This is a genomic window from Campylobacter concisus (genome assembly GCF_902460895.1).
GTDB classification, from domain to species: Bacteria; Campylobacterota; Campylobacteria; order Campylobacterales; family Campylobacteraceae; genus Campylobacter_A; species Campylobacter_A concisus_BC.
The window spans coordinates 632796-690466 of the sequence record NZ_CABPVL010000002.1; the positions used below are offsets into that span (position 1 = coordinate 632796).

Here is a 57671-nt window from a genome sequence, read left to right on the forward strand (position 1 = left end):
GTTTTAAGAAAAACAGCTTTGAAAGTGTTGGTGGTGGTAATAAATTTATACTAGTAAATGGCAAATTTGAAAGAGCAAGCAAGGATAAATAATGCAAACTAAAAAATCAAGCAAGGAACTGATAAATTGCTTTAAAGATTACATTGACATTGCTGATGCCTCTTATGCTCTTTTACATAATGTCTTTGAGAATGAAGAGGGAGAGCTAGATAGATTATCAAAAAAGCATGGGTTGGAAAATTTACCAGAAAATACAATAAACTCTTGTAAAAAAGAAGAAATTGATAATCCTGTTTGGAGATACTCGGACAATATACGACTTGGTGATAAAATAACAGAGGATAACCAAACTAGACAATCAAGAATAAATAACCGTCAGCTTGGTGATACCACTGCCTATGCTCTAGCAATAGAAGCTAACTTTATGGCCGATAAAATAGTTAAAAAGCCAGTTGGCGAAAATGGAGAATTGAAAGACGTAAAAATAGATAATGATGTTAAAAATTTTATATATTACGACAAAGACTCAAAAGAACAAAGACTAATTGTAGGTAAAGATGAAATTTATACCATTTCCCCTCGCACAAAACTCTTTGTCAATCGCTACGAGCTAGTAAAACATATACCAAACCAAAAATCAGGCTTTAGCTCGTCAGTGTTTTATGACACTGAAAAGTCAAACTATATCATAGGCTTTAGAGGAACTGAGATAAAGGGAAACGACTTTGTTGACGACTTTTTTATGGCTATTACCTCTAAGGCCATTATGCAGATATCTGCACTAACATCACTCCAATCAAGCATGGTTGAAGCTATAAATTCTCATAGTTTAAATTTAAATAGTGTGGATGGCGAGGATGAAAGCTCTTTAAATTTAGACCAAGAGCAAGCCTCTCATGGTCCTAAAGAGGTCATCCTCTCAGGTCACTCACTAGGCGGACATCTAGCACAGATATATGCTGTTACATTTAAAGATAGTGGAGTAAAAGAGCTATATACTTATAATGCCCCAGGAATTGATGGTGGGATAATTGGCTCAGCTTTTACTTGGGTGGTAAGGTTTCTTAGTCTTATAGCTAAAGGCATAGTAAGAGGGGCAAAGTATGTAGCAAGACTTGTTGATCCAGATGGCTTTTTAGGAAAGCTAGTAAATTCTGCTTTTAATAAAATAAAAGGTATGTTTGGTTTTAAAGATGACAAGAGCACGGTGAAAGAGTGTGTAAATGCAGTTGAGAAGAACGATAAGGCGTGCAAGACTCTATCAAACAAAGATACAAACCTAAATATAAAAAGAGCTAGCAAGGGTGATGATCTAGGCATAGAGATACATCATATAGAAAGTGTAAAGCAAAGCATCAGCAAAAATGAGGATGGCTATGAAAGAGATTGGCATATGTTATGGGAGCCTACGCTTTCTGCTATATCTGATCTTGGGTTTAAGCTAGGTGTTGGTATGGCTGATGAGATAGAGTATAAAAACACTGATAATAGACACTTGATCAATATATTAGTCAGGTCACACTCGCTAAAAGATAGTGTGATGGTTTTATACTTGATGTGCTATCTTTTAGAGCATAAAGAAAACGAAAGCAAGATAGAGGGTAAAGATATCGTAGGCGCTCTAGACTACCTAAATGAGTATATCCAGTCGCTTAAATTTAAACTAAGATGTATAAGGATGAAGCTAAATTTAGATGTGGATATAGATAGTATAAGCAACACCTCGATGCTTGATACACCTTTATATATATTCTATGCTTATCTAAACCTCTTTTATGAGCAAGGGAAATTTAGCGATGATAAATTTAAACAAGATATGGTTGGATATATCATCGAAAATTTAGGCAAAAATATAGATAAAAATAGCGACAAAGAGGCTCACTTAGTTAGGCTTTTGGATGCCGAGGATATAGAAAAGCTAAATGCCTCGCAGATAGTGAGCAGTGCTAGAGCTGGTGATATAGATATGCTAGTGGCGATATGTGCTTTAAATTTATTTGTCTTTGATAAGAAGATAGAAAAAGACGAACTAGGTAAATACTTCGCTTATAATAAAAATATCTATAAGAGCATAACAACCCTGTGTGATGACAAGGTGGATATGAAGCTTGCTACTACGTACGTAAAAGATAGGATAGAGATACTAAAAAGCATAATAAGCCTAAAATATGCCGACTACAAAAAACTTGAAGAAAACGAGAATTTCTTAGCTAGCGTTAGCTCTAATGAGGCAAGCTCTAGTGATGAAGCGATAGTCATAGCGCATAAACCATCAACTTTAAGCAATAACGATATAGCACGCAATAACAAACTAGCAACTGAGGATATAAGAGCTCTTGCAAATGAGAGCTTTGGGGATATCTTTCATAAAAAAGAAAACACTCTTAGTGTAAGTGCTGAAGATAAAAGCATCATAGATGTGGCGGTTTTAAATGATATATTTAAACTAGATAGTAAAAATATGGAGCAAAGAGTATATCTAGGCTCTATGCTCCTAAATACCGCCACTGAGCAATCAGACTATCCACTATACTTTAAAAAAGAAGAGGACGGGGAGGAGTCAAATTCTAGCCTGCTAAGCTTCTCTCATCAGCCAAGAGATGAGGATAAAGACAAGGGAAGACTAACTATCGATTATAAAAACCAACGAGCTTGTGTGCTAAACTACTCTTTGCTAAACAAAAGCCTAAATATAGACCTAAAGCCAACAAACAAAGAGACCAAAGAGTCACTTGAAAAGGCAAATGAGAGGCTAAACTTAGAAAAGAAAAGTAGTGCGCTAAGTGCTAGTGGTACTGCCTTTGCTAATCCAATAATAGAAGATGACGTGGTAGTTTGCCCACATGGTGGCCATGTGATCTTAAAAAGTAGAGCTGGCAAAAGCATAAGGTCAGATGATCAAGGCGTGATACTTGATGTTGATTTTATCAACTCACCGATAGTTGGCTGCTCAGCTAAAAACCCTTGCACAAAGGTGGCATACGTGCCAAGAGCGGCTCTTAGTCTAAAAAGCATGAATGACCACTATGCTGTTATGCAAGATCTAGTGCCAGCGTGCCTAAGCAACACTAGCTCACCGCTAAGGTGCATAAAAAAAGAAAATAGGATAAAGCTAGCTCATAGCATAGGTAGCCCTGCATCTGAAAACGATAACCCTGCGGTGCTAAATCCAAATTTAAATAGCGCTCACATAAGACTGCATGTAAAATCAGCCCTTAATCAAGCAGACAACCTTGCTGTTTGCATATATAAGCTAAATGATGTGGAGCATAAAAACCAAGAGGGATTTAAAGAGATGGAGCTAAATTTAGACGAGGGCTCTGACGTAAAAGATAAGAAGCTAAAAGAACATCTAAGCTCTCGCTTTAGAGATGATAAATTTAGCATCTCGTCATTTAACTTTAAATACTCGCTCATGGATAAGAATTTCATCTTTATAACACCTAAATATATAGAGGCTATATACAAAAATACAACGCTTCCAAAAAGTGGTATAGGATTTTTCCAGTTTGTAGATGATATAAGCGATGAGAGTAACCTTATCTATGTCACACCTAGCAAGGCAAAGACGGTGGATATAAAATTTGCTTGTGGGCTTGATAGCAAATATAATGACGATATAAATACAACAAAAACAGTAGTGGTGGCTTAATAGTCTATGTTCAGTGAAAGAAAATCAAACGCCACCTTTAAACAATCTGTACGCCTTTTGAAATTTTCGTCACATAACCTTTCAATATTCTTAAGAAAATTTATCTAATCCTTATAAAAAGCTTAGACGTTTTATCTGTAAAAATTAGTTTTTAGAGATAATGGTTTGTCTGAGCTTTTATATTTTTATTCTATTATGAGAATAAAAATATTGGCCGTCTGCCAAGACCTTACAGTAAACTCAATTTGAGTTTACTAAGTAAGTTATTATCGTACATGCTATAAAAATAATATTTGGGCTCTTGTTTTATTAAAATCAAATCGCCCTATAAAGAAATATAAATTTATTCTTAAGAAAATATTTTTTTAAGCCTTGATTGTGTAGAATGGTTGCAACTTTACAAAAATGGCATAAAAATATCATAGCAAAAAGATACAAAGCTAAATTTATAGAATAAAATAGCCTTAAATTTTTTGAAAGGATTTTAGATGAAAACTACTTCTTTGGTACTTGCTGGATTGCTTTTAGCAACAACACTTTCAGCAAAAGAATTTATTAGTATCGGCACTGGTGGCATGACAGGCACGTACTATCCGATAGGTGGAGCGATCTGCCGCTTGGCAAACAAAAATACAGACGTAAAATGCTCTGTCCAATCAACTGGCGGCTCTGTTTATAACGTAAATAACGTCCTTAAAAAAGAGCTTACATTTGGCTTTGTTCAAAGCGACGTCGTCTATGACAAATATAACGGCACTGGCAAATTTGACGGAGCAAAAGATGAAAATCTACGCTCAGTAGTGGCTATCTATCCAGAGCTTCTTGCATTTGTCGTGGCAAAAGATAGCGGCCTAACAAGTGATATCCAGTCTTTTGCAGGCAAAAAATATAACGTCGGAAACCCAGGTAGCGGCAACGAAGTGAGTACGCTTGAAGTCTTTAAAGCAAAAGGCTTTGACGTTTCAAAACTAGGATATCGCGGCGTTTTAACAGTTGGCGAATGCCCACACGCACTAAAAGATAAAAAGATAGATGGTTATAGCTTTGTCGTTGGTCACCCAACTGCAAACATCACTGATGCTGCGACATCTTTGCCTATCGATATCCTAAATATCGAAGGTAGCGAGATCGATAATCTTCTTAAAGAAAAACCATACTTTGCAAAAGGTGTGATCCCAAAAGGCTCATATGATGGCGTCGATCACGATGTAAATACTATCGGCGTAAAGGCTGTTTTGGTAACTAGCAAAGATACAAAAGATGAGGCTGTAAAAGCTGTGATAAAAGCTATCTTAGATAACTTTGATGAGTATAAAACTCTTCACCCAGCGCTAAAATCAGTAAATAAAGAAGATCTCGTTCAAGGTCTTTCAGCTCCGCTTCACCCAGCTGCAGAGGCTGCATTTAAAGAGGCTGGTATCTTAAAATAATCCATCTCCAGGGGCTTTGCCTCTGGATAAAATTTAAATATGCAAATTTCTTCTAAATTTATATATTTAAATTTTAAAGGAGAGAGATGAACGAAGTTAATGACAACGAAGAACAATTTGTCGAAGTAAAGACAAGAGAGATAAATAGCAATATTTACAACTATTTCATCGCATTTGCGTGTTTCTCTTGGTCGGTTTTTCAGCTTTATATAGCGTATTTCCCACTAAATACTAACATTTCGCGCTCAGTGCACCTAGCTTTTGCAGTTGGGCTTGTATTTTTGCTCTATCCAGTCACTTTTCATAAAAAGGCTCACTCAAGTTTGCCATTTTACGACCTAGTTTTTTGCGTGATAGGCGTTGTTGCCGTGCTTTATCCAGCGGTTTATTTTTATGAGCTAGCTGATAGGACAGGGGATTATATCACTCAAGATATCGTCATATCGTTTTTGGCGATCATCGTCTTACTTGAGGCTGGCAGACGTGTCATGGGACCAGCACTTCCTATCATTTGTATATTATTTTTGATATACGATCACTTTGGCCCTTATATGCCAGACATCATCGCTCATCAAGGCGCTAGCTTTGAAAAGATCGCAGGGCACATGTTTTTGACGACTGAGGGCGTCTTTGGCGTGCCTATTGGCGTTAGTGTTAGCTTTATCTACCTTTTTGTTCTTTTTGGCTCATTGCTTGAGCGAGCAGGCGCTGGACAATACTTCATAAATTTAGCCTTTTCTCTTCTTGGCAAATATAGAGGCGGCCCAGCTAAGGCTTCAGTCATCGCAAGTGGCCTAACTGGCATGGTCTCAGGCAGCTCCACAGCAAACGTCGTAACCGTTGGTACATTTACCATACCACTTATGAAAAAAGCTGGCCTTTCACGCACAAAAGCTGGAGCTATCGAGGTCGCAGCTGGCGTAAATGGACAGCTCATGCCACCTATCATGGGTGCGGCTGCTTTTATCATCGCTGAGTTTTTGGGCATGACATATACAAACGTCATGATGGCAGCGGTTATCCCAGCATTTGCTTGTTATTTGTCGCTATTTTTCATCGTGCATTTAGAGAGCGTCAAGCTTGGACTAAAGGGCATAAATCAGAGCGAATTTCACTCAAGATTTAAAATTTTTGTTAGCGGTCTTCACTATATAACGCCTATTTTGATCTTGCTTTATACACTGCTAATCGCAAAAGAGTCAGCCATAGCCGCAGCGTTTAATGCGATAGGATTTTTATTTTTGATAATGATCTTTCAAGAGCCAACTAAAAAGCTAGCTTCAGGCGAAAAGGTAGGGCTAAACGATGTGCTTCTTGGCTTTGAGGATATATTTTGGGCGATGGTCGCAGCTGCAAAGAGCATGACTACAATAGCCATCGCAACTGCTCTTGCTGGCATCATCGTGGGCTCTATCTCTCTAACTGGCCTTGGTCAAGTACTTTCTGATCTAGTCGAGCTTTTAGCAGGCGATAATATCATGATGATACTACTTCTCACAGCTCTTATGTCGCTCATCCTTGGCATGGGTCTTCCAACGACAGCAAACTACATCGTCGTCTCAAGCCTTGTTGCGCCAGTTATCTTGTTTTTAGCGCACAAAAATGGCTTTTTAATCCCCGCTATCGCCGTGCATCTTTTTGTTTTTTACTTTGGAATTTTAGCTGATGATACGCCGCCAGTTGGCATCGCAGCCTACGCAGCAGCTGGCATTGCCAAGGCAAATCCAATAACCGTTGGCGTGCAAGGATTTTTTTACGATTTAAGAACAGCGATCTTGCCATTTGCCTTTTTCTTTAACAACAAACTTATGCTTATTGAGAGCATAAATACTGGCGATCCGCTTGATTCAAAAGGTATCGTTTGGATGAGCAATCCACTTGAAATTTTACTTGTCTTTGGCATGGCTATCGTGGGTATGTTTGCCTTTTCAAGCTTGCTTCAAGGATACTACGTCACAAAGCTTAGGATTTGGGAGAGGGCGCTACTTATCCCAGTTGTGCCTCTAGCACTTGTGCCAAACATCTGCGTGAAATTTGGTCTAATGCCAAACGAATACACAGCCTACATCGTAGCAGCAGCTCTTTATGGTTTTGTCTTTATGACTCAGTGGGGCATAAAAGATAAACCGCTTGATCAAATAAGAGCGATTTAACATTAGGCAAGAGCTCTCTTGCCTAAACTTTTTAAATTTATTTATTTCTATTGATTTTATAAAAAGTGAGAATTTAGGCTTTTAAAGCCTAAAGATCAAAGTTGTTTTGAGCGTTTTAGATCGCCCGCAAACTCGCAAGACATCTTATCACTTAGTTTGCAGCCTTTTTCTAAGAAGGTGTAAGCCTCTTTAAATTTCTTAGCTTCTATTAGTATCGAGCCTATCATGCCGCAAGAGTAGCCGTCGTTTTGCTCGCAAGCTTTGTTAAAAAGCTCTCTTGCTTTTTGTGGATCGTTATCGAGATAAATTCCACCAGCTGCTGAGCAACCCTCTTTTTCGCCACCTTGGCAAGCTTTGTTGTAAAACTCTAACGCTTTATTACTGTCTGGCACATCAGTTTTGCCAAGCTGGTAGATCGCACCTGCTTTTGCACATGATCTTGCGTCATTTGCTGCGCATCCTGCTTCAAATTTAGACAAAGCCTCAGTGAAATTTGAGTCAGCATAAGCCTTCAAGCCATCTTCAAAGTCGCCTGCTAGAGCGCAAGCTGCAAGAAGCGAGATAAAAATCATTTTTTTCATTAAATTTTCCTTTTGTAAAGTAATGTGCAATTTTAACATATTAAATTTACACTTACTTGATGAAAAATAATTATGATTTTAAAATTTGCTCTTGCTCTTTGTAATCAGGCATGATGGCTTCTATAAATTTATAAAAACTGCTTTGATGATGCGGATAGAGCAGGTGAGTAAGCTCGTGAAGCACGACGTATCGCACGGCAGAGAGTGGCTTTTCTATAAGCCTTAGGCTTAAGTTTATATAGCCTTTTTTGTGGTTGCAGCTGCCCCAGCGAGTTTTGCTATCTCTTATGACGATGCGACTAACTGGCTTATTGATATGAGGCTGATAGTAGCTTACAAGCTCTAAAAATAGCTCTTTTGCTCTTGCTTTTTTAAAGCGCTCAAGTGCCTTTAAATTTGGCGTTATGATAAATTTATCTTCAAAAAATGGCACCTTTGCGCTCTCATCAAATTTGATCTTATAAATTTGCCCAAGAAATTTCATCTCATCATCTTTTGGCAAATTTAAAAGAGCTTTTTTGTAAGCATTTTCAAGCCAAATTCTGTGCGTCTCAAGAAAGCTAAGAGCCATCTTTTGCGTGCTGTAAAATGGCATAGAAAGCGTGATCTTAGCGTCCTTACCAACTCTTAATCGCATAGCCTTTACATTTGTTTTAAAATTTATTAAAACGCTTAAGCCATAAAAGTCTAAATTTAGGCTCTTTTGCCTTAAACTAGGCGTTTTTCTTGCCACTTTTTGCTTCTCCAGCGCCATGTATTTGCAAGGCCTCTTAGCCACTCATCAGCGCAAAATCCTATCCAAACGCCAACGATGCCCCAGCCAAGGTGTATGCCTAAGAAATATCCAAGCGGCAGCGAAAGCCCCCACATAAAGATAAGCCCAGTCGCTAGCGGGAATTTCGCGTCGCCACTTGCACGAAGGGCATTTACGATGACGATGTTAAAGGTTCTGCCAGCTTCTAGCACGATCGAGAGTGTAAAGAGTGGTAGCATTATCTTGCGCAAGCCATCATCTAAATTTAGTGCGTCCATGATCTTATACTTTAAGGCGTAGGCGATCAAAACGACGACGAGCGTGATAGAAATTCCAAGCCACAAGGCTTTAAAGGTTCTTGCGTAAGCCTCGTTAAATTCGCTAGCTCCCACTAAATGCCCCACGATGACCTCGTTTGCCACGCTGATACTAGCTCCACAAAGCAAGATGAGAAGAGTGATCTGAAAGTAGATAGTCTGCACGCTAAGAGTTGCCTCGCCCATGCTCGCGATAAAGCCAAAAGCGACCATGTATTGCGCCATCCAGAGTAAATTTTCACCAGCGCTTGGTAGGCCAACTGAGAGTATTTTCTTTAAAATTCCAAACGGCACGACAAGCAGTTTGCTAAGATAAATTCTAACTTTTGCCACGCGTATGAGCATATAAAGTAGGACAAAAACGCCTATTAGTCTGCCCACAAATGTCGAGATAGCAACACCTTGCAGGCCTAAATTTGGCAGATCAAACCAACCAAAAAGGGCGATGGCGTTGCCAAAGATGGTGATGATGTTCATCAAAACTGAAGTTAGCATCACAGCAGTTGCTAGATTATAGACGCGAAGCACCGCAGCTAGCACCATGCCGATGCCATCAAAGAGCAATGCAAAGCCAAGGATGTGAAGGTATGAGAAGCTATCGTTTATGAGATCACTTGGCACGTTTAGTAAATTTAAGATGTTGTAGCCAAAGACGTAGATGATGATGGCTGAAAAGATGCCAAAGACCGTATTTGACGTGATGCTTGCGTGTATGACGTTTGAGGCTAGCTCGTTTTGCTTTGCTCCAAGTGCTTGTGCGACGACGACTGAACAGCCCATGCTTAAAAAGTTAAAAATGGTCATAAAAAGATCCATCACTTGATTGCCCGCACCCATGGCGCCAACTAGATGCACACTCACTTTTGTCACCATGTAGGTGTTGATGATGAGCGTTATAAAGTGCAAAAACATATCTAAAAATATAGGTACGACCAGTTTTTTCATAGAAAGATTCATAAATTTCTCCCTTTTTAAATTTTGGGCGATTATAGCCAAATTAGGTTTTAGCTCCCTTTTGATATAATCCAAAAAATTTAAAATTTGAGAGAAAAATGGCATTAATCGACCTAATAGACGTAAGTAAAAAATTTGGCGCAAATGAAATTTTAAACAGCGTAAGCCTTAGCGTAAATGAAAATGAAAAGATAGCAATCATCGGCAAAAATGGCAGTGGCAAGAGCACGCTTATGAAGATCATCTCTGGCGAGGTGACAGCTGATAGTGGCAGACGCATAGTGCAGAGCTTAATAAGCGTCGAGATGCTAGCGCAAAATCCAAATTTTAACGCCACATTTAGCGTAAGAGATGCGCTAAATAACGAGCTAAAAGAGATATTTGACGCGATAAGCGAGTATGAAAAGAGTGGCGTTTTACTAGCAAATGAGCCTGAAAACAAAGAAATTTTAAAAGAGCAAGAGAGGCTTTTAAAATTTATAGAGGCAAAAGATGGCTGGAATATCGAGCATAAGATCGAGCGAATTTTGCAAGAATTTAAGCTAAAAGAGTATGAAAACAGGCCCATTTGCTCGCTAAGTGGCGGCGAGATCAGGCGCGTGGCACTGGGTGCGCTCATCCTTAAAAAGCCAGATGTGCTGCTGCTTGATGAGCCTACAAACCACCTTGATGTCTATATGGTCAAATTTCTTGAAGATATGCTTAAAAGCTCAAATCAAAGCATAGTTTTCATAAGCCACGATAGGTATTTTATCGATGCTCTGGCAACTAGGTGCGTTGAGGTCGAGGATGCAAGCTTAAAAAATTTCGAGGGCGGATATGCAAACTATCTAACCAAAAAAGAGGAAATTTTAGCAAGCCTTGCAAAGTCGCATGAGACGCTGCTAAAACAGCTAAAGGCTGAAGAGGAGTGGCTAAGGCGCGGCGTAAAAGCTAGACTAAAGCGAAATGAGGGCAGAAAAGAGCGGGTGCTAGCTATGCGCGAGGAGGCTAAGAAAAACCCAGGTGTGATAAGGCGCGTGAGGCTAGAACTTGAGCGAGCGAGTAAAAATTTCAACCAAACACAGAGCCAAAACCGCAAAAAAATGCTCTTTGAGTTTAAAAATTTAGGCAAGATCATAGACGGCAAGGTGCTTTTTGAGAAATTTGATGCAAGGGTCTTGCAGGGCGAAAGGATTGCCATAGTTGGACGAAACGGCAGTGGCAAGAGCACGCTACTTAAAATTTTGCTAGGACTTGAAAAGCAAAGTAGTGGCGAGATAAAAAGGGGCGAGGTGAGTATCGGCTACTTTGATCAAGCTAGAAATGTCCTTGATGATGACAAGAGCCTTATAGAGACATTTTGCCCAAATGGCGGCGATCACGTGCTAGTTCGTGGGCGAAATATGCATGTTTATGGCTATCTTAAAAATTTCCTCTTTCCAAAGGAATTTCTGGATAAAAAGATAGGCGTTTTAAGTGGTGGCGAGAAAAACCGTGTCGCGCTTGCGATGCTTTTTACCAAAACTTACGACGTGCTGGTGCTTGACGAGCCGACAAACGACCTTGATATCGCAACTATCAATATCTTAGAAGACTACTTGCAAAGCTTTGAGGGGGCTATCTTGCTAGTAAGCCACGATAGATATTTTGTCGATAAGATGGCAAATAAACTCTGGGCGTTTGAGGGGACAAAGATAAATGTCTTACATGAAGAGTATAGCGTCTATTTGGAGCTTGAAGATGAGATGAAAGAGCTTGATAAATTTGAAAAAGAGCTAGCAAATAGCCAAAATGAAGCCAAACAAAAGAGTAAATCTGGCGCAAAACTAAGCTACAAACAAACGCAAATTTTAAACACATATCCAGATAAAATTTCAGCTCTTGAAGCAAGGGTAGCCGAGCTAAACGAGGGACTTAGTGATCCAAAAATTTATCAAGAAGTAGGACTTACTAAGCTTTATGAAGAGCTTGAAAGTGCAAAAGCCGAGCTTGAAAGCCTAGAAAATGACTATTTTGAAGTTTTAGAGATCGCCGAGGAGCTAGAGTAGCTTGAAAAAGATCGGTAGGATAAGCGCGCTAAATACGAGAGTTGTTAGACAAAATTTAGCCACAAGCATGAGCCTTTTGATAGGTAAAGAGAGATTTAGTGGGGTGTTTTCACCAGAGATAGAAAAATATGAAGTAGGCGATCTAGTCAAGATAAAATATAAAAAGGTTGGATTTTTAAATAAGATAGAGACAATTAGGCTAATCGCAAAAAGCAGCAAAGAGTCAGGAGTTTTTGCAAGGATTGCAAATTTGATCTTTATGCTTTGTTATTTTTATTTATGCTTTATTGCGTCAGTCTTTATTTATTATGGGGTTACGCTGGAATTTGATATTATTAGGCTTATTATTACATTAGCAGCCGCTTGTTTTCTATTTTGGATGGGTAAATTTGTATATTTTAGGTTTTTGATATTTAGATATTTTATATTTGGATAGGTTTTGTGAAATTTAAATGTATGAAAGGTTTGCGGCATGATAAGGTCGCTAAATTTGTTTGAAACGAGGCTAAAATGTTAAAAAAACATCCGCTAATCTCAGTAATAATCGCCATTGTTGTGATATTTTTTTCTACCTACTTTTTTGTCTTTGGGTTAGCTACTATTTTAGATGACGACATTGGTGATAGTAAAGAGTTAAATAATAGCTTTTTTTACGTCAAAGATGACAAGGTCTATGCCATGGTGCCAAGTGGGGGTAAATTTGAGCTAATAGGCGTGAGGGCCAGCAAATTTAGATACATTGACACCGGCAAATACGACAACAGAAACGTTGGCGCTAGTGATGAGGCGGTATATTGTGGCAACCTCGTGATGAGCGGGCTTGATCCAAATGGCGTTAGAGCGCTTGGTAATGGCTACTTTGGCGATGGCAAGATAACATATTTTTGCGATAGCGTAAGCGAGACGAACCTCGAAATATCTGCATTTAAAGAGTTTTGGGACATCGTCTCACATAAAATGTTTAACACCCCTAAAGCGCAAACTCATATCTATAAATTTAGACAGGTTGATAACGCTAATTTAGCTGCGATCTTGGGCTTTGGCTATGCAAGCGACGGCGCGAAGGTCTATCATGATGGCAAAGAGCTAGAGGGCGCAAATGCCAGCAAAATGCGCTACATCGAGCAGGCATCTGGCAGAAAGAGCATACATTTTACAACTGACGGAGAAAATGTCTATTATGACAGCACAAAGCTAGGGATCAAATTTAGCCCACAAATGCGTGATATCGGCGAGATATGGCGCATTCACTATCTTTATGAGCCAAATTCTGGCATGGTCTATGCAAATGATCATGAATTTGACCCCAAATTTGCCCCATACGAGCCGCTTTTTAATCTAAAAGATAAGCACTCCTATCATGCGCTCTTTCGTGGCAAAGGCGGTATCTATCACTGGGAGCGAAAGTGGCAGTGGTATAACAGCATAGATGAAGGCGAGTTTGTAAGAGACGGAGATGATCCATTTAAAGGCGAGATAACGCCACTATACGGCAACGTGGTGATGAATGAGGGCAAGACATATTTTCTAAAAACCTATGAAATTTGGCACAACACGAAAAATGATCACAGCCTAAGCTCGCGCCACACGTCTATCGTAAGGCTTGATACAAAAGAGCAGTGGCGAAAGATCGGTCTTGTAAGAAACGATGGCTACGGAGCGGTCTATGCAAACGGAGATAAGACATATTATTTTGATAACGTCGGCTACGGCTGGCATTTTAACAGCAGTGTTTATGATATAAACGACCTTGGCGTGGTTGAAATTCTCACTCGTCCTTATGACTCAAATGTTGAGAATTTAAAACTTGATGAGATAGTAAAAATGGTAGATCAAGGCGCTATGGTGCCAGCTGAGGGCGAGGTGGTGATCGATGCTATAAGCGACTTTGATGATTACTCGCAAAAATATGCCTACTGGATATTTTTAGCCATTGCATTTATAGTCTCGGTAGTTGGCGCCATTTTTAAAAATAAAAAGCAAGCAAAAAAGCTTAAAAAAAGGGTAGATGATTATAGATTATGAGAAAAATTGCTATTAGATTTATTTATTTTTTAGTCATCTTGACGCTACTTTTTGTTTTGGCGATGCTTTATCTCTGGCATGAAGGCGAGTATCAAAGAGGTTTTGCAAACATTGATAATAGCGAGTTTTATCGCTCGCCAGAGGGTAAAATTTATATTCAAATTTCAGGTAGCGGCAAGTATGAGCTAAAAGGCGTCGATGAGGCTAGTTTTAGGGTCTTAAAGCTAAAACACGCATATGACTACTCAAATGTGGCGGCTGATAAAAATCATGTCTATTGCGCTAGAGAAATTTTGCCTGGTCTTGATCCAAAAAGTGCCAAAGTGCTTGGCAATGGCTATCTAAGTGATGGCAAGATAAGCTATTATTGCAGCACTAGAAGCGAGAAAGAGGCGGGATTTAGCGAATTTAGTGCCATTATGAAAAACCTTCCTCACGTCTTTATAAAAAGCTACGATGATAGCTCATATTTTTATAGGACAAAGCTGGTTGAAAGTGCAAATTTAGAGCCTATATTTGACGCTGGCTTTGCAAGAGATGGCGGCACGCTTTACTACAAGGGTGAAAAGCTTGACGCGCAGCCTAGCGAGCTAAGATACATCACGGCAGAAAATGGCGCTCCTAGCGGATATTACACAGATGGTAAAAGCCTATTTTTAGGCTTTTATAAGCTTGATGCTGGCTACACAGATGAGGTGCGCCGGATATGTTATGACCCAAAGCACGATATAGAATATCTTTTTGAGCCAAAAAGTGGGGCGGCGTTTGCAAATGAGCGTAAATTTAGCGCTCAAAATATGCCTTATAGCGCCATTTATAGCGTGGATAACGTGCATTCGTTTTGGCCTCTTCTTGCCAGCAAAGATGGAATTTACTTTTGGGATAGCAGCAAAAACGAGCAAGCTAAAATTTCAGACTACCAGCTAAAAGGCGAGCTAAAAAGGCTCTATGCTGACGTTTTTGTAGATGAGAGCTCGGCGTATTTCTTACAGCAAGGCGAAGAGTGGCGGCGCTCAAAGCACGGCAGACACTTAGAGGCGCAAACAGTCTCTTTATATAAATTTGCCCCAAGCAGCTCTTGGCGCGAAGTAGGGCTGGTAAAAGATGGCGAATATGGCGCAGTATATGCAAATGGCGATAAGCTTTATTTTTTTAGCAAGATAAAGCCATTTTATGGCATAAAACATAGCGTTTATGAGGTGGTGGGTCCTAGCGTCATAGAAATTTTAACAAGAGCATCTAAAGAGCTTAGCGCAAAAGATATCAGCGATATGATAAAGCGTGGCGAGCTAGTGGAAGCAAGCGGCGAAGAGGTCGCAAGGTCGAGGATAGAGTATGACTCGCCAAAGATCATTTTGTATATCACATTTGGCATCGCTTTTGTCGTCATAGTGCTAATAACTCTTGCAAAACCAAAGAGAGATAAAAGGGACTTGAGATAAATTTCAAAGTGGCTATTTTTGGTGGCTAAAGCTTAAAATTTCATAAAAACTTTAAAGAGAAAATTTGACCTATTTACTCTTTTTTGTTATTTTAAAGCGAGACTGAATTTATAAAAAGGAGAAAAATGTTTAAATTTCAAAGGTCAAAATTTAATAATTCAGTATTTATCCCATCGCTTATTGTCATATTTTTAATAGCGGCATTTGCAGCGATATTTCCAAATTTCTCAAATGAGTTTTTTAAGGGTATGCAAAACTACATCGCGGCCAAATTTGGCTGGTTTTACATCCTGGTCGTCGCCGTCATACTGCTAAGCGTCATCATTCTTGGCTTTAGTAAGCTTGGCGAGATCAAACTAGGAGCCGATCACGTAAAGCCAGAGCACAAAAATATCTCGTGGTTTTCTATGCTTTTTGCTGCTGGCATGGGCATAGGTCTAGTGTTTTTTGGTGTGGCCGAGCCGCTCATGCACTATCTAAACCCACCAGTTGGCGACGCACAAACTATCGCAGCGCAAAAGCTTGCGTTGAATATCACATTTTTTCACTGGGGCATGGGCGCATGGTCGGTCTATGCTATCGTAGCGCTAATTCTAGCCTTTTTCTCGTATAGGCACGGCTTGCCACTCACGCTTAGATCGGCATTTTATCCGATCATCGGAGATAAAATTTACGGCAAGATAGGTAGCGCCATCGATACATTTGCCGTCGTAGCGACCCTTTTTGGTGTGGCGACCTCGCTGGGATACGGCGTGCTGCAGGTAAATGCTGGCCTTACGCACGTTTTTGGGCTGCCGACCATGCACATCACGCTTCTAATAGTGCTTTGTTTTGCAGCTACCATCTCAGCGGCAAGCGGCGTGGATAAGGGCATCAAGATCTTATCAAACGCAAACATCGCACTAGCTATATGTTTTATGTTTTTGATACTATTTTTGGGCGATACTACGCAGCTTCTAAAGTCGTTTGTGCAAAACAGCGGTGACTACGTCTCTACGCTCATCTCAAACACTTTTAACCTCTACGCCTACGAGAGGCAAAACGAGAGCTGGCTTGGCGGTTGGACGCTGCTATACTGGGCTTGGTGGCTATCTTGGTCGCCGTTTGTGGGGCTTTTTATAGCTAAAATTTCAAAGGGCAGAACGATAAGAGAATTTGTGATAGGCGTGCTTTTAGTGCCAACTGGCTTTACCTTTGCTTGGATGAGCTTTTTTGGTAACTCGGCGATCGCTTTGGTGCAAAGTGGCTTTAGTGAGCTAGCGACCACGGTAAATTCTGACTCAGCCTCAGCGCTATTTATGTTTTTGGAGAAATTTAGCTTCTCAGGCGTGCTAAGCGTGATTGCAGTCTTTATGATCGTCATATTTTTCGTAACTTCTGCCGACTCTGCGGCGATCGTTATGAACATGCTTTGCTCAAACGGCAAGGATGATACACCAGTTTGGCAAAAGGTCTTTTGGGGCGTTACAGTGGGCGTCGTGGCGGCATTTTTGATGCTAGCTGGTGGTCTTGGCTCGCTTCAAGCACTTACGATCACGACAGCACTGCCATTTTCCATAGTGCTACTTGGCGCCATTTATGGGCTATTTAAGGCGTTACGTGTGGATCTAACCAAAAAAGAGACAAATAACTTTAGTAACATGCCTATTAGTGATCTTTCAAAGCCGTGGCAAGAACGTCTAAGTGCGATCATCACGCTGCCAGGCAAGAAAGATGGCAAGAAATTTTTAAACGAGGTTGCACTAAAAGCTTTTAACGAGCTAAAAGAGGAATTTGCCAAAAACGGACTTGAAGCAAAGGTCGCAAATGGCGAGAATTTTGTAAATTTAAATGTCGGACTTGGCGACGAGATGGACTTTAGATATGGCGTCTATCTCACCAAGAGCCATAGTCCAGACTACACCAGAGAGCTTGACGGCGATGATCTTTACTATAGAGCTGAGGTCTATCTAAAAGAGGGCGGTCAGGACTACGATGTGCTTGGCTGGAGCGAAGCTACGCTGATAAATGACGTCATCGAGCAATACCGCAAACATATGCAGTTTTTGCACGTTGTGAGAAGGTAAATTTGAGTGAAATTTGATTGATTTTCAACAAAACGCATGCAGCGCGCCAGCACTATTGCATGCCACCTCTAACGTTGTCGGGCTTTACTTCGCGACTTCGTCTCGTAACTGCAAGCAGACAGGGGGATTGTTAGGGGGGGGAGCTCTTTTGCTCCGAAGCTCGCAACTGCAAGCAGAGCGTAATTCAAGTCCACCTTGTCTCCCTTTTGAGTAAAAAGAAATTTACCCACAAAAGTAAAAATAAATTCCGTCCATAAAAGTCCTAAAATTTAGCAAAAAAGTCAAATTTACACGCAAGTATCGCCTTTTGCTAGCAAAATTTAATCATTTTTTTTATATAATCCAAATTTTTCACAAAGGTAGATAATATGGATAGAAAATCGTGGAGTTCGAGACTTACATACATTTTAGCTGTTGCAGGGGCTACGGTCGGCTTTGGCGCGACGTGGCGGTTTCCTTACTTGGTCGGTCAAAACGGCGGTGGGGCCTATGTTTTGGTATTTTGCATAGCGATGATAGTCATTGGTATTCCTATGATTTTGGTTGAAAACGCCATCGGTAGGCGCCTAAAGTGCAACGCCGTAGATGCATTTGGTGGCACAGTAAATGGCAAAAAGATCAGCAAAAAGTGGCAGATAGTCGGCTGGATGGGGCTTGTTGGCGCATTTGGCATCATGGCTTACTATATGGTTATCGGCGGCTGGGTCTTAAACTATATCGCTCAAATTTCATTTGGCCTGCTTGATCTCTCGCACATCGTGAGCTTTGAGCAAACTAGCGCATTTTACGAGCAAAATATCGTTAGCAATCCGCTTGCCATAAGCTTTGCAACTCTTGTTTTTGTTCTGGTTAATTACGCTATCTTGGTGCAAGGTGCAGTTGGTGGCATCGAGCGCTCAGCAAAATACCTAATGCCGCTTCTTTTTATCCTAATGCTCGTCATGATCGCTAAAAACATCACTCTTGAAGGTGCTATGGAGGGTGTGAAATTTTATTTAACGCCTGATTTTTCAAAGATAAGCTTAAAGCTTTTTGTCGAGGTTTTGGGGCAGGTTTTCTTTGCGCTCTCACTTGGATTTGGCGTGATGATAACGCTCTCAAGCTTTGTTAAAAAGGACGAAGGGCTGGTTAAAATTTCTATCATCACTGGCATCTTAAACACCGTCATAGCCGTGCTTGCTGGCTTTATGATATTCCCGTCGCTCTTTAGCTATGGCGTCTCGCCAGATAGCGGGCCTAGCCTAGTTTTCAAGTCGCTTCCGATAGTTTTTTCACACATGCCGTTTGGCGGATTTTTCGCGGTGGCGTTTTTTGCGCTTCTTATGATTGCTGCGCTTACGACATCGCTACCGATATATGAAGTGATCATTACAACGCTGCAAGAGAAATTTAAGATAAAACGCAAAAAAGCGATATTTTTAGTGCTTAGCGTCATCTTTGTGCTTGGGAATTTGCCCTCACTTATGGCTACAAATTTACTAAGCCACGTGAGCATTTTTGGTAAAAATATCTTTGACGCATACGACGCGATAAGTGCAACGATATTTTTCGTGCTGACCTCACTTGGATGCGCGATATTTGTCGGCTGGGTGCTAAAAGATGAAGCGAAAAAAGAGATCTTGCAAGGCAGCGAAAAGTACGCAAAGCTTATAAATATTTGGTTTTTTTACATCAAATTTATCGTGCCTTTTGTCATTTTGGTGCTATTTATCAGTAGTTTTTACGACAACTTTTTGAAGTAAAATATGCGTGAGCTTGTAAATTTTGATAGCGGTGAGCGCCTAAGACTTGGCGTAGAGGATAAAGCTTTAGTAAGCGTGAGCCAAAAAGGCGCTAAAATAAAGCAGAGTAAAAAAGAATTTGCAAGCGAGACGGAGGCTAAAAAAGCCTGCGTCAAAAAAGAGTGGGAGAGCCTAAAGAAGGGCTTTATCCTGCAAGATAGCGAGGCTAAAGCCGGCAAAGCGAGCCTGCATGTCTATATCGGTGGTGGATACACTGGAGCACTCTCGTTTGCAGGCTTAAGAGATGAAATTTACGTTTATAAAAGTGGCGGTCAAAAAGATGGAGGCAAGCCTAGCGATCTTTTGGCGTGGCTTGATCGAAACGGCACTATAAAAGAGCAGATCGCATTGCCAAAGCCGCTTGCGTGGGACATCCAGTATGCAGGCGAAAATTTACTTTTAGACCTTGATCATGAAATTTACATTTTTGAGCCAAAAGAGGCTAAATTTCGTGAAATTTTAGCCGAGCAAAATGTTAAGAAAAGTAGCGAGATAGCGAGCTTTATCTGCTCTGCAAATAATGCGGCAGTTTTTGGTATGTTTGGACAAATTTTTACTTTTTGCGAGGGTAAAATTTCAAAGCTTGGCGAGTATAAATGCAGCACAAAAAACCACGTGCCGATACTTTGCGCAGCGCTTAGTGCGGATGCTAGCATGCTTGCTCTTTGCACCAAAGAAAATGAGCTGCAAATTTTAAACGCAAAAAATGGCGAAATTTTAAGCGAGCTAAGAGCAGAATTTGGTGTGCTAGATAAAATTTGCTTTTTGGACGAAAACACGCTTTTACTTAGGCAATATCTTGAAAACAAGCTATTTTGCCTTGATATAAAGAGTGCAAAGGTGACAAAACAGCCTTGGATAAAGGATGAGTATCTAAGAGTGAGTGAGTTTTGCGTGGAGGCTGGCAAACTTGTGGTGGTAGATCAAAGCAGAGCCTACTCTATCAATCTAAAAAGTGGTGATGTGATGGCAGAATTTACGCTAGATCACGTCGTGAAAAACTGCGAGGCTAAATTTATAGATGGCAAACTTGCAGTTAGAACGGACTATGGCTGCTTTAGTCTTTATGAAATTTAAGGGAGAATATGTTTTATACACTTTTATTTATCTATATTTTTTATGTGATTTTTAAGCTTTTTTTGGCGAATTTACAGATCGGCTTTGTAAGAGCTGAAGTCAAAAAAGAGCCAGTCGTGCTTGAAGAGAGCGAATACAAAAACGCCGCAGTTGCCGCCGTGACAAATCTAAAATTTGAAATTTTTAGCCTCATCTATCACGCCATCATTTTCTTTGCGTGGATAAGCTTTGGGCTAAAAATGCTCTCAAACGCTTGTCTAAAAGATGGCACTACGTTTGAAAATATCCTCTTTGTGATGAGCTTTTTGCTGATCTCGTCGCTGCTTGATCTGCCACTAAATATCTACGAGAGCTTTGTAAAAGACAAAAAGCTTGGCTTTTCAAATATGAGCGCAAAGATATTTTTGGTTGATACTATAAAGTCGCTAGCGCTAATGCTCATTTTTGGCTCGGCCTTCGTTTGGCTCGTGCTTCTTTGCATAAATTTCCTTGGCGATTTTTGGTGGTTTTGGGCGTTTTTGCTAAGTTTTGGCATCGCTTTAATTATAAATTTGATATATCCAACGCTCATCGCGCCTATTTTTAATAAGATGTCGCCGCTTGAAGATGGCGAGCTAAAGGGCAAGATAGAGGGTTTGCTTGAAAAATGCGGCTTTAAAAGTAGCGGCGTTTTTACGATAGACGCTAGCAAGCGCGACAACCGCTTAAACGCCTATTTTGGCGGACTTGGAGCGACAAAGCGAGTGGTGCTTTTTGACACGCTGATAAAAAAGCTAAGCACCGAGGAGATCGTGGCGGTTTTGGGTCACGAGCTTGGGCACTTTAAGCATAAAGATATCCTAAAGATGATAGCGCTAAGTGCGGTCATGCTATTTTGTCTATTTTTTATCTTTGGAAACGTGGGTGCAAGCGCATACGAGGCGATAGGACTAGGGCAAAATGGCGCTAGTATCATCATCTTTTTGGTGCTTTTCTCGCCTATTTTTAGTTTTCTTTTCTCGCCGATCATCTCGCACTTTAGCCGCAAAAATGAATTTGGCGCAGATAGATTTTCAAAAGAAATTTCAAACAAAACTGACATGATAAACGCCCTAACCAAGCTTGGCAGCGAAAACAAAGCATTTCCAAAGTCGCACTGGCTTTACTCATTTGTCTATCACTCGCACCCAAGCCTTTTTGAGCGGATAAATGAGCTAGAAAATGAGAGTTGAAGAGGCTTTAAAGCAGGCAAATTTAAGGCTGAAGCCGCTTTGTGAAAACCCAAGCAGAGTGGCTAAAATTTTGCTCATGAGCTACCTTGATGTGAGCGTAGAGTGGATATTTTTAAACCAAAAGAGCGAATTTGATGAGAGTGGCTACTTTGCCCTTATAAAGCGCTTTGAAAACTACGAACCGCTTGAGTACATTACCGGCAAGGCTAGCTTTTATGGGATGGAGTTTGAAGTAGAAAGTGGCGTTTTGATACCTCGCCCAGAGACTGAAATTTTAGTTGATAAAGTGCTTGAGATTGCAAGCAGCTATAAAGCGCCAAAGATCGCTGAGATCGGCACTGGTAGCGGGATAATAAGCGTCATGCTAGCCCTTAAAAGTGATGCAAAAATAGTAGCCACCGATATAAATGAAAAGGCGCTAAATTTAGCTAAAAAAAATGCGCTTAAATTTAATGTAAGCGAGAAGATCGACTTTGTAAAATGCTCATATATCGACGAAATTTCTGGTGGTATCGACATCTTGGTCTCAAACCCGCCTTATATCGCACGAGACTATAAGCTTGATAAATTTGTGATAAACGAGCCGCATGAGGCGCTATTTGGCGGCGAGGTCGGAGATGAAATTTTAAAAAATATCATCCTTATCGCTAGAAATCGCGGCATAAAAGATATCGCCTGCGAAATGGGCTATGATCAAAGAGCGAGCATGGAGATGGCGCTAAAATTTAATGGCTATAAAAGCGCTTTTTACAAGGACTTAGCGGGCTTTGACAGGGGCTTTTGCGCGAGATTAAAACTATAAAGGAGAGAGATTGAGAAGTATCTATTTTTTACTATTAGCAGCGGTGATAGGCACTGAGCTAACGCTTGGAATTTTGGTCGCACCAGTCATATTTTTCCCGCAAAGCATCATAGGCGAGGGGGTGCTGACGCATTTTATGAGCGGACAGATGATGACAAAGATATTTTTAAAATTTAACTACGTTTTGCTATTTGTAAGCGCATTTGTGGCAGTTAGCGAGCTCTTTGATCTAAGAAAAAAGCTTGCATTTTCACTGAAATTTAGCACATTTATGCTCTCGTTTTTAAACTTAGCCCTAGCGCTAAGCTTTGTCTTCATCTTTACGCCTTTTATCGTGCATGCTCAAAGTCTTGGCGCAGAGGCGACGCAGACAGCGGAGTTTGCCAAGATGCATAGCGCTAGCGAATATGTGATGAAAGTGATGCTTGTCTTGCAGCTCATTTTGTTTTTTGTGAAATTTAAGATCAGTCAAAATGAACGCCAAGCCTGATATTCAAATCTTAACGAATTTTTTAGCCGAATATACGACAGCTATGGTGAGTGCTGGCACATATACTGCGCGCGTAGAAAAGTGTGTCGACCGCATAGCTAAGCACTATGGATACGACGTTAGCGTGACCATTTTTGTGAAATATTTTACCATTAGCGTGATGGACTCACAGGATAACTCCTTGCGCCGAACTTATGTGAGAAAGATCCCTCTAGGGCACATTAGTTTTAATAGAATTTCCGAACTATCCTCGCTTAGCTGGCAAATTTTAGATGAGGGTTTGAGCTTAGATGAAGCTAAAGAGAGCTTTGAGGGCGTGATGAGTGTCAGTGCAAATAAATTTGCTAGCTCACTTATCTTGATAAGCCTTGCAAATGCAGCATTTTGCAGACTTTTTGGAGGCGACGCTGGCTCAGTTGTTTGTATATTTTTCGCAACGCTTGTTGGCTACACTCTTAAATTTGCCCTTGCGAAAATGGGCGTAAATTTAAAAATTCAATACGTATTGACCTCATTTGTCGTCTCATTTATCGCCTATCTTGGCGTATCTTACGGGCTTACGCACACAAGCGACGTGGCGATAGGCTCGTCTGTGCTCTTTATGATGCCGGGCGTTTTTCTTATAAATTCAGTCTTTGACATCCTAAATGACAACACTCTTGTTGGCATCAGTAGGGCCATAAGCACGGGCATCCTCATACTTTGCATGGCTGTTGGCGTCTATATCACGCTAACGCTTAGCAGTGCGGAGATATTAAATGTTTGAGCTTTTAAGCGAAACGCTTGTAGATGCTGGCTTTGCCGCGGTGGCTGGACTTGGCTTTGCCTATGCTAGCTCGCCTCCAAAAAGAACTCTTATCTTTTGTGCCTTGCTTGCTGCATTTGCGCATGCTAGCCGTTTTTGGATCATGCAGATGGGATTTTTTAACATCAGCGTCGCAACACTCATCGTCTCTTTTATGAGTGGAATTTTAGGTATGCTCTTTGCCAAACGGCTAAAGGTGCCAGCTGAGATCATTGCATTTCCAGCGCTTTTGCCGATGGTGCCAGGGGTTTATGCGTATAAAGGCATTTTGGCACTGTTTTCATTTTTAAATGAGGCAAGTATCGCTAAGAAAAATGAGTATTTGATCATATTTTTTGATAATGCTATCACGACTACGACGGTCTCGCTAGCCTTAGGTGTGGGCGTTTCGGTGGTGCTTATTTTATTTTATGATCAGTCGCTTACGATAACTAGAGGTGCTAAAGGCAAGCCTAGTAAGAGCAAATGAAAATTTAAAGGAGCTTTGCAGTGAAGATAAGAATTTATTACGAAGATACCGATGCAGGCGGCATTGTCTATCATACAAACTATATTAAATATTGCGAGCGAGCCAGAAGTGAGGCGTTTTTTGAGGCTGGGCTAAATTTCACAAAAGAGGGTGGATACTTTGTCGTTTCAGCTCTTGAGGCTAAATTTCTCGCTTCAGCCGTGCTTGGCGACGAGGTTTTTGTGAGAACAAAGCTCATAGAGCTTAAAAAGGCAAGCCTTGTTTTAGAGCAAGAAATTTATAAATTTGATGAAAAAGATGCCGAAAAAGTGCTCTTTAAAGCGACTATCACGCTAGCTTTTATGAAAGAGGGCAGGCTAGCAAAGATAGATGAGAGCATGAAAGCTTACATAAATGAGGTTAAATTTTAGCAAGCAAAACTGCTAAATCCCGCTTGTGCTGTTTTGCTCCTGCGAATTTACCTCATTAAAGTGATCGCTTTTTGTATCATAAATTTTCACATCATATAAAACTTGCGAGCCCTCAACCCTCTCAGCAAAAATTTTGCTGGCACTTTTGTTTATGAAATTTGTATAGATATACTCCACTCCCAAGGCACTTGAGTAGCCGATCTGTGAGTATCTAAAATCAACTCCAAAAAGATCTCCAAGCCCTAAAAAACTCTCATCAAGTAAATTTAGCGAATTTGCCACAAAGAGGTTTTGCCTATCTCTTTGTGTGATGGCGCTAAAGATATTTGGCAAGAAATTTATCTGCGTGCTTAAAAGCGCGTAAGGCTTTATCTCAAAGCCTCTCATCTGCGTTGCCACAAGAGAAGCTTTAACTATAGGGATGTTTAAAAAGATGCTTGCGTTATCAAATTTAGGCTTTTTGCTTAAAGTATCGTTTAAATTTATATCTTTACCTGTGATCGAGCTCTCGTAGTAGTCGCTACTTTGCATGCGTACATACTCATTTAGCTTTTGTGCTAGCGCGCTACCATCGTCAAAGGCGACTATTTTTTCGTTGGCAAAAGCGAGCAGGGCTGAAATTTGTGCTTTGTAATCAACTCCGCCAAAGATCAAATTTGGCTTTGGAGCTACCACAAAAGAGCTATGAACGCTTGGGATGTAGATGAGTTCGTTTGGCAAGATGAGAGAATTTAACGTGTTTGCGCCATTTTGAGTAAGGGCTGCTATAAAGTAGATAAAACCCTCGTTTCTAGCGTTTTGAAGCGCGTTTTGAAGGCTAGGCAAACTCTCGTCACTGCTATTTATAAATTTCACTTCGACATTTGTATCTTGCTTTAAGATGTAGCTTAAGATCGCGTTTGATACGACATTTGCGTATGATTTTATGACCTTTTGAGGGATGATGACTGCTATCTTGTCGCTTTGTGCAAGCTTTAAAACCATCTCTCCACCAAGCGAAGTGTAAAGGTCCAAAAGTGCCTTATCATCTATCTTTGCTGGCTCAAATCTCGCCATAAAACTAGCTAGCATGTCGCTCTTAATAAGCTCATTTAGGCAAGAGCTATCACAAAATTCTGGCTCTAAATTTATGTAAGTGATCTTTGCTGGCGGTATGCTTGAGAGGCTTTGATTTTTAGTGATGTTGCTTTCAAATTTTGCCTCAGTGATCTCGTCTTGCATCTCGCTGAAGGCTTCATTTTGCGCTGCAAGAAGGCTTATAAATATAACTAAAAAAAGAAAAATTCTTTTCATATCACTCCCTTGATTTTTTTTAAATCATCTATAAAATTTTCTTCAAAACTTGGGTTTTTACTGATCCACTCTGGTGAAAAAGTTGGCATTATAAACCTATCATCATCTTTTAAAATGCTCCCTCTTATGCTTGAAAATCCGCCCTTTGAGAGCAAATTTGGATAAAGATGCATGAAAGCTTCCTCTCCTAAAGTGATGATAATTTTTGGCTTAATAAGTCTTATCTCTTCTAAAAGATATGGCCTACAAAGCTCAAACGAGCTCTTTAACGCTGGATTTTTCGCGTCACTATTTGAAATTTCACAGCGCAAAAGCAAGCTTATATAAACACTATCTTTTTCTAAATTTAAGCCATTGTTTATAGCATTTTCTAAAATTTTGCCACTTGTGCCTTCAAAATAATCATCTTTTTTGCAAAGCGAGACAAACATTATCTTGCTATTTTTATCGCCAAAACCAGTAAAAACACACTTTGAACTGTTTCTCAAAAAGCAAAGAGAGCACTTTTTTATCTCACTATTTAGCTCGTCTATACTGTTATAATCTTGATATTTACTTAAATTAAGAAAATTTTCATCTATAAAATTGTAACCGATCGCTTTTAAAAAAAGTAATTTTTCTAAGAGATCTTTATTTTTATGAAATTTCATTTTTGGATTATAACTTGATTTACTTAAAGTTTAAATTATAGTTTTTTCGGGCTGATTTATTCAAAGGAATTTAAGTATTGCTTTGATAAAATCCCACTTTTTATATTAACTTTAAGGATAGAAATGAAAAGGACTTATCAACCTCATAAAACCCCTAAAAAACGCACTCACGGCTTTCGTTTAAGAATGAAAACTAAAAATGGCCGCAAGGTTATCAACGCTAGACGTGCTAAAGGTAGAAAAAGATTGGCTGCTTAGCTGGTTTTGAGTCACTAAGTGACTCGAGAGAATTTTCTCAGGTTTATAAAGAGGCCAGTAAATGGCACTGCGACGCTTGCGTAGTTTTTTATAAACCTACAATTGAAAAAAAATTAGCAGTTGTTGCTAGCAAAAAAGTGGGAAAAGCAGTAGTTAGAAATAGAGCAAAGAGACTTTTAAGAGCTGCTTTTTTTTCTATTTCTAATGAGCTAAAAGATGGCACTTACATTATGGTCGCAAAAAATGGAATTACAGAAATTTCATTTGACAAAATTTGTAAAAATTTGAGCTGGTCTACAAAAAAAATGGGATGTCTAAAATGAAAAAATTTGCGATTAAATTTATCGCTTTTTATCAAAAATATATTTCCATACTTCTGCCAAAAAGCTGTCGCTACTATCCGACTTGCTCACAATACGCCATTTGGGAATTTCAAACAAATAGCTTTTTCTCTGCTTTTTTTGCAACATTTATGCGAATTTTAAGATGCAATCAACTTTTCAAAGGCGGTATCAACTACCCAATCATCCGCAAAAAATTTAACTCATGTTTTATATTTCAAAAAAGCGATACCAAAAATGTAAATTTCTGGTTTATCCCTTGCCAAAATAGTAAATTTTATGTCGTAAAAGTATTAGATAAATTAAAGGAAAAAAATTAAATGGAACAGATGTCTATGCAAAAAAGACTGCTTCTTGCAGCACTTTTGTCTATCGTATTTTTTATAGTATATGACTTTTTTATGCCAAAAAGAGCTCCACTAGAGCAAAACCAGACAACGATCTCTCAAACAATGGATCAAAGCAAAGCTCCAGCCTCTGCTAACGATACTCCAAAATCAAATGAAAATTTAGCTTCAAACGAGATAATCGCTACCATCAAAGGTCAAAGCTACGAAGCAAAGATAGATAAGCTGGGCAGGATTGCGAAATTTTATCTCACCGAAGATAAGTATAAAACAGAAGATGGCAACAAAATCGAGCTTGTTTCACAAAATCCATTACCGCTTGAGCTTAGATTTAACGATAGTACTTTAAATACTGATGCTTTTAAGGTTGCATATAGCAGTGACACTAGCGAGCTAGATGCTAGCAGCGAGCCTAAAACCATAAAACTCATTCAAAATTTAGATGGCGTTACTGTTACAAAAAATATCAAATTTTATCCAAATGGTCGCTATGAAGTTGAAGTAAATTTAAGTAAAAGTGTTGATTATTTCATCACTCCTGGCTTTAGGCCAAATATCGCGATTGATAGCTACACAGTTCATGGTGTCATGCTTAGAAATACAGACGATAGCCTAAATATCATAGAAGATGGCGATGCAAAAGAGGTTAAAAACTATGCAAACACAACTATAGCAGCTGCATCTGATAGATACTACACAGCGCTATTTTACTCGTTTAATAAGCCATTTGAAGCAGTTGTAGATAAAGATGTAAATAACAATCCTATCGTTTTTGTAAAGGCAAACGATAGTCTAAAACTAGGCGCTTATATCGGGCCAAAAGAGCATAAAATTTTAAGCTCGATGGATGAGAGACTAAACGACGTTATCGAGTATGGTTGGTTTACATTTATAGCAAAGCCGATGTTTGCGTTCTTAAATTTCTTGCATAACTACATTGGCAACTGGGGCTGGGCGATAGTTGTGCTAACGCTTGTTATAAGGATAATTTTATTCCCGCTTACATATAAGGGTATGCTATCGATGAATAAGCTAAAAGAGCTTGCTCCAAAGGTAAAAGAGATCCAAACAAAATATAAAGACGATAAGCAAAAGATGCAAGTCCATATGATGGAGCTATATAAAAAACATGGCGCAAACCCGATGGGCGGCTGCTTGCCGATCTTGCTTCAAATTCCGGTATTTTTTGCGATCTACCGCGTTTTACTAAATGCGATCGAGCTAAAAGGTGCTCCTTGGATACTTTGGATACACGATCTTTCAGTGATGGATCCATACTTTGTGCTGCCTATCTTAATGGGTCTAACGATGTTTTTACAACAAAAACTTACACCAACGACATTTACCGATCCTATGCAAGAAAAGGTTATGAAATTCTTGCCTTTGATCTTCACATTTTTCTTTGTGACATTCCCAGCAGGTCTTACGCTTTACTGGTTTGTAAATAACGTTTGTTCAGTCGTTCAACAAGTCTTTGTAAATAAACTTTTTGAAAAACATAAAAAAGCTGCGGAGGTAAAGGCTTAATGAAAATAGAAGCAAATACTCTCCAAGAGGCATTTCAAAAGGCAGCCGAGCAGCTTAACTGCTCGGTTACTGAGCTTGATATAAAGGTCTTGCAACACCCAAGCGGTGGATTTTTTGGATTTTTTAAAAAGACAGCGATCATTGAGGCAAATTTAGAAAATCAGCCAAAACCACAGCAAAAACCAAAAAATGATAGAAATTTTGCTAAAAAAAGCGATGAAAACGAGCCTGCAAAAGAAGAGAAAAAACAGAGCAAAAAACACGATCATAATGATAAAAAGCGAAATCCTAAAAAGCATAAAGATGAGAAAAATGAGGCTAAGCCTGAGCAAAAAGAGCATAAAAACGAAAAGCAAAATTTAAGCGAGAAAAACTCAGCTCTTGCAAAAGATGCCTTTGCCGAAAAGGGTGAAAAAGAGGCTGAAGAGCCAGGATATGTCATAAAAAGACTTGATGAGCCAAAAGAGCAAAAAGAGACTAAAGGGACAAAAGAGCCACAAGTTAGCAAAAGTGCTCCTAAAAATATCCTAGATACTTCAATCATCGAAAATTTCAACCAAACTGATGAAGAGAGCGCGCCTCAAGCTTTACCAAAAGAGAAAAAAGAGAAAGTTGTAATCGACTTTGATAAAATTTTACCTGAGATAAAAGATGGCATGACGCGTCTTTTTAAAGCAAGCTGCTTTGAGATAGACAAGGTAGAAGTTAGTAAATTTAACGATGAGACCGTGCTTATCGAGCTAGACGGTGCTGACGCGGCGCTACTTATAGGCAAAGAGGGCTATAGATATAAAGCGATCTCTTATATGCTCTATAACTGGCTAAATTCAAAATACAACCTCGCTATCCGCCTTGAGATCGCGCAATTTTTGCAAAATCAAGAAGCGATGATGGATCAATATCTAAATGGTGTGATCGAGCGTGTGCAAAATAGCGGTAGAGCCCAAACTAAGCCACTTGACGGAGTTTTAGTTAAGATCGCGCTTGAGAAGCTTAGAGAGAAATTCCCAGATAAATATGTCGGCATAAAAAGCGGCAATGACGGCAAATTTGTCGTCGTAAATGACTTTTTCAAAAAATGAGTGAAACTATCGCAGCCCTTGCCACAGCGTATGGCATCGGCTCAGTTTCTATCGTAAGGCTTAGCGGCAAGGACGCCCTGGCCACCTCTTTAAAACTACTTAAACTTTCAAATTTAGAGCCAAGATACGCAAAACTAGCCAAAATTTACTCCCTTGATGATGAAATTTTAGACGAGGGTATCGTTATATATTTTAAAGGCCCAGCAAGCTTTACTGGCGAGGATATCGTCGAGTTTCAAACTCATGGTGGCGTTATGGTGAGCGAGAGAATTTTAAATGAGCTAATAAGAGCTGGAGCTAGGCTTGCAATGCCTGGCGAGTTTAGCAAGCGAGCATTTTTAAATGGCAAGATGGATCTAGCCAAGGCCGAGGCGATGCAAGGGCTTATCACTTCAAAAAGTGAGATCGCTGCTAAAATTTTGACCCGCCAGATGCAAGGCGATCTTAGTAAATTTGTAGGCGAGATCAGGGGCGAAGTGGTCAAAACTCTTGCCTTTGTTGAGACGATGATCGACTATGCTGATGATGATCTACCTGCAAATTTGCTAGAGCAGACTAAGCAGATGCTTTTAAAAAATAGCGAGAAGCTAGAGCGCATAGCCACTCTTAGCGAGCAAAGAAGAGGGCTGATCGATGGCTTTAAAATCGCTATCGTTGGCAAGCCAAATGTGGGTAAAAGCTCCATTTTAAATTCATTTTTGGCATACGAAAGAGCGATCGTCAGCGACGAGGCTGGCACAACTAGAGATAGGATAGAAGAAAATTTCAAGATCGGCTCGCATCTAGTTCGCATTATAGACACCGCAGGCATCAGAAAAGATGCTGGAAAGATCGAACAAATCGGCATAAACTACTCGATCTCAGCCATAAACGAGACCGACATCATCCTAGCTGTCTTTGACGGCTCTTGCCCAAGCGACGAGCAAGATAAGGAGATAATTAGGCTCGTTTCTAACTCAAACAAAAAAGCCTTTTTCGTCCTAAATAAAAGCGATCTTGCGTTTAAATTTGACATAGAGTTAGAGGGCGCTATCAAAATTTCAGCAAAAAATGATACAAGCGTAGTTTTAAAAGAGCTTGAGGGCTACCTCAAGACGCAAGACACCGACGAGATCATGCTAAGCTCAAACCGCCAAATTTTAAGCTGCAAAGAGGCGAGCGAGGCTTTAAAAAGAGCATTTTTAAGGCTAAGTGAAGAGGAGTTAGAAATTTTTGCTTATGAGCTAAATAGTGCGATAAAGGCACTCGCAAGTATCACAAAGCCATTTGAGAGAAGTGAAATTTTAGACGAGATGTTTAGTCATTTTTGTTTAGGAAAATGATACTTTTTTTGGTTAAAATTTGCGCTTTTTAAAGGAGAGAATATGAAAATTTTACTTTTAAATGGTGGCAAAAAATTTGGCCATTCAGATGGCAGGCTCAATCAAACACTTCACGATCTTGCGTGCGAAAAATTAGCGAAAATGGGTCACGAGGTAAAACAAACCGTGATAGATCAAGGCTATGACATCGAGGCTGAAGTTGAGAAATTTCTCTGGATGGACGCTGTAGTTTGGCAGATGCCAGCTTGGTGGATGGGCGAGCCTTGGATAGTGAAAAAATATATCGACGAGGTCTTTACGGCAGGTCATGGCAAGCTTTATACGAGTGATGGCAGGCACAGGGTAGATCCTGCGAAAAACTACGGCAAAGGCGGCTTGTTAAATGGTAAGAATTTTATGCTAAGTCTTACTTGGAATGCCCCAGCCGAGGCATTTAGCGATCCAAATGAGTTTTTTGAGGCGCGCGGGGTTGATGGGGTTTATTTTCATTTTAGAAAGGCAAATGAATTTATGGGCTTAAAGTCGCTTCCACACTTTATCTGCTGCGATGTCATCAAAATGCCAGACGTGCCAAGATACCTAAAAGAGTATGAGGCGCATCTTGAAAAAGTTTTCAAAGCGTAAAAACAAATTTCTACCGCTCTCTAGCCATTTACGCTAGGGGGCATTTAAATTTATATCTATCTTGTGTGGGAAAAATGAGGGCAAAATTTCTACTTTTAGCTGCTGTTATCTTTTTTGCTGGGTGTGCTAGCAAGCAAATTCTAAATCCAAGCGATGAGACAAATTTACTCTATCTTGAAAATAACGAAACCTTGCACGAGATGAAATTTTATAAGCTGCAAAACAGCCTAGATGATTTTAATAAATTTGCAAACATTGTTGGCAAGGCTGAGATAAAAGCAGCCAGCACAAATGCAGGATTTAGCACTCTTGGTGATCTCATGCAAGGCAGCGAAGCAGACGTAATGGTGCTTGTTAAAAATTTGGACACAAATCATGAGCTTATCTTGTCAAATACTAGTGACATAGAGGAGCTAGCAAATGCAAAAAATATCAAATTTTATGAAATTTCAAATAAAGCTATCAAAAGCGTAGTTTATAGCACAAATGGCATGCCAGTTTGCGAAGCTTTTGCAGGTGGCAAAGAGGTGATAAAAGTAAAAAGTGTGACAAATCACCCTTTGAAAAATGGCTTTTTTGCAGTGATCTTAAACTCAGATATATCTAATGAACGAGGCTTTTTTCTAAGAGAGACGAAATATTATTTCAACCTTTCAAGCGAAGATGAAGAGAAGATTAAGGCTGAGACGCTAACGCAAAATTTTTATAAAACATTTATCGAAAGTGACCTTGTAAATCAAGGCAAAATTCTCTCAAATGTGCTTTGTTTTAGTAAATTCCAAAAGGCTTTTTAGTAACTTTTTATAAGCAAGGTTGTAAAATAGCTTAAAATTCTTAAAAGGTTACATCAATGGATAAAGCTACCATACAAGCACATAAAATCAGCGACGAAGAGTATGAGGAGATCTTAAAAATTTTAGGCCGTGAGCCAAATTTACTAGAGCTTGGCATATTTTCGGCGATGTGGAGCGAGCACTGCAGCTACAAATCAAGCAAAAAATATCTAAACGGCTTTCCGACAAAGGCACCTTGGGTCATCCAAGGACCTGGTGAAAATGCTGGCGTCATCGACGTTGGCGACGGGGTTGCGGCTGTGTTTAAGATGGAGAGTCACAACCACCCAAGCTTTATCGAGCCGTTTCAGGGCGCTGCAACTGGCGTTGGTGGAATTTTAAGAGATGTCTTTACGATGGGCGCAAGAGTTGTTGCAAACATGAACTCACTTCGTTTTGGCGAGATAAGAGGCGAGAGCGAGCTAGCTAAAAAGCATAGATATCTGCTAAAAGGAAGTGTCGCTGGCATCGGACACTACGGCAACTGCATGGGTATCCCAACGATCGGTGGCGAAACTACCTTCGATCCCAGCTTTAATGGCAATATCCTAATCAACGCCTTCGCGCTTGGCCTTTGCAAAAGTGATGAAATTTTCTACGGCAAGGCTGAAGGTGTGGGCAACCCAGTCATTTACGTGGGCTCAAAGACCGGTAGAGACGGACTTGGCGGCGCTGTGATGGCGAGTGATAGCTTTAACGACGAAAATAAATCACTTCGCCCAACGGTGCAAGTAGGCGACCCATTTGCCGAGAAACTGCTCATGGAGGCATGCTTAGAGCTCTTTAAAAAAGACTACATCATCGGCATCCAAGATATGGGCGCAGCAGGACTTACAAGCTCTAGCTTTGAGATGGCTGGCAGAAGCGGCAGCGGTATGAAGATGTATTTAGAGCGCGTACCGATGCGCGAAGTTGGCATGACGCCTTATGAGCTGATGCTAAGCGAGTCTCAAGAGCGTATGCTAATATGCGCCAAAAAAGGTTACGAGCAAAAGGTACTTGAAATTTTTAGAAAGTGGGACCTTGACGCTGAGATCATCGGTGAGGTCACAAGTAGCGGTGTGATGCAGCTTTACTGGCACAGTGAGCTGGCAGGTGAAATCCCTATCGGCCCACTTAGCGAGGCAGCTCCGGTGCTTGATCGCCCAGTCGCACGTCCAAAATACCTTGACGAGATAGCAAATTTAAAAATTCCAAATAATGTTGATAACAAAAGCGCATTTTTCAAGCTTTTAAAAGAGCCAGAGGTGCTAAATAAAAGCTTTATCTACGATCAATACGATGCAAATATCCAGACAAATACGATAAAACAGCCAGGTTGCTTGGGCGCTGCAAGTATCAGAGTAAAAGGCACTAAAAAGGCCGTCTCTATGGCCGCACAGTGCGATCCTAGGGCAAATTTCGTTGATCCAAAAGTTGGCGCTGCAAGAGCAGTTGCTGCAGCTGGCAGAAAGGTGGCGATGAGCGGCGCTGTGCCACTTGCGATAACTGACTGCCTAAACTACGGCAACCCGCAAAATCCAGAGGTAATGTGGCAGTTTAAAGAGGGATGTGAAGGCATAAAAGAGGCTTGCCGTGAGCTAAATACGCCAGTTGTTAGTGGCAACGTGAGCCTTTATAACGACACTGACGGCGTTAGCGTCTATCCAACGCCAGCCATCGTCACGGTTGGTGTAAATGAAGATGCAAATTTAAACCTAAAAAGCACATTTTTAAGCGAGGGTAGGGCGATTTACTTGCTTGGTGAGACAAGCGGTGAATTTGCAGCTTCTCTTTACGCAAAGGCGCTATTTAACGTGGTTGGCGGAAAGCTAAAAGAGGTTGATTATAAAGCTGAGCGAGCCCTTTGGGACCTAGTGATAGAGGCAAATAAAGAGCAAATTTTAGAGTTTGCAAATAGCGTAGGCGTAGGCGGTCTTGCTATCACGCTGGCAAAAATGGCTAGCATCTCAAACATCGGCGTAAAATGTGAAGTGAAATTTAAAGAGCCAAATTTTATCTTTGATGAGAGCTTTTCAAGAGCGGTTGTGGGCGTGAAAGATGAGGCTAAATTTGAAGCGCTTGCGGCTAAATTTGGTGTGAAATTTGAAAAGATCGGCGTTAGCGGAGGCAAGAGATTTAAGCTAAATGATATCGATGAGAGCGTGGATGAGATAAGAGAAATTTATCTAAATGAGTTTGCGAAAATCGTAAAAAAGGAGGACTAAGAGATGTTTTCTAAAAAGGAAAAAGTAAGCGGAGAAAAGGAAGTAGAGCAAAACGAGAAAAAGGGCGTGGCGAAACCACCAGTGCTCTTTAGCGATACTCAAAATTTGATAAGTACGATCGAAAAAAGGCTAAATGCCCCTTTGATAACCTACTACAACTCAAACGCTGGTAATGTCTGCGGCAACGATGCAAGCGCAATGTATGAAATTTTAAAGGGTAAAAAGATAGATACTGCCTATCTTTTCATAAAAAGTGATGGCGGAAGCGGTATAGCTGCGCTTAGGATCATTAGCACCCTTAGAAACTACTGCAAAAATTTAATAGCACTGATCCCATCAAACTGCGCTTCAGCTGCTACGATGATGGCGCTTGGCGCAAACGAGATCGTGATGGGCCCACTTGCCTATCTAACGCCAGTTGATACCTCTTTAAAACACGAGCTAAGCCCTACAAACAAGGGCAACGAGCTTGTTAGCGTCTCTATGGACGAGCTTAGCCGTGTGGTGAAGCTTTGGAAAGAGCAGGACAAAGATAGACCAAACGACACAAACCCCTACAACTCGCTATATGAGTATATCCATCCGCTAGTTTTTGGTGCGGTTGATCGTGCTAGCTCGCTCTCACTTAAAATTTGCTCTGAACTACTTAGATATCACATAGATGATGATAAAAAGATAGTTGAAATTTCAGAGAGACTAAACGCAGACTACCCAGCACACGAGTATCCGATACTCTTTCGTGAGGCGCAGGAGATCGGTCTGCATGTCAAAAAGATGGACGATGATCTAAACGAGATGCTTCAGGAGCTAACGCTACTTTACTCAGAGATGGGGCAGCGTGCCTTTACCGACTACGATGAGAACAGCTATCACGATAACAACATCGCAAACATTATCGAGACAAACGGCAAGCAAATTTACTATCAGATCGATAAAGACTGGTTTTATCGCCCTGAGGAGCGCCGCTGGAATGTGATGAACGACGAGAGCTCATGGCGCAAAAATGAGCTAGTAAATGGCAAGATAAAAAATACGATCTATCACTTGTGGTAATATGTCTGGAGTTTTGTTTTTACTGATATTAGGCGGTGCGATATTTTTCTTTATGAGCGTGCAAATAGGCAATAACCGCAAGAAACAAGCAAATGTAAATGAGGCTAAATTTCTAGTCTCACTGCTTGCAAAAGTCGCTAAAAGTGACGGTAGAGTTAGCGAGCTAGAGGCTAGACTGATCACTCAAGTGCTTGATGATCTAAGTCAGAAAGTTAGCGGCGTGCGTGAGTATCTAAAAGAGGTCTATAACAGCCAAAAAGAAAATGTAGATAACGCCTATGAAACCGCTAGAAACTACAAGCGCGCATTTAATCTAAACTACGATACCTGCGTGGCTAGGCTCACTTTTTTTCTAAATTTAGCCTATATAGACGGAGAATTTAACAAGAGCGAGCAAGATGTTATAAGAAATATCGCTTATGGATTTGGCATCGACAAAGAGACGCTTGATGAGATAATCTATAAATTTGATAGCTTTTATGGCTCGAGATTTGGGGCAGATCACGATGAGATAAGCCAAGAAAACGATGCATTTGAGGTTTTGGGACTTAGTAAAAATGCAAGCCTTGATGAGATAAAGGCTCGCTACAAAGAGCTTGTGAGACAGTATCACCCTGACATTTTGATGGGCAGAGGTGAGAGCAAAGAGGTGATAGAGCGTTCAACCAAAAAGCTTCAGGAGATAAATGAGGCTTATGGGCGATTAAAAGAGAAATTTGGAGTTTAGATGAAGAAATTTGTGATTTTACTTTTGGCTGTGGCTGGCTTTTGTAATGATTTTAAAGTGGTAAATATAGATGGAAAAGAGATAAAATTTAAGCTTACACAAAGCGAGCTTTATCAAGATCAAAGGTTGGTCATCAGCAACTACGATGTTAAAGATAGCAATGTGAGCATAATATTTGTCGATAAAGATGGCAACAAGAGCGACATTATGTCAGTTCAAGCAAAAAAATTAAATGAAATTAGTGAGTATATCTTTTCGTATGATCGTGGCATAAAGGTGATGAAATTTAGCTCGAAAAAGCCGATATGCGAGGCGCTTGAGAAAGAGGAACCTGTAAATTTAAGCGTATTGGATGCGAGTTATTTTGATGGCAATCAAATTTCAAGCTATGCTTTTAGCGTTGATATTGTTGGTCAAGAGCGTGAAAACTTTGTAGAAAGAAAAGACTATTATATAGATGCTGCTGCAAATGTTATGGTTACGCTAGAAGCCTTATCGATAAAAAATATCGCAAAGGATATAAAAATGGGGCAGCTTCTGCTTGTAAAAGGTATGTGTTTAACAAAAAGATAAAAAATTAATAAAGGAGAAAAAATGAGAGCGTTGCTTAGCGTTAGCGATAAAGAGGGCATTGTAGAGTTTGCAAAGGGGCTAGAAGAGCTTGGCTGGCAGATACTTTCAACTGGTGGCACCTATAAACTTTTAAAGACTGAGGGCGTCAAAGCCACTGAGGTTAGCGAATTTACGGCGTCACCTGAGATGTTTGAGGGCAGGGTAAAGACCCTTCATCCAAAGATCCATGGTGGCATCTTGCACAAACGCGATGACGCTACGCACGTGGCTCAGGCGAAGGAGTATGGTATCGAGGACATCGATCTAGTTTGCGTAAATTTATATCCATTTAAAGAGACTACGATTAGGACTGATGACTTTGCCGAAATCATCGAAAATATCGACATCGGCGGCCCAGCTATGGTCAGAAGTGCTGCTAAAAACTTTAAAGACGTGCTCATAGTCACAAATGTGCTTGACTACGATGAAATTTTAAAGCGCCTAAAAGAAAAAAGCGATGATTACGAGTTTAGAAGATCGCTGATGATAAAGGCCTTCGAGCATACAGCAGCTTATGATAGCATGATCGCAAACTATATGAACGATAGATTTAATGGCGGTTTTGGCGATGCTAGATTTATCGTGGGAAGCAAGGTTTTTGACACTAGATACGGCGAGAACCCACACCAAAAAGGCGCGCTTTATGAGTTTGATTATTTCTTCACAAACAACTTTAGAGCTCTTAAAGGCGAGGCAAGTTTCAATAATATGACCGATATAAATGGCGCGCTAATGCTTGCAACTAGCTTTGATGACGCTCCGGCAGTGGCTATCATCAAGCACGCTAACCCTTGCGGCTTTGCGGTAAAAGATACGCTGCTTGAGAGCTACGTGGCAGCGCTTAAGTGCGATCCGATCTCAGCATACGGCGGCGTGGTGGCGATAAATGGCACGCTTGATGAGGAGCTAGCTAAAAAGATAAATGAAATTTACGTTGAAGTGATCATCGCTGCAAATGTTGATGATGCCGCGCTTAAGGTATTTGAGAGTAAAAAACGCATCAAAATTTTCACTCAGGATAATAAATTTTTAGTCCGTGCAAATGATAAATTTGACTTTAAGCACATCGATGGTGGATTTGTATTTCAAGAAAGAGACTTCGTAAAAGACGAAGAGCTTGAAAATATGAAGCAAATGAGCAAGAAATTTGCAACTGGCAGCGAGCTAAAAGACGCTCAGATCGCGTGGAAAGTGGCTGCGCTAACGAAGAGCAACTGCGTAGTTTATGTAAAAGATGGCGCGATGGTGGCTATTGGCATGGGTATGACTAGCCGTGTGGATGCTGCTCGTGCGGCCGTGGCAAAGGCAAAAGAGCTAAAGATCGATCTAGGTGGCTGCGTGCTTGCAAGCGAGGCCTTCTTTCCGTTTAGAGACAGCATCGACATCGCTAGCAAAGTGGGCGTAAAATGCGTCATCGAGCCAGGCGGTAGCATCAGAGATGATGAGGTGATAGAGGCTGCCGATGAGCACGGCATGTCGCTATATTTCACTGGCGTTAGACACTTCTTACACTAAAATTTAGGGGCGTTTGCCCCTTGCTTCACACTTTATAACTTTAAATTTTATATAATCCTTCAAAAAAAGGAGCTCACATGAAAAAGATATTAAATTTTCTCTTGGTTTTGGTGGTGTTTTTGGGTGTAAATTTGATGGCAAAAGATGAGTTTTTAAAGGAGCAGACGATGGCAGGGCAAAATCTGAAAGAAATTTATTTAGCAGGTGGCTGCTTTTGGGGGATGCAGGGTTATTTTAAAAAGATATTTGGCGTGGTGGATACGAAGGTGGGCTACGCAAATGGCAAGAGCGAGAGCACAAGCTACCGTGAGCTACATGAGAGCGATCACGCCGAGACGCTTTATGTGAAATTTGACGAAAACAGGGTCGCTTTGGCTGAAATTTTGGCTCATTTTTTTAGAGTGATCGACCCGACCTCGCTAAATAAACAGGGCAATGATGTCGGCAGGCAGTATAGAAGTGGGATTTACTATGTTAGCAAGGATGATCTGCCAGTTATTGAGAGTTTTATGAAGATAGAGCAAAAGAAATTTAAAGATAAGATCGTGGTTGAGGTGGCGCCACTTAAGAATTTCGTCATTGCCGAGGAGTATCATCAAGACTATCTTGATAAAAACCCTTTTGGATACTGCCATATAGATCTAAATTTGGCAAATAAGCCGCTTTATGATGAGGCTAAATTTAAGCCGCTTAGCAAAGAGGAGCTAAAGAAAAATTTAAGTAGCGAGCAGTATGCCGTGACGCAGGAGGCGGCGACTGAGAGGCCATTTAGCAGCGAGTATGATAAATTTGACAAAAAGGGCATCTATGTCGATATCACCAGTGGCAAGCCGCTCTTTTCAAGCGCTGATAAATTTGACGCAGGGTGTGGCTGGCCAAGCTTTACAAAGCCTATCACGACAACGGCGCTTGCGTATAGCGAGGACAACTCATTTATGATGAAAAGGGTTGAAGTTAGGTCTCAAAACAGCGATGCGCACCTTGGGCATGTCTTTGACGATGGACCAAGCGATAGGGGCGGACTAAGGTACTGCATAAATGGCGCAAGCCTTAAATTTATACCGCTTGAAGATATGGCTAGGCTTGGATACGAGGAGTTTATCCCCTACGTAAAGTAGCCTTTTGTTGAAGCAAATCAATGGTTTGAAAAGTTTAATCAGAGTATAATTCTCCAAAATTAAAAGGAGAAAAAATGAGTGAATTTTTCAAAAATGCAGAGCAGTTTAGCGTCGATGGTGCGACGGTGCCGTTTTATAAATTTAGTGAAAATGCTGTAAATTTTGTTGGCTTTGACTCACGTCCTTGCGTGCCGCCAGAGCCTATGATAAACGCGCTTTTGGCTATAAAATTTGCTGATAAAAACACAAAGATCGTGATGGTAAATCACAAATTTCCAGCTGGGCTCATCCCAAAGATAGAAAAGAGCTTTGACATTAAGCGCGAGGACCTTGAAGGCGGGGCTGTGAAGATGACTTTTAGCCTAAAAGATGGCGCTAGCATAGAAAACATAGACACTAGCCTTTGCCACTAAGATGCTTTTAAACACTTATGCGCCGCCATTTAAGCTAGTTGGCGGCTACTTTATCGCTGGCATTTTTTTCTTAGCGCTTAGCGTCCCGGCCTTTTTTTACGCTGATTTTGAGGCGATTAGCTCGCTAAATACGGCTGGCTTTTTGCATATATTTTTCGTGGGCTTTGTGATGAGTATCATCATCGGAGCGCTATATCAGCTAACCTCAGTCATCTTAGAAAAGCCGTTTTTCACGGTCAAGGGGGCTATTTTAAATTTAGTCATCTTTTGCCTATCACTGCTTGCTATGAGCTATGCGATGATATTTGGCGAGGCTAGGATTTTGCAAATCGGCGGAGTTTTTCTCTTTGGCACGCTTCTCTTTTTTGGCTCGACCTATGCGCTAAGCTTTATGGATAATCAAAAAAAAAGCTTTGCGGCCTTTGCGCTCTTTGCCTCGGCGATATTTTTGCTAGTTGGTATAACGCTTGGATTTTGCTTAGTGATGATACTTGGTGGCACACTTATGCTTGATTTTATGATGACGTTAAAATTTCACGTATATTTTGTGCTGGGATTTGTATTTTTCGTGATACTTGGGGCTGCAAGCGTGCTTTTACCGATGTTTGCTTTGGCTCATGATCTTAAATTTACACTTAGCAAAGCCTCTCTTGCCTCTTATATTTTGGCTGGAGTTTTGCTGGCGGTTGATGAAAATTTAGCGATTTTTGCGGTGGCTGTGGCAGCTTTACTTTTTATAGCTCAGGCCTTTTATATCTTGAAAAAGCGCGTGAGAAAGGCGTATGACTACTGGAATGTAAATATCGCTCTTTCACTGCTTGCTTTGCTTATGGCTGCTATATTTATGATTTTTGAAAAGCTAAATTTGGCTGCATTTTTTATGATATATGGCTTTTTGTTTGCCTTTATCGTGGCTCATCTTTATAAGATCGCGCCGTTTCTCATCTGGTATCACTATGTGGCACCATTTGTTGGCAAGGCAAAAGTGCCACTGCTTGATGCGATGATACTAAAAAAGGCTGCATATTTTGCCATAGTATTTAATGCCATTTCGCTTGTTTGCTACCCTTTGGCAGTTAGCTTTGAGATGAGAAATTTGGTCTATGCAAGCATGATTTTTATGGCTTTAAGCATCATTTCGCTTGCTATAAATATGATAAATGTTTTTAAATTTACTGGTTTTAAAGGATAAAAAATGAAAGAAAAAATTTATGATGCTTTGTCAAATATCGTCGATCCCGAGGTTGGCTTTGACATTGTTTCACTTGGGCTCATATATGATGCGAGCTGCGATGAAAACGGCAAAGCAAAGGTGATGATGACGCTTTCAACTAAGTCTTGTCCACTTCATGAGATGATACTTGGCTGGGTTGAAACGGCTGTGCTTGGCGTGGAGGGTGTGAAAGAGTGTGAGATCGACCTAGTTTGGGAGCCAGAGTGGAATATCCAAATGGCAAGCGACTTTGTAAAAGCACAACTTGGAGTGCAATAATAAATTTGGCTAGAAATTTGGCTTTGCTGGCAAATTTCTAGCTTTTCTTCTTAAACTTCTACTTTAAATTTTAAAAATATCATAAAGCGTAGTTAAATTTGCTTGGGAGTGCTTAAACTTTTTAATAAATTTACAAATAAATTTATACAAGTGAAAACTAAAAATAATGCGAGTTATAGAATATAATTTTAGGCATTTGCTAGGTAATGGTTAAAAATTGAATATATAAAAAGGTAAATTGCAAGATAAACTTGCAATTTAACAGGAGAATTTTTAGCTAGGACTTAGTCCATTTGGTGACGAAGATATGATGGGATATCTAGCTGAGAGATATACTCATCGCTGTTATATCCACCGCTTACTCTTCTTTTTAAAACGATATTTTTATTTAGAAGATCGTTTTCAGGCTCTTGGGCTATTTTTTTTTCTTCGCTTTCTTTTTCAGCACCTTTAAAACCTGTTGCGATGATAGTAACTTCGACTTTATTGTCTTCTATGTTTTCATCGGTTGTTGTACCAAAGATCACATCAGCATCGTCATCAGATGCCTCCTCGATCATTGACATTGCGCTATGAAGATCATCAAGTGAGCAGTTTGGATGCATTTTAAAATGAACTAAAACGCCAAGCGCTCCGTTTATATTCATGTTATCAAGTAATGGAGATTGGATAGCATTTTTGATAGCTTCTTGAGCTGCACCCTCGCCATAAGCCTCGCCAACGCCCATTAAAGCGTGACCTCTGTGGCTCATAACTGTTTTTACGTCAGCAAAGTCAAGGTTGATATCGCTGACACCAGAGTCAAGCACGATAGAACACATACCATTTACCGCTCTTGCAAGCACTTCATCAACCATTTTAAAGCTCTCTTTGATGCCTGATTTTTTATCTATCAAAGTTAAAAGTCTGTCGTTTGGTATGATAACGATAGAGTCGCTCTCTTTTCTAAGCTCGCTTAGACCGATATCAGCTAGTTTGCTGCGCTTTTTACCCTCAAATGAAAAAGGCATAGTCACAACAGCAACTGTTAGCGCACCTATCTCTTTTGCAGCTTGTGCAACAACCGGAGCAGCGCCAGTACCTGTACCACCACCAAGGCCTGAAGCGATAAACACAACATCAGAAGTCTCAAGAGCGCTTTTTATCTCTTCGTAGCTCTCTTGTGCAGCTTCTTTGCCAACTTCTGGTCTCATACCAGCGCCAAGACCTTTTGTCTTTTTCTCACCAAGCTGTATCTTTGTGTGTGCAGGAGAATTGTCAAGTGCCTTAGCATCTGTGTTTGCTATCATTAGATCGATGTCTAAATTTGGATTTTCTCTTATGATGTGGTTTATCATATTACCACCACCACCACCTACGCCTACTACCTTTATCTTTGCGCTATATAGGCTCTTGTTCTCTTCGATTGTGAAACTGTTGCTCATTGTAAAAATTCTCCTCAAAATAGTTGTGTCATGCTGTGCCAAAATTTCTTTAAAGCACTTGGTTTTTTTTCTTGCTTGCTTATATCAGCGATATTTGCAAGCTCGTTTTTGTTGTTTGTTTGCTCTAAATTTATATCCATATTTACAAGCTCAATGCCCTCTTCAAAATCATCTTTTTCCTGTTTTTTTATTTCAAATTTCTCTTTTTTCTCTTCTTCAAAAATATTGAAATTTGCTTTTGGCTTTGATCTTAACTCACCCTTATATCTCATCTTTTTTTCTGAGTCTATCTCATAAGGTGTAAATTCACCAGCGCCATACATACAAAGTCCTATGGCACAAGAATTTGCTGGATCTCTTAAAATTTCATATAAACCATCCATCTCTTTTGGTCTAGCGATCCTAACTGGCATGTTGTCAAATATCGCAGAAGCTAGGTCTTTTAGTCCATCAAGCTTTGTCATGCCACCAGTTAGTACTATGCCAGCACCAACAAGATCTTTATACCCACTATCTTCAAGCATATTTGCAAGTACCATCACAGTCTCTTCTGCTCTAGCTGAGATGACATTTGATATAACATCAAGTGAAACTTCGTGAGTTTTTTGCTCATCGCCAAGTCTTGGAAGCTCGATAAGATCAACTGATTTATTTACTAGCTTGCCATATTCTAGTTTTATCTCTTCAGCTTTTGGCAAAGGAGTATGAAGCGCCATTGAAAGATCTATAGTTATATTTGCAGAGCCAACGTGTAGATATGAGTTATATCTTAGTGAATTTCCAGCGTGCACTACCATATTACATGTCTCGCCGCCCATATCTATAAGAGCAACACCAAGTTCTTTTTCATCTTTTGTTAGTGTTGCTATGGCTGAAGCGTAACCAGAAAGAACTACATTATCAACCTGCACGCCTGCTAAATTTACAGCCTTTCTTAGGTTGCTTAGTTGTGATTTTTGGATACTTATGATATGTGTTTGCACTTCAAGTCTAGTGCCATTCATACCAATAGGATCTTCTATAAATTCTTGTCCATCCACTTTAAAGTTATATGGTAAGACATGAAGTTTTTCATATTCTGGGGAAGTCTCGGCATTGTGATCTGCCATCTGCATAGCACGCTCTATCTCTTTTATGCCTATTTCATGATTTGGTATATTTACTACGCCACTGCTATTTACGCTTTTAGTATATTTGCCAGATATCGAAACCACTACTCTTTCGTAGTGTGTGCCCGCAACTTTTTGCGCTTCTATGAGCGCATTTTTTATAGATTTTGCAGCTAGTTCGATGTTATTTATAGCACCTTTTTTTATACCTTGTGCTTTTTCTGTGCCTATTCCTATTATCTTTATGCCATCATCATTTTGCTCTGCTATAACAGCGCAAATTTGAAATGATCCGACATCTATGCCTAAAATTCTAGTACTCAAAATTTTTACCTTTTGACATATTCTTTAACTTCATAATATTTTAGAAGTTTGTTTGTTAAATCTTTTATCAACTCGTTATTTTTAAGCATTGCAACATTTTGTTGTGTTATTTGCTTATAGTTGTTATTTATATTGTTAGTAAGCAATCTTTGTTCCAAAATATCGTACACTACGGCTTTGTCATCTAATATAACATAACCTTTTGTGTTGTTAGTGTCAAAAAGTTGAGATACAAAAGCTCTTGTATCGCTCTCATTTAAGCCCGCAATAGAGCCATTTACCTCTCTGCTAACAAAGCCAACATCTGTGCCTTTAAAGTTTTGTAGAGTCTCTTTTGCTTTTGCTGTTAAAATTTCTTTTTCTTTTTTGCTTTTGTAAATTTCAAGCACATTGGCTCTTGCTTGTTCAAAACTCATAGGTTGTGGAGGAGTTATGCTTTTTATTCTAGCTATCAAATAGCCATCTTTATAAATAAATGGTTTTATCACTTCACCAACTTTTGCACCCTTTATCTCATCAAGTGAAAAAGTAGCGTTGTCTTCATTTACACTTATAAAACCATTAGTTGCAAGTTCAGCTTTTTTAACAGCGACATACTTTTCTAAAGCATTAGTTTTGCTTTGCTCTATGTTGTAGTCTTTATTAACCTCAGCTTTTACCTCGCTAAAAGGTTTTATCTTGTCATCAGAACCCTTGTATTTATCTTGGTTTTCGTTATAGTAAGATTTTAAAACGCTTTCGTTTGCATCGCTTTTTTCTGACTCGACAAAGTATGTATCTATGCCATAAAGTGTCTTTGTCATAAAGTTATTTTTATTTATCTCCCAAAGATCTTTTAGCTCTTTCTCATCTACTTTGATCTCGTTTTGATCAGCATTTACTACTTTTACGGCTAATTTATCTTGCATGAAAAAGCTAGCTTCCATCATGGCGATATCTTCTTTGCTTGCAGGTAAATTTAAAATAGTTCTAAGTTTATCTAGTAAGATAGTTAGTTTTAGATTGTCTTCAAAATCAGTTGGGTTTATCCTAGCTCTTCTTAGCACATCGTAGTATAAATTTTTGTCAAAAACGCCGTCTTTTTGAAATGTTGGATCGACGATTATGTATTTTAAAACATCGTCTTTATTAACGCTAAGACCGATGTCGTCTGCGAAATTTAATAGTAAATTTTCTTGAATAGCGGCTTGAAGTGCAGCATTTTCTAAGCCTAACTCTTCAGCTTTCTCTTGAGTTAATTTGCCTTCAAATACATTGTTGTAGTACTGATATAACCTATCGTATTTTTGTTGCAACTCTTGAACGCTTATATTTCTATGTCCTACTTTGGCTACCGAAGTAGCTCTGTTGCTGTTTAGATCGTATGCGCCCCAGCCGACAAAACCAGCACCGACAAAAGCTATCGTGCTTACCCAAATTGTCACGACTAGGTATTTTTTATGTTTTTGCATCCAAGATAACATTAAGTTCTTCCTTTAAAATACTAACAAAGCTTGTGCGATATTTTATAGAAATTTGGCTTAAATAAGCTTAAAATGGGGCTTTATAAAAACGTTTCTTGCTAAATTTTTACTAACATTTTTTATCTTTGTTAGCAAAAATTTAAATGCTAAAATCGCTGTAATCACCAGTAAAATGAAGCAGTTTGCAGCTATTTTCTAACAAAGCTATATCTTTTGCAAGTAGCTGAGGGCTCCTGCTATACGCGTAAACGCCGTATCCTTTGATCACGACGACGTTAGTATTTTTCTCTATCATCGCTCTATAAATTTCTGTCTCAGCACGCTCATACCAGTCGTCAAACTGCTTTGGATCATAGACTAAAATTTCATTAAATCTCATGCATCCAAAATAGTCTTTTGGTGCGATCTTTTCATGTTTCATTGCATAAGCTGTCACGTATGGAGGCATGGCGTAGCAGACAAATTTTGCTTCATTTATGTTTTTGTAAATGTTTAAGTGTATATCAGCATCCAAGCTCGCATCATTCCAGCGGTAGTCTTTTTTTGATGAAAGAAGTGTTAGATCACTATCTTGCAAGTCGTCAAAAATGGCACTTTGCTTGTTGATGATGAATTGATTTTTTTCTACCCTTGCCGAGATAGAACCATGAAAAACACCAAAAAAATTCTTTCGAAACATCGAAAGAGATATCTTTTTTATCTCATTTGTTGAGTGCAATAAGTCCATTTTTTCTCCTATGTTTGGGTGATTATATTTAAGCTATCTTAAAATTTGTGTAAAATTTTATGTAATGATAGCTTTTTAAGTAAAATTTCGATAAATTTTCACACTAATTTCATTAAAGAGGCAGTGTTGCAAAGTCCGCATATTAGCGTTTTACTTGACGAAGTTTTATCATTTTTTAAAGACCTGCGTGGAAATTTTATAGATTGCACGCTTGGATATGCTGGACATTCTAGTGCCATTTTGTCTCAAAATGAAAATCTAAATTTGATCGCCTGCGACAAAGACAGCGAAGCTATAAATTTCTCGCTCAAAAAACTTGAGCCATTTGGCAGTAGAGTGAAAATTTATAAGAGCAATTTTTCTGAGCTTATTAGCAAACTTAGCAGCGATGAAATTTCAAACGTTAGAGGGATTTTAGCTGACATTGGCGTTAGCTCTTTGCAGATAGATAAAGATGATAGGGGTTTTAGCCTTGGCTCAAGCGCGCTTGATATGCGCATGGATAAAGAGCGAGGATTTAGCGCCTATGACGTGGTAAATGACTACTCGTTTGATGAGTTAGTTAGGATTTTTAGGGATTACGGCGAGCTAAAAAATGCCTCTGGGATCGCAAATAAGATAATAAATGCTAGAAATTTAGGCGAGATAACAAGCGCAAAAGAGCTTGCAAACATAATAGGCACAGCCCAAATAAAAGGGCGCGGTGTTAGCCCTGCGATCCTTGCTTTTCAGGCGATCAGGATAGAGGTAAATGGCGAGCTAGATGAGCTAATAAATTTGCTTGATAGTATAGAAAAGGGTGGTTTTAGAGATTGTTTGGTGGTGATCATAACATTTCACTCGCTTGAAGATAGGATCGTAAAAGAGCGCTTTAAAAAGTGGGCAAATAGCTGTATCTGCCCGCCTGGCGTCTACCGATGCGAGTGCGGAAATAACCACGAACTTGGTGAAATTTTAACCAAAAAGCCACTAACAGCAAGCCAAAGTGAGCTAGCGCAAAACTCACGAAGCAAGAGCGCAAAACTGCGTGTTTTTAAGATAAAAGGATAAAGATGCAAGAAAAAGAAGAGCTGCTAACACTTCACGACGAGGAGCAAAAACGTGAGGTAAATTTAAGCTTTAAGACGCTAGTGATGGTCTATCTGGCGGTTTTTATAGCGCTGGCTCTATTTTTGCCAAAAATTTATATAGCAAATCAAATTTATTATATAAGTAGAGACATCGCCGACATCAGCGGCAAACGAGATATGCTCCTTGAAGAAAACAGAGCTCTTAGCATAAAGCTTGAAAATTTGCGTTATAAAAATCAAATTTTAAACAATATGCAAGAGCGTCAATGGAAATAATTAAGAAATTTAAAAGCTTTATCCGCTACTACGACCCTGCAAATTTCCAGCTCATCTACTCGCTAAAAGCTGCCACAACCATCGCTTTTAACTGCTTTTTGTGTTTTTACTTCTTTCATCTAAGTGGCGCTATCATGGCTGTAAATATCACGATGGGTATCTTCTTTCTTGGCGAGCTTGAGTGCAAAGATAGGAGCAAATTTGCATTTTTGCTGCTTTACATCGCGCTTTCTTGCGCTTTTATGCCCTTTGTTGATCCATTTATCAGCCTTGGCGTTTGGCTCTCGCTTATCGTATTTGTCTGGATATTTGTGGTAGGCATTAGCCAAATTTATAGCTCAAATTTAAACAAAATTTTACTCGCCGTAAATGCAACAGGCCTAGTTGCCTTTGTGACAAAGGCCGCAGTTGGGCTAAATGTGGCTGATAGTATCGGCGGACTTATCTTGGCTGGCGTGCTAAGCATCATCATAAAATTTGAAAATTTTGGAAAATACGGCAAATTTACTAAAAAGAGCATCAGCTTTTTGCTAGACAGCGCCATCTTGTCGAGCAAGGCGCTTGGCACGAGCCATTTTTACGCAAGCATTGCAGATTTGATGAGCTCGATTGACAAATCAAAAGAAATTTTTGCAAACAAAAGCCTAAAGATAAAAGATGTTAAGTTAGTTAGAAATCAAGCCAAAGCGCTATTTTATTTTTATAAAGTTGAAGAGATCGCTCTTTTGCTTCGAACATTGGGCGCTTCGTTTGAAAGGATCGATGATAAAGCGCTTTTAAATGAGGTAAAAAATGAGATCGCTTACAACCTTTTTGAGCTTAAAAAAATTTTCAAAAATCAAACTCCAAAGCTAAAATTTGATGCGCTAAATTTAGCTAAAAACTCAAATTTTAAAATTTTTGCAAGCTCGCTTGGTGTGCTTTATGATAAATTTTTGCTTATAAAAGAGGGCGGAGAGGACAAACTCTCGTTTAACAACACAAAAAAGATCACGCTAAAAGAGGCGTTTAAAAAGCTAAATTTAAAAAATGAAATATTAAAAGAGTCTTTAAGGCTTGCCATTTGCATGTCGCTAGCCATTTTTATCGCACAGGCGACGCATATAAATCATGGAATTTGGATAGCCATAGCAGTGATGAGCCTAAACAAAAACGACGAAGATGCTTTAAAAAATGCTGGCAGAGATAGTCTTCTTGGCGGAGTTATCGGCTTTTTTATTGCACTTGTTTTTGTGAAATTTATGGGTGAATCATACGCATTTTACGTGGTTGTCTTTATCGGTATGTTTTTGGTTTATTATCTAAAATCATACAAACAAATCGTCTTTGCAACGGCTTTTATGTTTGAATTTACAGCTATTTTTTCGCTTATAAAAAGAGATTTTTTAGCCCTTATGGTCGATAGACTGCTTGACGTGGCGGCTGGCTTTTTGATAGTTTTTGCTACCTATCTGCTAACTAGGAAAAATGACTATACGGCGATAAAAGATAGCTTAAGCAGTGCCTTGATAGGCTTTAGAAATTTAGTGCAAATTTCTCTAAATGAGTCAAATAAAGATGCTTTTAGCACGGATGAAAAAAGGGTTTTAGGCTCGATAAATGAGCTAAACTACGCTATAAAAGTTAGTAAAAATTTAGACGATGATAATATGAAAAATGCAAAATTTATAGCTAGCAAGCTTGATGATATAAATAGCGATCTGGTTAAGCTTAGAAATTATCTAAATTTAGATGAGTTAAAAGAGAAAAACGCCTTGCAAAATGATATAAAAATCATCTCAGATAGGTTTTTGATGCTAGATAAAAAGATAAAAAAACTTCCATATTATTTCATAAGTGATATAGAAGCGAAACTGCTTTGCAAAGATGAAAACGTGAAAAAGCTAATTTTACGAGTTGCTTTAAAACAAAATGAAATTTACTCAGCGCTCTCTTTTTGAGAGATTAGCTTTTCATATATATATTGTTCTAAATCTTTTTTTGAAACGTCATTTTTAAGAGCGGTGTTGTAAATTTCTTCAACCTTACTTGAATACTTTTCATATCCAAAATATGGAAAATGCACGCTCCAAGCCTTTTTTATGAGCTCCAAGCTTATCTCTCTTCTTGCCCAAACCTTAAACATATCAAAGCCGATAAAAACAGCTGAAGTGACGATGGTGGTTGCGATTATCGAGATGTGCGCGTCAGCCTTTGCTAAAAAGTGGTGCGTGATGATGAGAAGCGGAAACAAGACTACAAAGCAGATAAGTGCGTAAATTTGATAGAGCTTCACGTGGTTAAATCTAAAATTTAGCTTTGCGCCATCAACTAGCATACCTTCGTTAAAAAGGGCATTTGCTTCGAGCAAATCTCTAAATAAAACTGGCTGTTTTGAGACGAAAAAAATATTTTTAATGATAGTGTTTCTTAGATTTTCTTTCATTTTTTATAGACTTTTTACCTTAAAAATTTCAGCTCATTGTATCTAAAAATCTATAAATTCAAACAAAATTAGATACAATTTGCACAAACTTAAGGAGCTAAAAATGGCAGATAAAGCTTTAGAAACGGTCTTTTTAAATGGCGAGTTTTTGCCAAAAGATGAGGCAAAAGTTAGCGCGTTTGATAGAGGATTTATATTTGGCGATGGAATTTATGAAGTGGTGCCTGTGATAAATTCAAAAATGGTTGATAAAGAGGGCTTTTGGGCGAGATTTGAGAGAAGCTTAAACGAGATAGATATAAGCCTGCCTTATGAAAAAGACAAATTTGAAGCGATCTTAAATGAGATGATCGCCAAAAACGCCTTAAAAGAGGGTGGAATTTACATGCAAGTAACAAGAGGCGTGGCGTTTAGAAATTTCTATTTTATGAAAAATTTAACCCCAAGCGTCTTTATCTTTTGCTACGAGAGTGAAATTTTAAACAACCCAGCCGCAAAAACTGGCATAAAAGTGGTAAGCGTCGAGGACATAAGGTGGAAAAGGCGAGATATCAAATCAATCTCACTTCTAGCCCAGTGCTACGCTAAAAATGAGGCTCACAAAAAGGGTGCGGACGAGGGCTTTATGGTAGAAAACGGCTTTGTCACAGAGGGCTGTAGCTCGAGCGCTTTTATCATCAAAGATAAAACCCTCATCACCAAGCCACTTTCAAATGAAATTTTGCCAGGGATCCGCCGCATGAGGCTTTTAAGGATCGCTAAAGATATCGGCCTAAAGATAGAAGAGCGCAAATTTAGCATGGACGAGGTTTACGCGGCTGATGAAGTCTTTATCTCGGCTGCTACGCTCATACTTTTGCCAGTCATCTATGCTGACGGCAAGGCGATAAATGGCGCAAAAGTGGGCGAAATCTCAAGCAAACTTCGTGAAATTTATGCTAGCGAGCTTTTAAAAGAAGCTGGACTTTGAGAGAAAAGGTCTTAATAAGCGCTTGTATGGCTGGCATAAACTGCAAATTTAACGGCGAAAATAACCTTTTGGATAGAGGCGTTTTGGATGAAATTTCAAAGAGATATCATCTGCTTTTTATCTGTCCAGAGGTTTTTGGCGGACTTAGCACGCCAAGAGAGCCAGCTGAGATGAAAGATGGCTTAGTTGTCACAAAAACAGCTAAAGATGTGAGCAAAAATTTTAAATTTGGGGCTGAAATTTGCCTAAAGATAGCTAAGCTAAATGGCTGCAAAAAGGCTATTTTAAAAGCTAGAAGCCCAAGCTGCGGGAGCGGGCAAATTTATGATGGAAGCTTTAGTAAAAAGCTAATCTTTGGCGACGGCGTAGCGGCAAAAATGCTAAAAGAAAATGAAATTTTAGTTTTTAGCGAAGATGAGATAGGGCGGCTTGATGTTTGAGAGGCTAAAAGATAACGTCATGGTCGAGGTGATCTTTAAATACATCATCTTGCTGCTACTTTTTGCCTGCGTGGTGGGACTTTTTGTAAGTGGTGTGCTCTTTTTAAAGGGAGAGATGAGCGAGTTTTCGCTAAATTTGCACATTTTCTTTGGTTTTAGCTTGGTTGTCTTCACCATAATCCACAGCTACGTCAAGAAGAAAAAGCTAAAAAAGCTAAGCCTTGAGTTTAAAAATATCTTAAAGCATAAGCCAGTTCAGATGGACTGCAACACGACAAGGTTTTTAAACGCACTAAATGATGTCAAAGTGGGCGAGCTTTCAAAGAAATTTGGCTCAGATGTTGTAGAAATTTTAAGATCAAACGATATAAAGGTCAAGGATCAAAACGAGACGATGAAGCAAATTTGCAAAAACAACGATGAAAAGATGTTTTATATCTTTGTTTTGATCGTCGAAGCTATATTTAAGGATAAGGAAGAAATTTGAAAAAAGGTATATTTTTAGCACTTAGTGTTGCTTTGTTTTTGGGTTGTTCGCAGACAACAAAACCAGAGCCAAACAAGCAGCAAAATGCCCTGCCAGACGAAAATGTCTATAAGCCAAATGAGCGCATCAGCTTGCTTGAATTTGAAGTAAAACAAGACGCCTCGTCGCTACCTCAAAATATGCAAAGTGCGAGTTTTGCTCAAGATGAAATTTTAAAAAGAAGGTTTAAGGTTTTTACTCTAAGAGGCGTGAAATTTAACCCAAACGACGCTTTTTGGGCGTTTAATGTATATAAACCAAGCGAGAAAAGAAAGTATTTTGGCTCAAATTTTAGGCAGATACCTCAAAGCTGGTTTGACGCACAAAAGGAGAATGCAAATTTCGCTGGCTTTTTGCAAATTTCAGCTTATGCTCTAACTTCAGCAAACACAGCTGTAAGAAATTTCCCAACCGACGAGCCGATATTTTTAAACCCGCAAACTCCAGGTGAGGGCTATCCGTTTGACTATCTGCAAGAATCCACCCTAAGCATCGCTCATCCGCTCTTTGTATCGCACCTCTCAAAAGACAGGGCGTGGGCGTTTGTGAGTGACGACGCAGTTTGGGGCTGGATGAAGGTTGAAGATATCAAATTTATAAGCGATGAAGAGGCACTTGCCTATCAAAAATCAAGCTTTGTCACGATAAAAACTGACAAGATGCCAGTTTATGATAAGGGTGGAAACTTTTTATTTTACTCGCGTGTCGGCGCGATACTGCCAGTTTTGGCGCAAGATGACAAAAACTACTACGGCAAAATTTATGTAAGAAATATGCTTAGGGAGTTTGTCCTCCCAAAGTCTTTTAGCGCCCTTTTTCCACTTAAATTTAATGACTCAAATTTAAAGACAATTCTTAGCTCGCTTCTTACTCAGCCTTATGGCTGGGGCGGGGTGGATAAGCTAAGAGACTGCTCGCTTTTTACAAAAGACTTGCTAGCAAGCTTTGGCGTGTGGTTGCCTAGGAACTCAAGGGCGCAGGCAAATATGGGAGAGAAGATCAATCTAAAAGGTCTTAGCAACGCTGCAAAGAGCAAAGAGATAAAAGAAAAGGGCGTGCCATATCTCACTCTCGTGCATCTGCCGGGTCACATCATGCTCTATGCTGGATATAAGGGCGATGATATCTACGTCGTGCATGATGCTTGGGGGCTAAAGACTGCAAACAACGGCCGCGCGCTAATCGGAGCGACCGCGATAACTACGCTAAATATCGGTCAAAACAGGAGCGACATACAAAGTGCAAATTTGCTAATTTCTAAGGTTGATTCTATAAATGTAATGAGGCCTGAGCAAGGGATGCTAGATAAGGCTAGAAAGATCTCGGCATTACAAAAAGCTTATGGCGTAAAGATCGAAGAAAATTTGGTTAAATTTAGTGATGGCACGAGTTTAGTCTATGATGATTTTAAACAAAAAGATGAAGAGTGCAGCACTGGCGCTGACATAGAGGATATGAACGCGCTTGATTACGCTGCGTTTTCGCCACTTAGCGCGGCACTAAGTGATGCTGGTAGATGCAGAAACTACGAGCTTTTAGGCAAAATTTATGGCTCAAGCGAGAGCGCGGTAAAAGCAAATTTAGTTGATGTAATCTGGCTAAAGGATTTTTTAAATTTGCCTTTAAAATTTAACTCTAAAAATGGCGCTGCAGCTGCTTTGCAAGATGTGAGCAACGAGCTAAATGAGATGGTAAAGAGCGATCCAAATTTGCTTGAGTACCTAAAAGATCCTGGTGGGACATTTAAGTGGCGCATCATCGCTGGCACAAACCGCCTAAGCGCGCACAGCTACGGCATCGCAATCGATATAAATGTAAAAAAGAGCCACTACTGGCAGTGGAGCAAGGGCTATGAGAATTTGATCCCTGAAAAGATCGTGCGAGTATTTGAGAAGCATAAATTTATCTGGGGCGGACGCTGGAAGCACTTTGATACGATGCACTTTGAGTATCGCCCAGAGATGTTTGAGTAGATGAAAGATCAAATTTTAGAAATTTTATCTCGCTCAAATGTCTTTTTAACTGGCGGTGGCGGTGTCGGCAAGAGCTATCTAACCGCCTCCATCATCAGACACTACAAAGAAAATTTCAAAAACGTCGTCATCCTTGGCTCAACTGGCATAAGCGCTGTTAGCCTTGGAGGCGTGAGCTTGCATAGCTTTTTTAAATTTGGCTACTGCAAGGACTACGAGGAGCTAAGACGGCTTGACTACCGCCAAAAAGATAAGCTAAGCAAGCTACGAAATATGCTAGATGCCTGCGATCTGCTTGTAATAGACGAAATTTCGATGGTTAGCTCAAATGTCATGGAGATGATAAGATACCGCTTGCTTACCTCTAAATTTAAGGGCAGGGTGCTTATAGTGGGCGACTTTTACCAGCTCCCGCCCGTGCAAAAAGAGCAAAATGAGAGCAAACTTTTTAACTTTTTATACGCCTTTAACTCCAGTGCGTGGGAGGATATGAAATTTACAAATGTCGAGCTGCTCGTCTCAAAACGCACAAATGATCTTAAATTTTATGAAATTCTCTCTCGTCTTAGAGTTGGTGAGCTAGATGATGAGATGATAGCTTACATCGAGGGTCTGCGAGTGGATGCCATTGAGCCAGATAGCGAGACAAGCGTGCTTTTTGGCAGAAACGCAGAGGCTGAGATGCTAAATCAAAAGAGACTTTTTGCGCTTAATGCGCCTCTTGAAATTTCAAACTCAGACGTGCTTGTTATGGATGAAAATTTAGATAAAAAAGAGTTTGAAAAGTGGGCAAACACGCTAAATATATCGCGAAATTTGGAGATGAAGATAGGGGCTAAGATCATCTTTACTTCAAATAAATGGGGTGAATACTACAACGGCGAGCAGGGCAAGATCATGCAAATTTTAAAAGAAAAAGGCGTGATCTCAAGCGTCATCGTGCAAAAAGATAGTGGCGAGATATGCGAGATAGAAAAGTGCGCCTACAACTTTTGCGCGCTAAATTTAAACGAAGATGAGATCGAAGAGAACGTGCAAGCCTCGCTTTATCAGTTTCCATTTAAGCTAGCCTATGCGCTAACTATCCACAAGTCACAAGGCATGAGTATAAATTCGCTCATTTGCAACATCAATCACATCTTTGCCAAAGGACAGCTCTACGTCGCACTTTCTCGCGCGGTAAATCCTAAAAATTTAAAACTTTTTTATGATAAGAAAAGTGATTTTAGGCAGCATTTAAGAAAAGTGGTTAAAATTGACGACGAAGTTAAGAAATTTTACCAAGAAAACGTATTTTTGCATATTAAGGAGAGTTTATGAAAAAGCTACTTTTAAGCCTTGTTTTTGGCGTTTTTGCATTTGCAGATGTGCTAAAAGTGAGTGACTTTCAAACAGATATCTACTCAAAAGCTGGACAAAATTTAACAAAAAAGATAAGCATGAACCTTGAAGTTGTCGGACGTGATGTGGAGGAGAACGAAGCCTACGTGCTTGATGCACTAAACGTCGTTGTTGGCAGTTTTTACGTAGAGGATATCCTCACCTCAATGGGAAAAGAGAAATTTAAAGAGCTCTTTATGAAATACGCAGCCAAAAAGCACTCGCTTGACATCGATGACGTGCTTATTTTAAATATCAAAGTGATAAATAATCTAGAGCTAAGCGAGATCATAAAAGCGATAAAAAGCCAAAATTTATGCTCTGATCCAAGCGTAAATGAAGATGTGATGACAAAGCCAGAAAAGAAGAAAAAAGGCAATGAGATCATCGTCGCACCTGATCCAAATGATGTGGTGCAAAAGCCGATCGATCTAAATAATGTGCAAGAATTTGGAAAAGACTTCGGAGAGAAGTGAGTAAATTTGGCTAAAAGCTAGCCAAATTTATTGATTTACGATGTCGTAACCTTGTGGGATGACTGGAGTTAGCGTCTCTTTTGGGATGAGTGCGTCTTTTACAGGGTTGCTTAGAGTGATTTTTATCTTATTTGAGAGTTTGTCTTTATAGTCAATCGTCGTTGGAAGCGTGTTTTTGATCGTTATAAAGTACTCAACTCCGTCATATATCGCCTTATAAAGTGTCGGCTGGATTTGCTCTGCGTGAGCTAAGACCTGCGTCAAATTTGGCGTATCATCTAGCCTTGAAATGATGGCTTGCTCAAGCTCATCTTCGATCACGACCACTTTGTCTTTGTCAAAGTAAATCCTCTTTGGTGTTGGACTTTCATATATCCAAAGCGCGGTGTTGTCGCTTTTAGCGTAAAATCTACCTTTGTAATTTACACTTTTTCCCTCGCTAAAGACAGTTTGCGTAAAGTCACTTTGCAGGCTTTTAAAATTTAAGCCAGCGCCAAATGAGCAAACTGCGACAAGAGATGCAACTAAAAATTTTCTCATTTTTTATCCTTTTTTGGCGTATTCTAGCCCAGTTTAATTAAATAAATAGTTAAACTATGCTAAGATCCAAAGTTTAAAAATTTAGGAAGGTAAAGTAATGATTTCATCGGTATTTAGAAAGATTTTTGGCACGAAAAACGATAGAGAAGTCAAAAAATATATAAAACGTGTGGCGCAGATAAACGCGCTAGAGCCTACATATGAGAAGATGAGCGACGATGAGCTTAAGATCAAATTTAACGAGCTAAAAGCCCAAGTCGTCGAAGAGAAAGTCACTTTAGATCAAATTTTAAATGATGTCTTTGCGTTAGTTAGAGAGGCTAGCAAAAGGGTGCTTAAGATGCGCCATTTTGACGTGCAACTAATAGGCGGCATGGTACTAAACGAGGGCAGGATCGCTGAGATGAAGACAGGCGAGGGTAAGACCTTGGTTGCGACTTTGCCAGTTATCTTAAACGCGATGAGCGGCAAGGGCGTGCATGTAGTAACTGTAAATGACTACCTTGCAAAGCGTGACGCGACGCAAATGGGCGAGCTTTATAACTTTTTAGGCTTAAGCGTCGATGTGATACTAAGTGGCGGATATGACGATGAGGTAAGACAAGCTGCCTATAACGCCGACATAACATACGGCACAAACTCAGAATTTGGTTTTGACTACCTTCGTGACAATATGAAATTTGAA

General features: G+C 39.7%; 53 protein-coding genes and 1 pseudogene (1 of these 54 only partly in view). 43 read left to right on the forward strand and 11 right to left on the reverse strand.

Annotated elements, in window-relative coordinates; translation table 11 throughout:
• Positions 1 to 91: 91 nt before the first annotated feature.
• From F3G98_RS10370 to F3G98_RS04370, 3 genes are all read left to right on the forward strand, one after another.
• Entirely contained in the window at positions 92 to 3652 is a 3561-nt protein-coding gene (locus F3G98_RS10370; RefSeq protein WP_188116967.1) for an Mbeg1-like protein, read from the forward strand.
• 488 nt (positions 3653 to 4140) lie between these two features.
• Positions 4141 to 5082 (forward strand): TAXI family TRAP transporter solute-binding subunit, encoded by a 942-nt coding sequence (locus F3G98_RS04365; RefSeq protein ID WP_149725791.1) that lies wholly within the window; start codon positions 4141 to 4143, stop codon positions 5080 to 5082.
• A gap of 86 nt (positions 5083 to 5168) precedes the next feature.
• The gene (locus F3G98_RS04370) at positions 5169 to 7235 is read left to right on the forward strand and encodes a TRAP transporter permease (RefSeq protein ID WP_149725792.1); all 2067 of its coding nucleotides are present in this window, start codon (positions 5169 to 5171) and stop codon (positions 7233 to 7235) included.
• A gap of 95 nt (positions 7236 to 7330) precedes the next feature.
• Here F3G98_RS04370 and F3G98_RS04375 read toward each other — a convergent pair whose 3' ends face one another.
• The 3 genes from F3G98_RS04375 to F3G98_RS04385 all read right to left on the reverse strand — a co-directional run bounded on the left by F3G98_RS04375 (position 7331) and on the right by F3G98_RS04385 (position 9844).
• Positions 7331 to 7816, reverse strand: a complete 486-nt coding sequence (locus tag F3G98_RS04375) for a tetratricopeptide repeat protein (RefSeq protein WP_103573912.1) — start codon at positions 7814 to 7816, stop codon at positions 7331 to 7333.
• Between the two features lie 70 nt (positions 7817 to 7886).
• Positions 7887 to 8549 carry a M48 family metallopeptidase gene (locus F3G98_RS04380; RefSeq protein ID WP_223231304.1) on the reverse strand — a complete coding sequence of 221 codons (663 nt, stop codon included), beginning with the start codon at positions 8547 to 8549 and terminating at the stop codon, positions 7887 to 7889.
• Positions 8525 to 9844, reverse strand: a complete 1320-nt coding sequence (locus tag F3G98_RS04385) for an MATE family efflux transporter (protein WP_107945648.1) — start codon at positions 9842 to 9844, stop codon at positions 8525 to 8527. Before F3G98_RS04385 ends, F3G98_RS04380 begins: the two co-directional genes overlap by 25 nt.
• 95 nt (positions 9845 to 9939) lie before the next feature.
• Between F3G98_RS04385 and abc-f the strand changes: the two genes are divergently transcribed.
• The 13 genes from abc-f to F3G98_RS04450 all read left to right on the forward strand — a co-directional run bounded on the left by abc-f (position 9940) and on the right by F3G98_RS04450 (position 24449).
• On the forward strand, positions 9940 to 11871 hold the full coding sequence (abc-f, locus tag F3G98_RS04390; RefSeq protein ID WP_103608820.1) for a ribosomal protection-like ABC-F family protein: 1932 nt from the start codon (positions 9940 to 9942) through the stop codon (positions 11869 to 11871).
• A gap of 1 nt (position 11872) precedes the next feature.
• The gene (locus F3G98_RS04395) at positions 11873 to 12307 is read left to right on the forward strand and encodes a hypothetical protein (RefSeq protein WP_103615084.1); all 435 of its coding nucleotides are present in this window, start codon (positions 11873 to 11875) and stop codon (positions 12305 to 12307) included.
• A 74-nt stretch (positions 12308 to 12381) separates the two neighbouring features.
• Positions 12382 to 13896, forward strand: a complete 1515-nt coding sequence (locus F3G98_RS04400; protein ID WP_149725793.1) for a DKNYY domain-containing protein — start codon at positions 12382 to 12384, stop codon at positions 13894 to 13896.
• Positions 13893 to 15338, forward strand: a complete 1446-nt coding sequence (locus tag F3G98_RS04405) for a DKNYY domain-containing protein (protein ID WP_149725794.1) — start codon at positions 13893 to 13895, stop codon at positions 15336 to 15338. The genes F3G98_RS04400 and F3G98_RS04405 overlap by 4 nt, the downstream gene beginning before the upstream one ends.
• A 125-nt stretch (positions 15339 to 15463) precedes the next feature.
• Positions 15464 to 17404 carry a BCCT family transporter gene (locus F3G98_RS04410; protein WP_149725795.1) on the forward strand — a complete coding sequence of 647 codons (1941 nt, stop codon included), beginning with the start codon at positions 15464 to 15466 and terminating at the stop codon, positions 17402 to 17404.
• Positions 17405 to 17772: 368 nt separating this feature from the next.
• Complete coding sequence (locus F3G98_RS04415) at positions 17773 to 19146, forward strand: sodium-dependent transporter (RefSeq protein WP_103608825.1); 1374 nt, start codon at positions 17773 to 17775, stop codon at positions 19144 to 19146.
• Between the two features lie 3 nt (positions 19147 to 19149).
• Positions 19150 to 20262 carry a hypothetical protein gene (locus F3G98_RS04420; RefSeq protein ID WP_103608826.1) on the forward strand — a complete coding sequence of 371 codons (1113 nt, stop codon included), beginning with the start codon at positions 19150 to 19152 and terminating at the stop codon, positions 20260 to 20262.
• Positions 20263 to 20270: 8 nt separating this feature from the next.
• Positions 20271 to 21473: a M48 family metallopeptidase gene (locus F3G98_RS04425; RefSeq protein WP_149725796.1), complete on the forward strand. Its 1203-nt coding sequence runs from the start codon at positions 20271 to 20273 to the stop codon at positions 21471 to 21473.
• Positions 21463 to 22275 carry a peptide chain release factor N(5)-glutamine methyltransferase gene (gene prmC, locus F3G98_RS04430; protein ID WP_103608828.1) on the forward strand — a complete coding sequence of 271 codons (813 nt, stop codon included), beginning with the start codon at positions 21463 to 21465 and terminating at the stop codon, positions 22273 to 22275. The genes F3G98_RS04425 and prmC overlap by 11 nt, the downstream gene beginning before the upstream one ends.
• Before the next feature lie 10 nt (positions 22276 to 22285).
• Positions 22286 to 22765: a DUF4149 domain-containing protein gene (locus F3G98_RS04435; RefSeq protein ID WP_103608829.1), complete on the forward strand. Its 480-nt coding sequence runs from the start codon at positions 22286 to 22288 to the stop codon at positions 22763 to 22765.
• On the forward strand, positions 22749 to 23531 hold the full coding sequence (locus F3G98_RS04440) for a threonine/serine exporter family protein (RefSeq protein ID WP_103608830.1): 783 nt from the start codon (positions 22749 to 22751) through the stop codon (positions 23529 to 23531). The genes F3G98_RS04435 and F3G98_RS04440 overlap by 17 nt, the downstream gene beginning before the upstream one ends.
• On the forward strand, positions 23524 to 24039 hold the full coding sequence (locus F3G98_RS04445; protein ID WP_149725797.1) for a threonine/serine exporter family protein: 516 nt from the start codon (positions 23524 to 23526) through the stop codon (positions 24037 to 24039). The genes F3G98_RS04440 and F3G98_RS04445 overlap by 8 nt, the downstream gene beginning before the upstream one ends.
• A 20-nt stretch (positions 24040 to 24059) precedes the next feature.
• Positions 24060 to 24449, forward strand: a complete 390-nt coding sequence (locus F3G98_RS04450) for a YbgC/FadM family acyl-CoA thioesterase (RefSeq protein WP_103608832.1) — start codon at positions 24060 to 24062, stop codon at positions 24447 to 24449.
• Positions 24450 to 24461: 12 nt separating this feature from the next.
• On the opposite strand, the gene F3G98_RS04455 is transcribed toward F3G98_RS04450, so the two are convergent.
• Together F3G98_RS04455 and F3G98_RS04460 are read right to left on the reverse strand one after the other, a co-directional pair.
• The gene (locus F3G98_RS04455; protein ID WP_103608833.1) at positions 24462 to 25742 is read right to left on the reverse strand and encodes a hypothetical protein; all 1281 of its coding nucleotides are present in this window, start codon (positions 25740 to 25742) and stop codon (positions 24462 to 24464) included.
• On the reverse strand, positions 25739 to 26230 hold the full coding sequence (locus tag F3G98_RS04460) for a uracil-DNA glycosylase family protein (protein ID WP_223231305.1): 492 nt from the start codon (positions 26228 to 26230) through the stop codon (positions 25739 to 25741). The genes F3G98_RS04455 and F3G98_RS04460 overlap by 4 nt, the downstream gene beginning before the upstream one ends.
• 285 nt (positions 26231 to 26515) lie before the next feature.
• Here F3G98_RS04460 and rpmH point away from each other — a divergent pair, with 285 nt between their 5' ends.
• The 17 genes from rpmH (at position 26516) to F3G98_RS04545 (ending at position 41863) form a co-directional block, all read left to right on the forward strand.
• Positions 26516 to 26650, forward strand: coding sequence for a 50S ribosomal protein L34 (gene rpmH, locus F3G98_RS04465; protein WP_002940373.1), 135 nt, complete (start codon positions 26516 to 26518; stop codon positions 26648 to 26650).
• Positions 26638 to 26973, forward strand: a complete 336-nt coding sequence (rnpA, locus tag F3G98_RS04470) for a ribonuclease P protein component (RefSeq protein WP_035142427.1) — start codon at positions 26638 to 26640, stop codon at positions 26971 to 26973. Before rpmH ends, rnpA begins: the two co-directional genes overlap by 13 nt.
• Positions 26970 to 27311: a membrane protein insertion efficiency factor YidD gene (yidD, locus tag F3G98_RS04475; protein WP_002940252.1), complete on the forward strand. Its 342-nt coding sequence runs from the start codon at positions 26970 to 26972 to the stop codon at positions 27309 to 27311. Before rnpA ends, yidD begins: the two co-directional genes overlap by 4 nt.
• A complete protein-coding gene (gene yidC, locus F3G98_RS04480; RefSeq protein ID WP_103608834.1) occupies positions 27312 to 28865 on the forward strand; it encodes a membrane protein insertase YidC in 1554 nt (517 codons plus the stop codon).
• Entirely contained in the window at positions 28865 to 29947 is a 1083-nt protein-coding gene (locus F3G98_RS04485; RefSeq protein ID WP_103608835.1) for a Jag N-terminal domain-containing protein, read from the forward strand. Before yidC ends, F3G98_RS04485 begins: the two co-directional genes overlap by 1 nt.
• Positions 29944 to 31269 carry a tRNA uridine-5-carboxymethylaminomethyl(34) synthesis GTPase MnmE gene (gene mnmE / locus F3G98_RS04490; protein ID WP_103581681.1) on the forward strand — a complete coding sequence of 442 codons (1326 nt, stop codon included), beginning with the start codon at positions 29944 to 29946 and terminating at the stop codon, positions 31267 to 31269. The genes F3G98_RS04485 and mnmE overlap by 4 nt, the downstream gene beginning before the upstream one ends.
• Positions 31270 to 31311: 42 nt before the next feature.
• Entirely contained in the window at positions 31312 to 31893 is a 582-nt protein-coding gene (locus tag F3G98_RS04495) for an NAD(P)H-dependent oxidoreductase (RefSeq protein WP_103608836.1), read from the forward strand.
• A 74-nt stretch (positions 31894 to 31967) separates the two neighbouring features.
• Positions 31968 to 32687: a DUF8095 domain-containing protein gene (locus tag F3G98_RS04500; protein ID WP_149725798.1), complete on the forward strand. Its 720-nt coding sequence runs from the start codon at positions 31968 to 31970 to the stop codon at positions 32685 to 32687.
• 56 nt (positions 32688 to 32743) lie between these two features.
• Positions 32744 to 34933, forward strand: coding sequence for a phosphoribosylformylglycinamidine synthase subunit PurL (purL, locus tag F3G98_RS04505; protein ID WP_103635590.1), 2190 nt, complete (start codon positions 32744 to 32746; stop codon positions 34931 to 34933).
• 3 nt (positions 34934 to 34936) lie between these two features.
• The gene (locus tag F3G98_RS04510) at positions 34937 to 35986 is read left to right on the forward strand and encodes an SDH family Clp fold serine proteinase (protein ID WP_002940400.1); all 1050 of its coding nucleotides are present in this window, start codon (positions 34937 to 34939) and stop codon (positions 35984 to 35986) included.
• 1 nt (position 35987) lies between these two features.
• Positions 35988 to 36713, forward strand: coding sequence for a TerB family tellurite resistance protein (locus F3G98_RS04515; protein WP_103635589.1), 726 nt, complete (start codon positions 35988 to 35990; stop codon positions 36711 to 36713).
• Positions 36714 to 37286: a hypothetical protein gene (locus F3G98_RS04520; protein WP_149725799.1), complete on the forward strand. Its 573-nt coding sequence runs from the start codon at positions 36714 to 36716 to the stop codon at positions 37284 to 37286. It abuts the gene before it with no gap.
• Between the two features lie 21 nt (positions 37287 to 37307).
• Positions 37308 to 38840 (forward strand): bifunctional phosphoribosylaminoimidazolecarboxamide formyltransferase/IMP cyclohydrolase, encoded by a 1533-nt coding sequence (gene purH / locus F3G98_RS04525; protein WP_149725800.1) that lies wholly within the window; start codon positions 37308 to 37310, stop codon positions 38838 to 38840.
• A gap of 77 nt (positions 38841 to 38917) precedes the next feature.
• Positions 38918 to 39958 carry a peptide-methionine (R)-S-oxide reductase MsrB gene (gene msrB / locus F3G98_RS04530; protein WP_149725801.1) on the forward strand — a complete coding sequence of 347 codons (1041 nt, stop codon included), beginning with the start codon at positions 38918 to 38920 and terminating at the stop codon, positions 39956 to 39958.
• Positions 39959 to 40032: 74 nt separating this feature from the next.
• Positions 40033 to 40371 (forward strand): hypothetical protein, encoded by a 339-nt coding sequence (locus F3G98_RS04535; protein WP_103650196.1) that lies wholly within the window; start codon positions 40033 to 40035, stop codon positions 40369 to 40371.
• Between the two features lies 1 nt (position 40372).
• Positions 40373 to 41563, forward strand: coding sequence for a peptidase M50 (locus tag F3G98_RS04540; RefSeq protein ID WP_149725802.1), 1191 nt, complete (start codon positions 40373 to 40375; stop codon positions 41561 to 41563).
• Positions 41564 to 41566: 3 nt separating this feature from the next.
• Complete coding sequence (locus F3G98_RS04545) at positions 41567 to 41863, forward strand: metal-sulfur cluster assembly factor (RefSeq protein ID WP_149725803.1); 297 nt, start codon at positions 41567 to 41569, stop codon at positions 41861 to 41863.
• 284 nt (positions 41864 to 42147) lie between these two features.
• Here F3G98_RS04545 and ftsZ read toward each other — a convergent pair whose 3' ends face one another.
• The 4 genes from ftsZ to F3G98_RS04565 all read right to left on the reverse strand — a co-directional run bounded on the left by ftsZ (position 42148) and on the right by F3G98_RS04565 (position 46910).
• Positions 42148 to 43287, reverse strand: coding sequence for a cell division protein FtsZ (gene ftsZ, locus F3G98_RS04550; protein WP_012001610.1), 1140 nt, complete (start codon positions 43285 to 43287; stop codon positions 42148 to 42150).
• 14 nt (positions 43288 to 43301) lie between these two features.
• Entirely contained in the window at positions 43302 to 44720 is a 1419-nt protein-coding gene (ftsA, locus tag F3G98_RS04555; protein WP_149725804.1) for a cell division protein FtsA, read from the reverse strand.
• A 5-nt stretch (positions 44721 to 44725) separates the two neighbouring features.
• On the reverse strand, positions 44726 to 46183 hold the full coding sequence (locus F3G98_RS04560) for a peptidylprolyl isomerase (RefSeq protein ID WP_149725805.1): 1458 nt from the start codon (positions 46181 to 46183) through the stop codon (positions 44726 to 44728).
• Between the two features lie 139 nt (positions 46184 to 46322).
• Positions 46323 to 46910: a class II aldolase and adducin N-terminal domain-containing protein gene (locus F3G98_RS04565; protein WP_002940326.1), complete on the reverse strand. Its 588-nt coding sequence runs from the start codon at positions 46908 to 46910 to the stop codon at positions 46323 to 46325.
• A 126-nt stretch (positions 46911 to 47036) separates the two neighbouring features.
• Between F3G98_RS04565 and rsmH the strand changes: the two genes are divergently transcribed.
• From rsmH to F3G98_RS04580, 3 genes are read left to right on the forward strand one after another with little or no spacing between them, the layout of a single operon-like run.
• A complete protein-coding gene (rsmH, locus tag F3G98_RS04570; RefSeq protein ID WP_149725806.1) occupies positions 47037 to 47960 on the forward strand; it encodes a 16S rRNA (cytosine(1402)-N(4))-methyltransferase RsmH in 924 nt (307 codons plus the stop codon).
• A 2-nt stretch (positions 47961 to 47962) separates the two neighbouring features.
• Positions 47963 to 48256, forward strand: a complete 294-nt coding sequence (locus F3G98_RS04575; protein ID WP_002940285.1) for a hypothetical protein — start codon at positions 47963 to 47965, stop codon at positions 48254 to 48256.
• Complete coding sequence (locus F3G98_RS04580) at positions 48247 to 50196, forward strand: FUSC family protein (RefSeq protein WP_149725807.1); 1950 nt, start codon at positions 48247 to 48249, stop codon at positions 50194 to 50196. Before F3G98_RS04575 ends, F3G98_RS04580 begins: the two co-directional genes overlap by 10 nt.
• On the opposite strand, the gene F3G98_RS04585 is transcribed toward F3G98_RS04580, so the two are convergent.
• Positions 50175 to 50681 carry a hypothetical protein gene (locus F3G98_RS04585; RefSeq protein ID WP_087581839.1) on the reverse strand — a complete coding sequence of 169 codons (507 nt, stop codon included), beginning with the start codon at positions 50679 to 50681 and terminating at the stop codon, positions 50175 to 50177. The two genes, F3G98_RS04580 and F3G98_RS04585, sit on opposite strands and share 22 nt — an antisense overlap.
• Positions 50682 to 50784: 103 nt before the next feature.
• Between F3G98_RS04585 and F3G98_RS04590 the strand changes: the two genes are divergently transcribed.
• The 6 genes from F3G98_RS04590 to F3G98_RS04615 are packed head-to-tail and all read left to right on the forward strand — an operon-like array spanning position 50785 to position 56446.
• Positions 50785 to 51651: a D-amino acid aminotransferase gene (locus F3G98_RS04590; protein WP_149725808.1), complete on the forward strand. Its 867-nt coding sequence runs from the start codon at positions 50785 to 50787 to the stop codon at positions 51649 to 51651.
• Entirely contained in the window at positions 51648 to 52091 is a 444-nt protein-coding gene (locus F3G98_RS04595) for a 2-thiouracil desulfurase family protein (protein WP_149725809.1), read from the forward strand. Before F3G98_RS04590 ends, F3G98_RS04595 begins: the two co-directional genes overlap by 4 nt.
• Complete coding sequence (locus tag F3G98_RS04600; protein WP_149725810.1) at positions 52084 to 52578, forward strand: chemotaxis protein; 495 nt, start codon at positions 52084 to 52086, stop codon at positions 52576 to 52578. The genes F3G98_RS04595 and F3G98_RS04600 overlap by 8 nt, the downstream gene beginning before the upstream one ends.
• Positions 52575 to 54590, forward strand: a complete 2016-nt coding sequence (locus tag F3G98_RS04605; RefSeq protein WP_149725811.1) for a bifunctional C40 family peptidase/M15 family metallopeptidase — start codon at positions 52575 to 52577, stop codon at positions 54588 to 54590. Before F3G98_RS04600 ends, F3G98_RS04605 begins: the two co-directional genes overlap by 4 nt.
• Positions 54591 to 55910: an ATP-dependent DNA helicase gene (locus F3G98_RS04610; RefSeq protein ID WP_103608854.1), complete on the forward strand. Its 1320-nt coding sequence runs from the start codon at positions 54591 to 54593 to the stop codon at positions 55908 to 55910. It begins immediately after the preceding gene.
• The gene (locus F3G98_RS04615; protein ID WP_021089839.1) at positions 55907 to 56446 is read left to right on the forward strand and encodes a hypothetical protein; all 540 of its coding nucleotides are present in this window, start codon (positions 55907 to 55909) and stop codon (positions 56444 to 56446) included. Before F3G98_RS04610 ends, F3G98_RS04615 begins: the two co-directional genes overlap by 4 nt.
• A gap of 27 nt (positions 56447 to 56473) precedes the next feature.
• On the opposite strand, the gene lolA is transcribed toward F3G98_RS04615, so the two are convergent.
• Positions 56474 to 56986 carry a LolA-like outer membrane lipoprotein chaperone gene (gene lolA / locus F3G98_RS04620; protein ID WP_012001621.1) on the reverse strand — a complete coding sequence of 171 codons (513 nt, stop codon included), beginning with the start codon at positions 56984 to 56986 and terminating at the stop codon, positions 56474 to 56476.
• 97 nt (positions 56987 to 57083) lie between these two features.
• Between lolA and secA the strand changes: the two are divergent.
• A pseudogene (gene secA / locus F3G98_RS04625) lies at positions 57084 to 57671 on the forward strand (preprotein translocase subunit SecA) (its annotated part continues 1809 nt past the right edge of the window); the annotation flags it as partial.

What these genes read in the sequence shown, in the direction of transcription:
- F3G98_RS10370 (WP_188116967.1), top strand. Translation starts at nt 92, where the DNA reads ATGCAAACTAAAAAATCAAGCAAGGAACTGATAAATTGCTTTAAAGAT.
- F3G98_RS04365 (WP_149725791.1), top strand. Translation starts at nt 4,141, where the DNA reads ATGAAAACTACTTCTTTGGTACTTGCTGGATTGCTTTTAGCAACAACA.
- F3G98_RS04370 (WP_149725792.1), top strand. Translation starts at nt 5,169, where the DNA reads ATGAACGAAGTTAATGACAACGAAGAACAATTTGTCGAAGTAAAGACA.
- F3G98_RS04375 (WP_103573912.1), bottom strand. Translation starts at nt 7,816, where the DNA reads ATGAAAAAAATGATTTTTATCTCGCTTCTTGCAGCTTGCGCTCTAGCA.
- F3G98_RS04385 (WP_107945648.1), bottom strand. Translation starts at nt 9,844, where the DNA reads ATGAATCTTTCTATGAAAAAACTGGTCGTACCTATATTTTTAGATATG.
- abc-f (WP_103608820.1), top strand. Translation starts at nt 9,940, where the DNA reads ATGGCATTAATCGACCTAATAGACGTAAGTAAAAAATTTGGCGCAAAT.
- F3G98_RS04400 (WP_149725793.1), top strand. Translation starts at nt 12,382, where the DNA reads ATGTTAAAAAAACATCCGCTAATCTCAGTAATAATCGCCATTGTTGTG.
- F3G98_RS04405 (WP_149725794.1), top strand. Translation starts at nt 13,893, where the DNA reads ATGAGAAAAATTGCTATTAGATTTATTTATTTTTTAGTCATCTTGACG.
- F3G98_RS04410 (WP_149725795.1), top strand. Translation starts at nt 15,464, where the DNA reads ATGTTTAAATTTCAAAGGTCAAAATTTAATAATTCAGTATTTATCCCA.
- F3G98_RS04415 (WP_103608825.1), top strand. Translation starts at nt 17,773, where the DNA reads ATGGATAGAAAATCGTGGAGTTCGAGACTTACATACATTTTAGCTGTT.
- F3G98_RS04420 (WP_103608826.1), top strand. Translation starts at nt 19,150, where the DNA reads ATGCGTGAGCTTGTAAATTTTGATAGCGGTGAGCGCCTAAGACTTGGC.
- F3G98_RS04425 (WP_149725796.1), top strand. Translation starts at nt 20,271, where the DNA reads ATGTTTTATACACTTTTATTTATCTATATTTTTTATGTGATTTTTAAG.
- prmC (WP_103608828.1), top strand. Translation starts at nt 21,463, where the DNA reads ATGAGAGTTGAAGAGGCTTTAAAGCAGGCAAATTTAAGGCTGAAGCCG.
- F3G98_RS04440 (WP_103608830.1), top strand. Translation starts at nt 22,749, where the DNA reads ATGAACGCCAAGCCTGATATTCAAATCTTAACGAATTTTTTAGCCGAA.
- F3G98_RS04445 (WP_149725797.1), top strand. Translation starts at nt 23,524, where the DNA reads ATGTTTGAGCTTTTAAGCGAAACGCTTGTAGATGCTGGCTTTGCCGCG.
- F3G98_RS04455 (WP_103608833.1), bottom strand. Translation starts at nt 25,742, where the DNA reads ATGAAAAGAATTTTTCTTTTTTTAGTTATATTTATAAGCCTTCTTGCA.
- rpmH (WP_002940373.1), top strand. Translation starts at nt 26,516, where the DNA reads ATGAAAAGGACTTATCAACCTCATAAAACCCCTAAAAAACGCACTCAC.
- yidD (WP_002940252.1), top strand. Translation starts at nt 26,970, where the DNA reads ATGAAAAAATTTGCGATTAAATTTATCGCTTTTTATCAAAAATATATT.
- yidC (WP_103608834.1), top strand. Translation starts at nt 27,312, where the DNA reads ATGGAACAGATGTCTATGCAAAAAAGACTGCTTCTTGCAGCACTTTTG.
- F3G98_RS04485 (WP_103608835.1), top strand. Translation starts at nt 28,865, where the DNA reads ATGAAAATAGAAGCAAATACTCTCCAAGAGGCATTTCAAAAGGCAGCC.
- mnmE (WP_103581681.1), top strand. Translation starts at nt 29,944, where the DNA reads ATGAGTGAAACTATCGCAGCCCTTGCCACAGCGTATGGCATCGGCTCA.
- F3G98_RS04495 (WP_103608836.1), top strand. Translation starts at nt 31,312, where the DNA reads ATGAAAATTTTACTTTTAAATGGTGGCAAAAAATTTGGCCATTCAGAT.
- F3G98_RS04500 (WP_149725798.1), top strand. Translation starts at nt 31,968, where the DNA reads ATGAGGGCAAAATTTCTACTTTTAGCTGCTGTTATCTTTTTTGCTGGG.
- purL (WP_103635590.1), top strand. Translation starts at nt 32,744, where the DNA reads ATGGATAAAGCTACCATACAAGCACATAAAATCAGCGACGAAGAGTAT.
- F3G98_RS04510 (WP_002940400.1), top strand. Translation starts at nt 34,937, where the DNA reads ATGTTTTCTAAAAAGGAAAAAGTAAGCGGAGAAAAGGAAGTAGAGCAA.
- F3G98_RS04515 (WP_103635589.1), top strand. Translation starts at nt 35,988, where the DNA reads ATGTCTGGAGTTTTGTTTTTACTGATATTAGGCGGTGCGATATTTTTC.
- F3G98_RS04520 (WP_149725799.1), top strand. Translation starts at nt 36,714, where the DNA reads ATGAAGAAATTTGTGATTTTACTTTTGGCTGTGGCTGGCTTTTGTAAT.
- purH (WP_149725800.1), top strand. Translation starts at nt 37,308, where the DNA reads ATGAGAGCGTTGCTTAGCGTTAGCGATAAAGAGGGCATTGTAGAGTTT.
- msrB (WP_149725801.1), top strand. Translation starts at nt 38,918, where the DNA reads ATGAAAAAGATATTAAATTTTCTCTTGGTTTTGGTGGTGTTTTTGGGT.
- F3G98_RS04535 (WP_103650196.1), top strand. Translation starts at nt 40,033, where the DNA reads ATGAGTGAATTTTTCAAAAATGCAGAGCAGTTTAGCGTCGATGGTGCG.
- F3G98_RS04540 (WP_149725802.1), top strand. Translation starts at nt 40,373, where the DNA reads ATGCTTTTAAACACTTATGCGCCGCCATTTAAGCTAGTTGGCGGCTAC.
- F3G98_RS04545 (WP_149725803.1), top strand. Translation starts at nt 41,567, where the DNA reads ATGAAAGAAAAAATTTATGATGCTTTGTCAAATATCGTCGATCCCGAG.
- ftsZ (WP_012001610.1), bottom strand. Translation starts at nt 43,287, where the DNA reads ATGAGCAACAGTTTCACAATCGAAGAGAACAAGAGCCTATATAGCGCA.
- F3G98_RS04560 (WP_149725805.1), bottom strand. Translation starts at nt 46,183, where the DNA reads ATGTTATCTTGGATGCAAAAACATAAAAAATACCTAGTCGTGACAATT.
- F3G98_RS04565 (WP_002940326.1), bottom strand. Translation starts at nt 46,910, where the DNA reads ATGGACTTATTGCACTCAACAAATGAGATAAAAAAGATATCTCTTTCG.
- F3G98_RS04575 (WP_002940285.1), top strand. Translation starts at nt 47,963, where the DNA reads ATGCAAGAAAAAGAAGAGCTGCTAACACTTCACGACGAGGAGCAAAAA.
- F3G98_RS04580 (WP_149725807.1), top strand. Translation starts at nt 48,247, where the DNA reads ATGGAAATAATTAAGAAATTTAAAAGCTTTATCCGCTACTACGACCCT.
- F3G98_RS04585 (WP_087581839.1), bottom strand. Translation starts at nt 50,681, where the DNA reads ATGAAAGAAAATCTAAGAAACACTATCATTAAAAATATTTTTTTCGTC.
- F3G98_RS04590 (WP_149725808.1), top strand. Translation starts at nt 50,785, where the DNA reads ATGGCAGATAAAGCTTTAGAAACGGTCTTTTTAAATGGCGAGTTTTTG.
- F3G98_RS04600 (WP_149725810.1), top strand. Translation starts at nt 52,084, where the DNA reads ATGTTTGAGAGGCTAAAAGATAACGTCATGGTCGAGGTGATCTTTAAA.
- F3G98_RS04610 (WP_103608854.1), top strand. Translation starts at nt 54,591, where the DNA reads ATGAAAGATCAAATTTTAGAAATTTTATCTCGCTCAAATGTCTTTTTA.
- F3G98_RS04615 (WP_021089839.1), top strand. Translation starts at nt 55,907, where the DNA reads ATGAAAAAGCTACTTTTAAGCCTTGTTTTTGGCGTTTTTGCATTTGCA.
- lolA (WP_012001621.1), bottom strand. Translation starts at nt 56,986, where the DNA reads ATGAGAAAATTTTTAGTTGCATCTCTTGTCGCAGTTTGCTCATTTGGC.